The sequence below is a fragment of the Limnospira fusiformis SAG 85.79 genome (genome assembly GCF_012516315.1).
Taxonomy (GTDB): Bacteria; Cyanobacteriota; Cyanobacteriia; order Cyanobacteriales; family Microcoleaceae; genus Limnospira; species Limnospira fusiformis.
On the sequence record NZ_CP051185.1, the window covers coordinates 5,358,859 to 5,416,529 of the forward strand.

Sequence of the window (57,671 nt, forward strand, 5' to 3'; positions counted from 1 at the left end):
TTGTGGAGAAACAATTGTTGCAGGTATAGGAGGCGCATTTTTATAAATTGCTGCACCCGCTGAGATGAGGACAGTGAACGTCACAATGCAAATTAGCACCAACCAGGTGGGAAGACTAAATTGCCTGGAAGAACCACCTGTAGTCGTCACTCTATCTAATGTTAGGTTTGCCATGATGTCAAGTTTTCTTCCGGTCAAGCTAAATTTAGGATGGTAACCGGATCAATTTCTTTGACTTAAGTCAAAAATCATCTGTAGAAATTCTTAAATTGTGGCTGGTGATCCTCAATTACTCAACCATTTTTTGATAATAATAAGTATTATGGCTTATATGTTCCTGTTGATGTCCTAGTATATTTTAATGCCTAATTAATTATATAATTATAAAATATATTAATTAACACCATGTAACTTATTTCCACAAAATAGTATAATTCTGCTACAGATGTGGTATAATTGATAACATCTTCAAAGTTCGGCAATTATACTTGAGATCATCTCATCAAATAATGCTCACACTTATTCCCTAGTCTAAATTCACAAATTAACTATGTTGATAATTGCAAATATCATCAACTTTGTTCAAGATTAAAATTATCATTAATTATTCATGATAGATCCCTTGTTGTTAAATAATTGGTTGTCTCAAACATTGCTATTTTCTGGATTAAGTGAATCAGAAGTAATTCCTTTTACACCAATTGCTCAAATTCCAAACTTTGCCAAATCTGAGATGGTTTTTAATCAAGGTAACCCTGAAGTTTTTTTCATTGTGAAAATGGGTAAGGTTAAAGTATTTAAAGTTTCTGCCAATGGTAAAGAGCAAATTGTTCATATCTTCCAACTCGGAGATTACTTTGCCGAAGTTCCTGCTTTAGATGGTCAACCTTTCCCGAATTCGGCGGCAGCTTTAGAACCGACAGAGTTAGTATTCTTTCCCCGTGAACTTTTTTTAAAGGTACTACATCAATCTCCTACTGTCTCAGTTAATCTACTGACCAGTCTTTGTCAACATCTGCGAGAATTAACCTCTTTAATTGATTCTCTCTCATTTCAAGATGTCCCACAGCGATTGGCAGCCTATTTGTTAAATTTAAGTAATCGCGATTTTCAACAAATCAATTCTGGTAGGGAGACTGATCGTCTGGTTACTCTCGATATAAATAAAGGTGAACTCGCCTCCTTATTAGGAACTATTCCGGCCACACTATCAAGGGCATTTGCTAAATTGAGCCAAAAAGGTTTAATTGCAGTTAATGGTTCGCAAATTCAGATTTTCAACCATCAAGGTTTACAAGAATTCAGCCAGTCATTGATTGATTAAAGTCCTTTAAATACCAGTGACATACATTTATAGCTCAACCACTAATTTTGGTTCTGGCTATTGATGGCCTGTTCTGTGCTATATTGTACCGACTGCTAAAGAAAGCCACTTATCCATCCCCCACCAGGATGATGATCATTGACTACATGACCTGCCTTTGTTGATAGGCGATCGCACAGTTACGACCTCTTTCTTTGGCTTTGTACAACGCTTCATCCACCTGGCTGATTAGATGGCTGATGGAGTAATTACCGCTGTGAAATTCAGCCACCCCAAAACTAGCCGTTTGATAACCAACCGTGGGAAACTTGTGACTGGCTAAATCTTGACGTAGTGCCTCAGCTAGAGCCTTCGCTCCCCATAAATCAGTCTGGGGACTGATGATGATAAACTCTTCACCACCCCATCGCCCTAAAATATCTGTTTTCCTCAGTCTTTGATGGAACAGTGCCACCATTTCGATTAATACAGCATCTCCCGGGAGATGCCCAAAGGTGTCGTTAATCTTTTTGAAGTAATCGATATCACAGAGAATCACGCTAAATTTCTGTCCGTTTCGATGGAAAAGAGACTCCTGTTCCTGCAAGCATTTTTCAATTTTTAGGCGATTGAAGCAGCCTGTCAAAGGATCCGTAACCGAGATTTTTTCCAGCTTGCGGTTATAAGTTTGTAGTAAATATTGGCGATACAGAACAATCGCTAAAACCCCTAGCCCGATGAATACAAATCGCCCAATAGCCCGATAATCGACACCTTGTTCATATCGAACAGAAATCCAATTGTTGATGATGCCTTGTCTGGCTTTTTCATCGATAGAAGCGATCGCTTTTTCAAAAATGGCCAGAAGTTCCGGCTCATCATTACGAACCGCAATACTCAAAGGCAAAATTTTATCAAATCGACCCGCGATTTTCAGGGAAGGAAATCGTTTCTGAATAGTATATGAAGTCGTCGGTAAAACATCCACATAGCCAAACAAATGCCCATGTTCTACTTGCTGTAAACCATCCTCAATCGAAGCCACCTCCACAATTTGCATATCCGGGTATTGGTTCCGCAATATTTCTACAAAAGCGTAGCTTTTAACCATGCCAATTTTGTGATTAAGAACATCCCTGATATCGGGAATAAACGGTTCCCTTTCTCGCGTCGCAATCACTAAAGGTAACTCAAGATGGGGTCTCGTAAAGTTGGCATATTCTAGGCGATCTGGCGTAGCCACAGCTAGGGAGAGAATGTCACATTGTCGCTGTTTAAATTGCTCAATACTTTCTACCCAAGTCTGAGTTTTAAGCAGCGTAATTGGGATGCCAATCCGGTCTATCAACAATTGCATGAAGTCTGCACTCATCCCCGTATGTTGCCCATCAATGATTGCATCTAGGGGCATCCAATTAGGGTCAACACACATTTTTATCTCACCTTTATCTTGTAAATATTCCAATTCTGTTCTGGTAAAATTAAAGCTGGCGGTATCCGCAGCCAAATACCAGCGGCGAAGGAGATTGGCATAGTCTTCTTCCGAAACCGCTGCCATAGCTTTGTCTAAAATTGATTTCAAAATTGGGCGATCGTTGCGGATGCCTAAATATTGAGGTACATTCGATAAATGAGGGTGATTAATCAGAGGACGACTGATTAACTCTGTCAAAAAATAGCGTTCAATATAATAGTTAAAAGTGGCATGGCTTTCTAAAGCCGCATCGGCTCTCCCCGCTTCCACCTGCTTCATGGCATCCAATGTGTTGTTAGTCAACAGTAGGTTAATCTCAGGATAGTATTTGGTTAATATTTCCTCGAAAAAGAAACCTCTGACAATCGCTAAATTTTTACCTTTAAGCTGTTTAATCTCAGTATAATCTTCCCCATCTTTGCGCGTTAACAAAGAATTCACCAAGTCAAATACATATTGCTCAGAATAGAGCGCGAATTTGTGACGATCTGGAGTGATCACCATATTAGTGACCACATCAATTTCTTTCTGAGCCAACATCGTCATACATTCCGACCAAGTTGGACCCACCACCAACTCAACTTCCAGCCCCACTTTTTCCGCGATCATCTTAATATACTCATTGCTAAATCCTGTAGGATTACCATTCTTAACAAAGTTATAAGGCGGCCAATCCGACTCCCCATGAACTCGGATAACTGGATTAGCCTGAATATACGCTTGTTCGGCTGGGGTTAATTCAACTACTAACCGCTCACCCGTTTGTTGGGCAACTCCCGGATTACTAGACACCAGTAACGTTAAGATTAGGCTTAACAAGCATAAGAGGAATTGATGACCATCGAATTGGTAAGGCACTTTCATTTTGCCAAATAAATGCTACATTACCATAATAAGCCGCCATTTTTGATTACTGAAGTTGAGACGATTGGTGGCTTGTAAAATTACCAATGCCATCAATTTTCTCTAGTGCGATCGTCTTTTACAGCCCTTTCAGTAATCATGCAATACCCCTTGAAAGTCCCTCTCCGCAGGTGGGAGAGGGATTGAGAGTGAGGGTAATGTTTAGTGCGACTTCTCGGCTGTAACTGGAAATCAGTGGGTGGCATGGGGGGTTCCCAGTCCGTCTCCTTCCCCGTTTTCGAGCAAGTATTGGCAGTGAGTTACTGACATTTGCGCTTCCCCCGTCTCTCGTGTTTCTCAGTTGCTGATGATGATTATATCCCAAGCCGCCCATAGCCGCCTGATACCACAGGCATTCTCAGGGTTTGACTCCTTATGGTTAAATTAATGATAAGTCCTAGTTATGACAGCCATTAAAATAAATGTGGCTCAACCCCTTTACAAACCCTCATAGAGTGTGTCATATTATAGACACGGTAGAAAAACAACTGCCGGATAAGTACCTCGAAAATTCAATATAGCAATCGTATCCAACATGACTACTACCATTCAGCAGCGCGAGAGCGCCAACGCTTGGGAACGGTTCTGTAGCTGGGTAACATCCACCAACAACCGCCTTTATGTAGGCTGGTTCGGTGTTCTGATGATCCCTACCCTACTAACTGCTACCATCTGCTACATCATCGCTTTTATCGCTGCTCCTCCCGTGGACATTGACGGTATCCGCGAACCCGTAGCTGGTTCTCTGTTGTACGGCAACAACATCATCTCTGGTGCGGTTGTTCCTTCTTCCAATGCGATCGGTCTGCACTTCTATCCCATTTGGGAAGCAGCCAGCTTGGATGAGTGGCTCTACAACGGTGGCCCTTACCAGTTGGTAATTTTCCACTTCTTGATCGGTGTATTTTGCTACATGGGTCGTGAGTGGGAACTATCCTACCGCTTGGGAATGCGTCCTTGGATCTGCGTAGCTTACAGCGCACCCGTTGCCGCTGCTAGTGCAGTATTCTTGATCTACCCCATCGGACAAGGTTCTTTCTCCGACGGTATGCCTCTGGGTATCTCTGGAACCTTCAACTTCATGTTGGTATTCCAAGCAGAACACAATATCCTGATGCACCCCTTCCATATGTTGGGAGTTGCTGGTGTATTCGGTGGTGCTTTGTTCTCCGCGATGCACGGTTCTTTGGTAACTTCTTCCTTGGTGCGTGAAACCACCGAAATCGAATCTCAAAACTACGGTTACAAATTCGGTCAAGAAGAAGAAACCTACAACATTGTGGCAGCTCACGGTTACTTCGGTCGCCTGATCTTCCAATATGCTTCTTTCAACAACAGCCGTTCCCTGCACTTCTTCTTGGGTGCTTGGCCGGTAATCGGCATCTGGTTCACCGCTTTAGGTGTATCCACCATGGCCTTTAACCTCAACGGTTTCAACTTCAACCAGTCCGTAATGGACTCCAGCGGTCGGGTAGTTAACACCTGGGCTGATGTCATCAACCGCGCTAACCTGGGTATGGAAGTAATGCACGAGCGCAACGCTCACAACTTCCCCTTAGATTTAGCTTCTGCTGAGTCTGAGCCTGTAGCTTTGGTTGCACCTCAAATCGGCTAATTTATAGCTTAGATGAAATAGAGCGCCTCCCAGTCGGGGGGCGCTTTTTCGTGCTTAAATTCACTGACCCACATTCAATACATCTTCATAAATTTGCGCCACGGTCATAGTTAGCCCCACAGATTCCCAGGTTAACTGATTATCTTCTCCTAAGATTTCAACTGTCCAACTCCCCGGAGTTTCTTGACGATAGACTTCCACTTGCATAACATCTTGAGAGACTAAAACATATTCCTTCAAAGTTTCTAAGGTTTGGTAGTTCATTAATTTTTCTCGTCGGTCAGTGCTTTCGGTACTTTCTGACAGCACTTCAATAATTAAGTTAGGTTGTGTTTTGAAGTATCGGTGATTATCTTCGGGGTTACAAGTCACGAGTAAGTCAGGGTAATAAAAAATATCGTCTTGAACTTTGACTTTCATATCAGACATGAATACCCGACAGGAACTCCCCCGCAGATGAGAACGTAATAAGGTACAAAGATTAACGGCAATGAGATTGTGTTCTTCACTAGCACCCGCCATAGCAAACACATAACCGCCCATATACTCATGGCGAATGGTGCTTTCGGCTTCAGCGATGATATAGTCTTCAACGGTAAAGAGGGGTAAAGGTGAACGCATTTTAGGGATTCTCCTAGTTTTTCTCTTTCAACTATTCTAACTTAGCTTAAATTTAAGATACTGTTGCCAAATCGGATGCAGTTGAAACATTCCTCGCTCTCCCTCTGATATTTTTTCTGGCAACCCCCGTCTAACTAAAGATTGGATGGCTGACCATAATTCAGATGGGGATAATTCAGGATTAGTGGGTTGTTCAGAAAGGGCGATCGCTTGATTTTCTCGGAAACCAGAAATCACCTGTTGTTCTAATTGGGATAATCGTTCTAACTGAGATTCTAAAATTGGTTCTAAGTCACCTAAAAAGATGTCCTCGCTGTGGCTTAAAAATAGGGAAACGCTACCATCAAATAGTTCGACTATGGTTGAGGCGATGATATTTAACCAGGTAGGATGTCCTTGATAGAGGTTGATTAATTCCGGCCATTTGTCGGAGTCGGTTAATTGGTGCGATCGCAAAATTTCCTCAGCATCGGCTGATAATCCTTTCAGGTGTAACGTGCAAGTGGAGTGTTTTTCGGCTTCTAAGGTAGCAATGGCTCTAGGTTTTTCCCAACTGAGGAGAATCACGCAACTTTGATGATGGTTTTTGGCAATTTTCCGAAAAATTGTCCGGTATTCTTTAAAGTCTGTCAAGTATTCCCCCGCCAATGCACCGCTTTTAAAAAGATTGTGTAGGTCATCCAATATGACTAAGCAACGGCAGTGACGGAAATAATCAATTATTGTAGGAAATGGGGGATTTTGTGACTGGTCAAAAAATTGTTGCAGTTGGTTTTTCAGGGAGGAAAAGGTGGGAGTTTCTGTGAGACTTTTCCAAAAAATATAGTCAAATTCCGGCTGAATTTGTTCGATGAGTTGCCTGGTTAGTACGCTTTTGCCAATGCCACTTAATCCATAGATGGTAATTAAGCGCCTCCGGTCTTGTAATATCCACTGTTTGAGGGTATTTAATTCGGTGGTGCGGTTGTCAAATTCCGTGAGGTCTGGTGCATCGATTAAGTCAATAATGGGTGAGGGATTTTGGGTGGGGGAAGAGTCAGGAGAAGAGTTAGGAGAAGAGTCAGGAGAAGAGGGCGATCGCTGTTTCGGATTTTCTTCGTATTGCCTGCTTTCTCCACAGATATTAATCGAACTATTAATATAACTACCAACTATCTCCAAAGATTTACCATAATTGTAAATGTTAGATACGGCTTTTCGTTCTAAAACAGAGCGAGAATTCGCCTTATGAATCTCTTCTCCCAATATTGCCGATAGAGTCTGCCATAATTCCCCAGCAATATTTTTAATATGAGACTTACTGCGATGGCACTTTTTAGCAATATCCTCATATTTGAACCCTTGCCAAGCGCCTTCTAGGATAGCGGTTTGCACAGAATCAAGGTGTTTCTCTGTTTTGGCAAATATAATGTCATCTGCCCACTGTATCAGTTCTTCAGTAGTCATAGATTTCTTTGGGGTTGAAGTCTTGGTTTCAGCTTTTCTTAATTTATCATACTTTTTCGTACTTTTCCGTACCTTAGCAAATAGGGTATAGATAAATTGATAAAAAACTTTACAAAACTCCTGACTTTACCGTACTTTTTAGGGGTTGTAACATCCAGAATTATCTTATACAATCAAAAAAATCTTTTCATCAACTAGACTTGGAGAGAAACTATGCAAAAGCTAATGGCATTTTTTTCGGCATCAATATTAATGGTTGTGTTGTTTTTCAGCAGTGTTGTCCCTGTATGGGCTAGTACGTCTTTTAACCCAATACATAATGTTGATATCAGTCAGGGATATACGTCAAATTCACAGTACGATCAAATTCAAAAACATTTAATTGTTGAGAAGTTGGTTTGCCGATACGTTGATGGTCAAAAAAGATGTTGGAACGAATAGTTTAATCCCTTGAATCTAAGGGTTTAGCCGTCAATTAAAATTTTGCCCCGATTTTTATGCTGATTATATCATAATCGGAGCAAGATTTTAATTTTACCAATAACTTTCAAAAAACAATAAAAATTTATGGAAAGAACAACCATTAATATCCCATCACAAAAATCGAAATTTTAGTTGTATAGTAATCAATAAAAATCATGGCATTACTTAACTTTTTTGCTCCAAAAATATCTCAAAAAACCCCGAAAATTACCGATGAGGATATGGTGCGGATAGTTTGGGAGTTCAAGAAGTCCTTACCATCTCTTCCTGAAAACCCTGAAATATTAGAGGAAATCAGCTTTGATAAGGTAGTGAGTTATTTAAAAAGCGATCGCCCCAATAATCCCAATCTAACACAAGCAGCGATCGTTCGCCAAAAACATCCCGAAGGCACTTTTTTAGCCCTCGTATTTTTGGACGAAAATAACCATTTAATTTATCTGCCCAGTGGTGTTCCTTCAGGACGGCAGATCGTTGCCAAAAAGCTGAATAAAAAATTAAGTCAGTTTTTGGGCGATCGCGATTTCAGTCTGGTTGACTTAAAACAAACATCCCACGTCGTCAAAGCGATTAAGATAGTTAGTTTCATTATTTGGACTACGGTGATTTTACTGGTGTTAATCCCATTACTGGGACGTTTGATTATGGCTCAAGCTTTAGCTGCTGAATTAAATCCTCCTCCCTCACTGGAAATCATGCCAAATATGGTAGCATTTGTGGGTTCAGAGGACCAAAAAGCTTTTGATCAAGCTTGTCAGACAGCCTATAAAGAGGCTCAAGAATATGCCAAACAGGAATTAGATAAATGGAAAGATGAATTAATTAACCGCATAGATACAGATTTTCTGAACTGGTATTTTAGTTACTTTAATCAGAAAAAACAAGAAATTAACACTCTTTTTCAATTTGCAGGCCAAAATATTATCAATGGATTCAATCAGTATAGAGTTAACGAACAAATTAAAAATAGCGTAAATGATAATCTTCAAAGAGAATTTTATCGGCGCGTTGTTAGTCCAGAATCTGTCGAAAGTGAATTTAAGACAATTGTGCTTGATACTACTGAATTGTATCTAAAACTACTATCGCGTCAACTAAAAGATTTTGACATAGACAACAAGGATGATCAAAATGCTGAATCAGAGTGGCATCAAAATTTAAAGGAAATCAAAGCCAGATTAGAAAATGAACAAGGAGAGGAATCATTGCCAGTAGTAGTTATTGGTGGCATGGCAACCACTAAACTTTTAGGAAATTTAGCAGCTAAAATGGGTAGTAAAGCGGCCGCCACTGTGATTTCTAGTCAATTGGCCGCGATGATCGATCCTCTCGTCGGTTTTGGATTGCTTGCCTTCGATTATTGGGATTATCGTAATGGAGTTGAACAAAATAAGCAGCGTTTGCGTTGCGATTTAGTTAAATCTCTAGATCAACTCGAAAATACTCTTTTAAAGAATCCTAAATTTGGTGTGATGTCGGCGGTGAATGAATTAGAGAAAAAAATAAAAAATAGTCTCTAACGCGGATGGCGTGACTGTATTTGTCACCAATGCCGTATCCTGGTATGGGGAAGATGTACAAACCGATCGCTTTCTTTATTCGATGATCAAGTTAGGGCGATCGCTCACCACAGACAAGAAACCGGGTTTCTGTGTTTGTCGCCTCCAGAGGAGTTTCTCCCATTTCAGGTTTGCCGGTTCCAGATTTGGCAGCTATCTATTGGTATCAAAAAAGTAAAATTCCTCACGACAAAGCCGCGCAAATAGCTGGTTTAAATCGTCGCGACTTGCTGAAGGCTTTAACCCGCGAAAAAGTAGATATATTTGCGATCGACTTTAATCACCTACAAAGGGAACTTGAGCGTGAGTAATTCCTAGCATGGTTGCTGCTCAAGGGGGAACTATGTCTATAAATATTTAAAGTAGATGTTGTGCGATCGCTTCTTTTATAGTTCCTCTGGATCTAAACCCAGCGCGCGCAACCTTTCCGCCAGACGTTCTGCCCTCTGGCGTTCGGCCTCAGCCTTTTGGCGTTCGGCCTCAGCAAGCTGTTGAGCTTGTTCGGCTTTTTGGCGTTCGGCCTCAGCAAGCTGTTGAGCTTGTTCGGCTTTTTGGCGTTCGGCCTCTTCCGGTAACAACACCAAATTACCTTCCGTATCATAAAACCGCAGCCAAATTGCCTCCTCACGGTCTATAGTTCCCGACCAAGTTCCCAGCCAAAAGCCCAAGGTCTCACACCACAGCCAACCTCGCTCATTCGCCTCTAAAAGCTGATAACCTCCCGAACTATGCAAATGCCATCCTTGAAAGGCGTTGGCTTCAAACGGGTCAAATACAAAGTAATCTGGGGTTCGGAATATCTGCTGATAGAGCTCCTTTTTCTTTCCTTTATCTACTCTGGCGGTACTGGGAGACATTAGCTCCACAATGACATCTGGGTAGCGACCCCCTTCCTGCCATACTACCCAACCCTGTCGTTCTTTGGTGCCATCTACATCTAACACCGCAAAGAAATCTGGCCCGCGAAAATCTCGGTTCCTAGCTTGTTCGCTGCTATAGTAAATAAACATATTCCCGCCTGTATAGAAATCATGGCGCTCGCTCCAAGCCTGTTGCAATGACCTAATCAGGACGTTCATAGCAATGCGGTGACGGTTACTTTCCAAAGGCTCTCCATCATCAAAAATCAAATCTGTTGGCGGCATGGGGGGTTCCCAGTCCGTTTCGGTAGCAGTTTCGGGGCTAGTATTGGCAGTGAGTTCAACTGACATTTTCGGTTCCCCCGTCTCTCGTATTTCTCAGTTGCTGATGATTATATCCCCAACTTTCCCGATTTGGGGACTGGCTCCCACAGACATTCTCCCACTGGGAAGGCGTTGGGTAAATTACCTAGAAAGTGGATGTTGTTGTGCGATCGCTTCTTTTATAGTTCCTCTGGATCTAAACCGAGCGCGCGCAACCGTTCAGCAAGACGTTCGGCTTTTTGGCGTTCTGCCTCAGCAAGCTGTTGAGCTTGTTGGGCTTTCTGGCGTTCTGCCTCAGCAAGCTGTTGAGCTTGTTGGGCTTTCTGGCGTTCTGCCTCAGCAAGCTGTTGAGATTGTTCGGCTTTTTGGCGTTCGGCTTCGGCTTTTTGGCGTTCGGCTTCGGCTTTTTGGCGTTCGGCTTCGGCTTTTTGGCGTTCGGCTTCGGCTTTTTGGCGTTCGGCTTCTTCCGGTAACAACACCAAATTACCTTCGGTATCATAAAACCGCAGCCAAATTGCCTCCTCACGGTCTATAGTTCCCGACCAAGTTCCCAGCCAAAAGCCTAAACTTTCACACCACAGCCAACCTCGCTCATTCGGCTCTAAAAGCTGATAACCTCCCGAACTCTGCAAATGCCATCCTTGAAAGGCGTTGGCTTCAAACGGGTCAAATACAAAGTAATCTGGTGTCCGAAAAGTCTGCTGATACAGCTCCTTTTTCTTTCCTTTATCTATTCTGGCGGTACTGGGAGACATTAGCTCCACAATGACATCTGGGTAGCGACCCCCTTCCTGCCATACTACCCAACCCTGTCGTTCTTTAGTGCCATCTACATCCAACACAGCAAAGAAATCAGGGCCACGAAAATCTCGGTTCCTAGCTTGTTCGCTGCTATAGTAAATAAACATATTCCCGCCTGTATAGAAATCATGGCGCGCACTCCAAGCCTGTTGCAATGACCTGATCAGGACGTTCATAGCAATGCGGTGACGGTTACTTTCCAAAGGCTCTCCATCATCAAAAATCAAATCTGTTGGCGGCATGGGGGGTTCCCATTCCGTTTCGGTAGCAGTTTCGGGGCTAGTATTGGCAGTGAGTTCAACTGACATTTGCGGTTCCCCCGTCTCTCGTGTTTCTCAGTTGCTGATGATTATATCCCAAGCCGCCGATAGTCGCCTGGAACCACAGGCTCTCTCAGGGTTCGACTCGATTATGGTTGAATTGATGATAAGCCCTACTTATGACAGCTATTAAAATAAATGTGGCTCAACCCCTTTACAAACCTTAACAGAGTGTGTCATATTATAGACACGGTAGAAAAACAACTGCCGGATAAGTACCTCGAAAACTCAATATAGCAATCATATCCAACATGACTACTACCATTCAGCAGCGCGAGAGCGCCAACGCTTGGGAACGCTTTTGTAGCTGGGTAACATCCACCAACAACCGCCTTTATGTAGGCTGGTTCGGTGTTCTGATGATCCCTACCCTACTAACTGCTACCATCTGCTACATCATCGCTTTTATCGCTGCTCCCCCCGTGGACATTGACGGTATCCGCGAACCCGTAGCTGGTTCTCTGTTGTACGGCAACAACATCATCTCTGGTGCGGTTGTTCCTTCCTCCAATGCGATCGGTCTGCACTTCTATCCCATTTGGGAAGCAGCCAGCTTGGATGAGTGGCTCTACAACGGTGGCCCTTACCAGTTGGTAATTTTCCACTTCTTGATCGGTGTATTTTGCTACATGGGTCGTGAGTGGGAACTATCCTACCGCTTGGGAATGCGTCCTTGGATCTGCGTAGCTTACAGCGCACCCGTTGCCGCTGCTAGTGCAGTATTCTTGATCTACCCCATCGGACAAGGTTCTTTCTCCGACGGTATGCCTCTGGGTATCTCTGGAACCTTCAACTTCATGTTGGTATTCCAAGCAGAACACAATATCCTGATGCACCCCTTCCATATGTTGGGAGTTGCTGGTGTATTCGGTGGTGCTTTGTTCTCCGCGATGCACGGTTCTTTGGTAACTTCTTCCTTGGTGCGTGAAACCACCGAAATCGAATCTCAAAACTACGGTTACAAATTCGGTCAAGAAGAAGAAACCTACAACATTGTGGCAGCTCACGGTTACTTCGGTCGCCTGATCTTCCAATATGCTTCTTTCAACAACAGCCGTTCCCTGCACTTCTTCTTGGGTGCTTGGCCGGTAATCGGCATCTGGTTCACCGCTTTAGGTGTATCCACCATGGCCTTTAACCTCAACGGTTTCAACTTCAACCAATCCGTAATGGACTCCAGCGGTCGGGTAGTTAACACCTGGGCTGATGTCATCAACCGCGCTAACCTGGGTATGGAAGTAATGCACGAGCGCAACGCTCACAACTTCCCCTTAGATTTAGCTTCTGCTGAGTCTGAGCCTGTAGCTTTGGTTGCACCTCAAATCGGCTAATTGATAGCTTGGATTAAATAGAGCGCCTCCCAGTCGGGGGGCGCTTTTTTGTGCTTAAATTCACTGACCCACATTCAATACATCTTCATAAATTTGCGCCACGGTCACAGTTAGCCCCACAGATTCCCAGGTTAACTGATTATCTTCTCCTAAGATTTCAACTGTCCAACTCCCCGGAGTTTCTTGACGATAGACTTCCACTTGCATAACATCTTGAGAGACTAAAACATATTCCTTCAAAGTTTCTAAGGTTTGGTAGTTCATTAATTTTTCTCGTCGGTCAGTGCTTTCGGTACTTTCTGACAGCACTTCAATAATTAAGTTAGGTTGTGTTTTGAAGTATCGGTGATTATCTTCGGGGTTACAAGTCACGAGTAAGTCAGGGTAATAAAAAATATCGTCTTGAACTTTGACTTTCATATCAGACATGAATACCCGACAGGAACTCCCCCGCAGATGAGAACGTAATAAGGTACAAAGATTAACGGCAATGAGATTGTGTTCTTCACTAGCACCCGCCATAGCAAACACATAACCGCCCATATACTCATGGCGAATGGTGCTTTCGGCTTCAGCGATGATATAGTCTTCAACGGTAAAGAGGGGTAAAGGTGAACGCATTTTAGGGATTCTCCTAGTTTTTCTCTTTCAACTATTCTAACTTAGCTTAAATTTAAGATACTGTTGCCAAATCGGATGCAGTTGAAACATTCCTCGCTCTCCCTCTGATATTTTTTCTAGCAACCCCCGTCTAACTAAAGATTGGATGGCTGACCATAATTCAGATGGGGATAATTCAGGATTAGTGGGTTGTTCAGAAAGGGCGATCGCTTGATGGTCTCGGAAACCAGAAATCACCTGTTGTTCTAATTGGGATAATCGTTCTAACTGAGATTCTAAAATTGGTTAATCCAGAACTGGTATTAAATAGGTCATTGATTACGCTTGACCTTTCCTCGTCATCCCAATGCCTGATAAATATAAATCCGGTACTTTGTAGCGTTCAACTTCATCATTTGTCCCCTCATAAATTGACAGTAAACCAACTTCCCTTGCCAAATTTAATTCATCTTTAAGATTCTCGACTTCACTGGCTTTAAAAGGAGATCGTCCGATTTTTCTTAACTGGTCAACTAAGTTGGTTAAATCAGGAAACTCTTCGTTAATTAAAGCATCTAACGTCTGTTTTGACACCTCTTCTAGGGAAGCAATTAAAGCTTTAGGTCGAATCACAGTTTTCCCATATAAATTCTTTTCATTTTCTCGCATTTCCCACTCTTGCCCTTGCTTAAACAGTTGTAACAGCGCACGGGGACTATGATTATTACTGCCATCGGCAATCCGTTTCCAAACCCAATTCCGAGTAAAGGCTGATTTTCCTCCCCGCATTCGTTCACCCACTAGCACATTCCAAATATTCCAGACTTGTTGCTCCGTTAAATTTGAATCATCACCGTGGAATAAAAAACGCCCTTGGCCCTGTTGTCCTTGAATGGATTGTACTAAAGTTTTAAACGTATTTGCCTGTAAAGCTGTTTTGACAATTACCTTAAAGAAGTCTACAGATTCTGACCATTGGAGCGTGACTGAACGACCGAAAAAATGGCTTTTATTCTCAAACTGCAATCTGCGCCAAATATCTTCCCGTAACATGACTTTAAACTTAAAGTGAGTCAAATCATGTTCTAAATCATTGATTAAGGAAAGCAAATCAGCAATAGATTTTGTTCTGAGTGCTTGCTCTGGTTTCCCACTGCCAAAACCTGTATCTAACCCATCAATTAATAAAAAAGTTCTGTCTGAAGCAGCCCGATCAAACCGCATCAGCCAATCTTTCATCAAGATACCACATTTTGGTTTTTGTAAGAAACTTTCAATCCAGTTACTTAAGTCAAGTTCAGTATTTAATGGAGTGGATAGAAGATCACCTAAATCTTCATTCGGTTGAGGTTTTTCCCCTTCCCAAGACAAATAACAGGCAAGGCACATTTGAATAAGCCAAAATTCACGCCAACTTTTTTGATACTTTTTCAACTGCTGATCAATCACTTTAGAAGATTCAGCCGTAAAAACCCAAAGACGATTATTTTTGAGAGGATTTGGCGCAAGAATCACAATTGAATGCTGTTGATCATCTTCTAACAGACGACGAAAAATTGCAGTCTTCCCTGTGCCTTTTCGCCCTAAAACAAGCGGAATATTAGGCTGCATCGCACGTTCAACTAAATCCGTCTCCACAAAGGTTTCTAGCAAATTGCTTTGATATTCTGCACTACTGGCTGAGAATTCTAACTCTTGCAAAATTTTGGCTTTATCTTGGGATAAATTTACAGGTAACGGCTGCTCACTAGCCATGGGAAGCAAGCCCTCTATCCACTCTGCCACTGGCTCAAAATCACGCCAATATTCTGGAGTTTCTAAAATTTTATCCGATGTAGCAATGGTTTCTCGATAGGGAATAAAATGAGTTATTTCTGATTCCATAATTGGCTCAAGACCTAATCTTTGATCACTGAGGCTTTTTAACCAATTGTTAATCCAATCAAGGGAACGATGATGATACCGTTCAATCACTTCTGGAGCTTGACTGGCAGGGACCGGAGAAACAATAAATCTAGGGTCAGGCGTGAGTTTAGGGTCAGTTCTACGGTTACGGGAAGCGAGTAAAGCTTGAACTAGCGCCCCCGTTCCGATTTGAGTTTGAGGGTGAGGAAAGAAAACAATAATTGCTAAATCGGCTAAGTCAAAGAGCAACGGACCATTGAGGGGAGTTATTCCGGTTCTGGCATCTAATAAAATAACATCGGGTTTAAAAGAAAGTTCTGTGCTTAAAATCTTAATTAAGTCCCGCAGAGGATTCCGGTCTTCTCGATACCAAGCCTCTGGATCAATAAAATTTAATAATCTGGCATAATTGGCATTGGGTAAACCTGCGGGCAGGCAATAAAGTTCCTCTGTTTCCGAAATACGAATAATCTGATTCTGTAGATCAGGATGTTCGCCTTGGTCTAAACTAAGCAGTGAGAAAATTAAACCTTGTTCTGGCTGAATTTCATTTTCCTTGCCGAACAAAGCTGCTAATCCAGGGGCTTCTAAATCCATATCAACACACAAGACGGTTCGTCCATGATTAGCTAGAATTCGTGCTGTATAAGCTAGGGCGGTGGAACGACCGACTCCCCCTCTGAGAGAGTAAAATGTGGCAATAATGGGACGTTCTAAATCGTCTTCTAAATCTGAGGCAAACATGACAGTTTCAGGATGACTGCGGCGTGCTAATGCTTCTGGCCATAGAGGCAAGTCTAGGGGGGCATCGAGGGGAAGAGAACCTGCCCATTTTTGTTCTTGAGGGGTGAGTAAATCTAACCATTGAATGGTGAGGGATTCTAGTCCATCTAGGACTATTTTTTGTCGTTCTGATTGAGCTTTTCCGGCAAAATCTGAAGAAATAACTACAATACGCCACCCCATATATTGATCCTGTTGAATGCGTAAATCCTCAATCTTTACATGAGCCGCCGACATATTTTGTTCAATTTTATCTTTAATTTCTGAATAATTCATCTAGGCCTCCTAGGTCGAGTACGACGCATTTGAGTTTGTATCCAACCTGTTAACTGTTTAGCTTTCTCTACTAATTCTTGATGGCTCAGAAGACTATCACAAGTGACTTCATATCGTAGTGAGGTGTTCCATTTTTCCAGATAAAACGTTTTTGCTCCGGTAGGATCAGAAAGATCAGAGAGGCGAAAGTTGGCAGATTCCCATAATTCTCGCAAATTATGCCCCTGTTGACCATGTTTTGGAAAACCTGTCCCTCGCTCCTGTAAAAGTGCTTTTAAACTGCATTCAATGGCGTATCCCGCTAAATAAACAGAAGCGACTGAAGTCTTTCGAGTCTTGCTAATCTCGTCCGCATCGGCAGCGCGTTCATTAGCGAGGTTAATCCAATCCTGTGGTTTACTTGGGGGCATAGTTGAGCCATTAATGCTAACGCTCTACTTGTTATAACATTTCCTGACCTCAGTAATTCCTGGCATGGTTGCTGCTCAAGGGGGAACTATGTCTATAAATATTTAAAGTAGATGTTGTGCGATCGCTTCTTTTATAGTTCCTCTGGATCTAAACCCAGCGCGCGCAACCTTTCCGCCAGACGTTCTGCCCTCTGGCGTTCGGCCTCAGCCTTTTGGCGTTCTGCCTCAGCAAGCTGTTGAGCTTGTTCGGCTTTTTGGCGTTCTGCCTCAGCAAGCTGTTGAGCTTGTTCGGCTTTTTGGCGTTCGGCCTCTTCCGGTAACAACACCAAATTACCTTCCGTATCATAAAACCGCAGCCAAATTGCCTCCTCACGGTCTATAGTTCCTGACCAGGTTCCTAGCCAAAAGCCTAAACTTTCACACCAAAGCCAACCCCGCTCATTCGCCTCTAAAAGCTGATAACCTCCCGAACTATGCAAATGCCATCCTTGAAAGGCGTTGGCTTCAAACGGGTCAAATACAAAGTAATCTGGTGTCCGAAAAGTCCGCTGATACAGCTCCTTTTTCTTTCCTTTATCTACTCTGGCGGTACTGGGAGACATCAACTCCACAATGACATCTGGGTAGCGACCCCCTTCCTGCCATACTACCCAACCCTGTCGTTCTTTGGTGCCATCTACATCTAACACCGCAAAAAAATCTGGCCCGCGAAAATCTCGGTTCCTAGCTTGTTCGCTGCTATAGTAAATAAACATATTCCCGCCTGTATAGAAATCATGGCGCTCGCTCCAAGCCTGTTGCAATGACCTAATCAGGACGTTCATAGCAATGCGGTGACGGTTACTTTCCAAAGGCTCTCCATCATCAAAAATCAAATCTGTTGGCGGCATGGGGGGTTCCCAGTCCGTTTCGGTAGCAGTTTCGGGGCTAGTATTGGCAGTGAGTTCAACTGACATTTTCGGTTCCCCCGTCTCTCGTATTTCTCAGTTGCTGATGATTATATCCCCAACTTTCCCGATTTTGGGACTGGCTCCCACAGACATTCTCCCACTGGGAAGGCGTTGGGTAAATTACCTAGAAAGTGGATGTTGTGCGATCGCCTCTTTTATAGTTCCTCTGGATCTAAACCGAGCGCGCGCAACCTTTGCGCCAGAAGTTCTGCCCGTTGTTCGGCTTCTTCGGCTCGTTGTTCGGCGGCTTCGGCTTTTTGGCGTTCTGTCTCAGCAAGCTGTTGAGCTTGTTCGGCTTTTTGGCGTTCTGCCTCTTCCGGTAACAACACCAAATTACCTTCCGTATCATAAAACCGCAGCCAAATTGCCTCCTCACGGTCTATAGTTCCTGACCAGGTTCCCAGCCAAAAGCCTAAACTTTCACACCAAAGCCAACCCCGCTCATTCGGCTCTAAAAGCTGATAACCTCCCGAACTCTGCAAATGCCATCCTTGAAAGGCGTTGGCTTCAAACGGGTCAAATACAAAGTAATCTGGGGTTCGGAATATCTGCTGATACAGCTCCTTTTTCTTTCCTTTATCTACTCTGGCGGTACTGGGAGACATCAACTCCACAATGACATCTGGGTAGCGACCCCCTTCCTGCCATACTACCCAACCCTGTCGTTCTTTAGTGCTATCTACATCTAACACCGCAAAAAAAACAATCGCCCAAGCAAAATCTCGGTTCCTAGCTTGTTCGCTGCTATAGTAAATAAACATATTCCCGCCTGTATAGAAATCATGGCGCTCGCTCCAAGCCTGTTGCAATGACCTAATCAGGACGTTCATAGCAATGCGGTGACGGTTACTTTCCAAAGGCTCTCCATCATCAAAAATCAAATCTGTTGGCGGCATGGGGGGTTCCCATTCCGTTTCGGTAGCAGTTTCGGGGCTAGTATTGGCAGTGAGTTCAACTGACATTTTCGGTTCCCCCGTCTCTCGTATTTCTCAGTTGCTGATGATTATATCCCCAACTTTCCCGATTTGGGGACTGGCTCCCACAGACATTCTCCCACTGGGAAGGCGTTGGGTAAATTACCTAGAAAGTGGATGTTGTGCGATCGCCTCTTTTATAGTTCCTCTGGATCTAAACCGAGCGCGCGCAACCTTTGCGCCAGAAGTTCTGCCCGTTGTTCGGCGGATTCGGCTCGTTGTTCGGCGGCTTCGGCTTTTTGGCGTTCTGTCTCAGCAAGCTGTTGAGCTTGTTCGGCTTTTTGGCGTTCAGCCTCAGCAAGCTGTTGAGATTGTTCCGCGAATTGTTGAGCTTGTTCAGCATGAAGGCGTTCTGCCTCTTCCGGTAACAACACCAAATTACCTTCCGTATCATAAAACCGCAGCCAAATTGCCTCCTCACGGTCTATAGTTCCTGACCAGGTTCCCAGCCAAAAGCCTAAACTTTCACACCAAAGCCAACCCCGCTCATTCGGCTCTAAAAGCTGATAACCTCCCGAACTCTGCAAATGCCATCCTTGAAAGGCGTTGGCTTCAAACGGGTCAAATACAAAGTAATCTGGGGTTCGGAATATCTGCTGATACAGCTCCTTTTTCTTTCCTTTATCTACTCTGGCGGTACTGGGAGACATCAACTCCACAATGACATCTGGGTAGCGACCCCCTTCCTGCCATACTACCCAACCCTGTCGTTCTTTGGTGCCATCTACATCTAACACCGCAAAAAAATCTGGCCCGCGAAAATCTCGGTTCCTAGCTTGTTCGCTGCTATAGTAAATAAACATATTCCCGCCTGTATAGAAATCATGGCGCTCGCTCCAAGCCTGTTGCAATGACCTAATCAGGACGTTCATAGCAATGCGGTGACGGTTACTTTCCAAAGGCTCTCCATCATCAAAAATCAAATCTGTTGGCGGCATGGGGGGTTCCCATTCCGTTTCGGTAGCAGTTTCGGGGCTAGTATTGGCAGTGAGTTCAACTGACATTTTCGGTTCCCCCGTCTCTCGTATTTCTCAGTTGCTGATGATTATATCCCCAACTTTCCCGATTTGGGGACTGGCTCCCACAGACATTCTCCCACTGGGAAGGCGTTGGGTAAATTACCTAGAAAGTAGATGTTGTTGTGCGATCGCCTCTTTTATAGTTCCTCTGGATCTAAACCCAGCGCGCGCAACCGTTGCGCCAGACGTTCTGCCCTCTGGCGTTCGGCCTCAGCCTTTTGGCGTTCTGCCTCAGCAAGCTGTTGAGCTTGTTCGGCTTTTTGGCGTTCGGCCTCAGCAAGCTGTTGAGCTTGTTCGGCTTTTTGGCGTTCGGCCTCAGCAAGCTGTTGAGATTGTTCCGCGAATTGTTGAGCTTGTTCAGCATGAAGGCGTTCTGCCTCTTCCGGTAACAACACCAAATTACCTTCCGTATCATAAAACCGCAGCCAAATTGCTTCCTCACGGTCTATAGTTCCTGACCAGGTTCCTAGCCAAAAGCCCAAGGTCTCACACCACAGCCAACCTCGCTCATTCGCCTCTAAAAGCTGATAACCTCCCGAACTCTGCAAATGCCATCCTTGAAAGGCGTTGGCTTCAAACGGGTCAAATACAAAGTAATCTGGTGTCCGAAAAGTCCGCTGATACAGCTCCTTTTTCTTTCCTTTATCTACTCTGGCGGTACTGGGAGACATTAGCTCCACAATGACATCTGGGTAGCGACCCCCTTCCTGCCATACTACCCAACCCTGTCGTTCTTTAGTGCCATCTACATCTAACACCGCAAAAAAATCTGGCCCGCGAAAATCTCGGTTCCTAGCTTGTTCGCTGCTATAGTAAATAAACATATTCCCGCCTGTATAGAAATCATGGCGCTCGCTCCAAGCCTGTTGCAATGACCTAATCAGGACGTTCATAGCAATGCGGTGACGGTTACTTTCCAAAGGCTCTCCATCATCAAAAATCAAATCTGTTGGCGGCATGGGGGGTTCCCATTCCGTTTCGGTAGCAGTTTCGGGGCTAGTATTGGCAGTGAGTTCAACTGACATTTTCGGTTCCCCCGTCTCTCGTATTTCTCAGTTGCTGATGATTATATCCCCAACTTTCCCGATTTGGGGACTGGCTCCCACAGACATTCTCCCACTGGGAAGGCGTTGGGTAAATTACCTAGAAAGTGGATGTTGTGCGATCGCTTCTTTTATAGTTCCTCTGGATCTAAACCCAGCGCGCGCAACCGTTGCGCCAGACGTTCGGCTCGTTGTTCGGCGGATTGGGCTCGTTGTTCGGCGGATTCCGCTCGTTGTTCGGCGGATTCCGCCTTTTGCCGTTCAGCTTCGGCTTTTTGGCGTTCAGCTTCGGCTTTTTGACGTTCGGCTTCAGCTTTTTGGCGTTCCGCTTCAGCTTTTTGGCGTTCGGCTTCAGCTTTTTGGCGTTCCGCTTCAGCTTTTTGGCGTTCGGCTTCAGCTTTTTGGCGTTCCGCTTCTTCTGGTAACAGGACTAAATTACCTTCGGTATCATAAAACCGCAGCCAAATTGCTTCCTCACGGTCTATAGTTCCTGACCAGGTTCCTAGCCAAAAGCCCAAGGTCTCACACCAAAGCCAACCCCGCTCATTCGGCTCTAAAAGCTGATAACCTCCCGAACTATGCAAATGCCATCCTTGAAAGGCGTTGGCTTCAAACGGGTCAAATACAAAGTAATCTGGGGTTCGGAATATCTGCTGATACAGCTCCTTTTTCTTTCCTTTATCTACTCTGGCGGTACTGGGAGACATCAACTCCACAATGACATCTGGGTAGCGACCCCCTTCCTGCCATACTACCCAACCCTGTCGTTCTTTGGTGCCATCTACATCTAACACCGCAAAAAAATCTGGCCCGCGAAAATCTCGGTTCCTAGCTTGTTCGCTGCTATAGTAAATAAACATATTCCCGCCTGTATAGAAATCATGGCGCTCGCTCCAAGCCTGTTGCAATGACCTAATCAGGACGTTCATAGCAATGCGGTGACGGTTACTTTCCAAAGGCTCTCCATCATCAAAAATCAAATCTGTTGGCGGCATGGGGGGTTCCCATTCCGTTTCGGTAGCAGTTTCGGGGCTAGTATTGGCAGTGAGTTCAACTGACATTTTCGGTTCCCCCGTCTCTCGTATTTCTCAGTTGCTGATGATTATATCCCCAACTTTCCCGATTTGGGGACTGGCTCCCACAGACATTCTCCCACTGGGAAGGCGTTGGGTAAATTACCTAGAAAGTAGATGTTGTTGTGCGATCGCCTCTTTTATAGTTCCTCTGGATCTAAACCCAGCGCGCGCAACCTTTCCGCCAGACGTTCGGCTCGTTGTTCGGCGGATTGGGCTCGTTGTTCGGCGGATTCCGCCTTTTGGCGTTCGGCTTCGGCTTTTTGGCGTTCGGCTTCGGCTTTTTGGCGTTCCGCTTCAGCTTTTTGGCGTTCGGCTTCAGCTTTTTGGCGTTCCGCTTCTTCTGGTAACAGGACTAAATTACCTTCGGTATCATAAAACCGCAGCCAAATTGCCTCCTCACGGTCTATAGTTCCTGACCAGGTTCCTAGCCAAAAGCCCAAGGTCTCACACCAAAGCCAACCCCGCTCATTCGGCTCTAAAAGCTGATAACCTCCCGAACTCTGCAAATGCCATCCTTGAAAGGCGTTGGCTTCAAACGGGTCAAATACAAAGTAATCTGGTGTCCGAAAAGTCCGCTGATACAGCTCCTTTTTCTTTCCTTTATCTATTCTGGCGGTACTGGGAGACATCAACTCCACAATGACATCTGGGTAGCGACCCCCTTCCTGCCATACTACCCAACCCTGTCGTTCTTTGGTGCCATCTACATCTAACACCGCAAAGAAATCAGGGCCACGAAAATCTCGGTTCCTAGCTTGTTCGCTGCTATAGTAAATAAACATATTCCCGCCTGTATAGAAATCATGGCGCGCACTCCAAGCCTGTTGCAATGACCTAATCAGGACGTTCATAGCAATGCGGTGACGGTTACTTTCCAAAGGCTCTCCATCATCAAAAATCAAATCTGTTGGCGGTATGGGGGGTTCCCATTCCGTTTCGGTAGCAGTTTCGGGGCTAGTATTGGCAGTGAGTTCAACTGACATTTTCGGTTCCCCCGTCTCTCGTATTTCTCAGTTGCTGATGATTATATCCCCAACTTTCCCGATTTTGGGACTGGCTCCCACAGACATTCTCCCACTGGGAAGGCGTTGGGTAAATTACCTAGAAAGTGGATGTTGTGCGATCGCCTCTTTTATAGTTCCTCTGGATCTAAACCCAGCGCGCGCAACCTTTCCGCCAGACGTTCTGCTCGTTGTTCGGCGGATTCTGCTCGTTGTTCGGCGGATTCCGCCTTTTGGCGTTCAGCTTCTTCTGGTAACAGGACTAAATTACCTTCGGTATCATAAAACCGCAGCCAAATTGCCTCCTCACGGTCTATAGTTCCTGACCAAGTTCCCAGCCAAAAGCCCAAGGTTTCACACCACAGCCAACCCCGCTCATTCGGCTCTAAAAGCTGATAACCTCCCGAACTCTGCAAATGCCATCCTTGAAAGGCGTTGGCTTCAAACGGGTCAAATACAAAGTAATCTGGTGTCCGAAAAGTCCGCTGATACAGCTCCTTTTTCTTTCCTTTATCTATTCTGGCGGTACTGGGAGACATCAACTCCACAATGACATCTGGGTAGCGACCCCCTTCCTGCCATACTACCCAACCCTGTCGTTCTTTGGTGCCATCTACATCTAACACCGCAAAGAAATCAGGGCCACGAAAATCTCGGTTCCTAGCTTGTTCGCTGCTATAGTAAATAAACATATTCCCGCCTGTATAGAAATCATGGCGCGCACTCCAAGCCTGTTGCAATGACCTAATCAGGACGTTCATAGCAATGCGGTGACGGTTACTTTCCAAAGGCTCTCCATCATCAAAAATCAAATCTGTTGGCGGTATGGGGGGTTCCCATTCCGTTTCGGTAGCAGTTTCGGGGCTAGTATTGGCAGTGAGTTCAACTGACATTTTCGGTTCCCCCGTCTCTCGTATTTCTCAGTTGCTGATGATTATATCCCCAACTTTCCCGATTTGGGGACTGGCTCCCACAGACATTCTCCCACTGGGAAGGCGTTGGGTAAATTACCTAGAAAGTGGATGTTGTGCGATCGCCTCTTTTATAGTTCCTCTGGATCTAAACCCAGCGCGCGCAACCTTTCCGCCAGACGTTCTGCTCGTTGTTCGGCGGATTCTGCTCGTTGTTCGGCGGATTCCGCCTTTTGGCGTTCAGCTTCTTCTGGTAACAGGACTAAATTACCTTCGGTATCATAAAACCGCAGCCAAATTGCCTCCTCACGGTCTATAGTTCCTGACCAAGTTCCCAGCCAAAAGCCCAAGGTTTCACACCACAGCCAACCTCGCTCATTCGCCTCTAAAAGCTGATAACCTCCCGAACTATGCAAATGCCATCCTTGAAAGGCGTTGGCTTCAAACGGGTCAAATACAAAGTAATCTGGGGTCCGGAATATCTGCTGATAGAGATCCTTTTTCTTTCCTTTATCTATTCTGGCGGTACTGGGAGACATCAACTCCACAATGACATCTGGGTAGCGACCCCCTTCCTGCCATACTACCCAACCCTGTCGTTCTTTGGTGCCATCTACATCTAACACCGCAAAAAAATCTGGCCCGCGAAAATCTCGGTTCCTAGCTTGTTCGCTGCTATAGTAAATAAACATATTCCCGCCTGTATAGAAATCATGGCGCTCGCTCCAAGCCTGTTGCAATGACCTAATCAGGACGTTCATAGCAATGCGGTGACGGTTACTTTCCAAAGGCTCTCCATCATCAAAAATCAAATCTGTTGGCGGCATGGGGGGTTCCCATTCCGTTTCGGTAGCAGTTTCGGGGCTAGTATTGGCAGTGAGTTCAACTGACATTTTCGGTTCCCCCGTCTCTCGTATTTCTCAGTTGCTGATGATTATATCCCCAACTTTCCCGATTTGGGGACTGGCTCCCACAGACATTCTCCCACTGGGAAGGCGTTGGGTAAATTACCTAGAAAGTGGATGTTGTGCGATCGCCTCTTTTATAGTTCCTCTGGATCTAAACCCAGCGCGCGCAACCTTTCCGCCAGACGTTCTGCTCGTTGTTCGGCGGATTCCGCCTTTTGGCGTTCAGCTTCTTCTGGTAACAGGACTAAATTACCTTCGGTATCATAAAACCGCAGCCAAATTGCTTCCTCACGGTCTATAGTTCCTGACCAGGTTCCTAGCCAAAAGCCCAAGGTTTCACACCACAGCCAACCTCGCTCATTCGCCTCTAAAAGCTGATAACCTTCCGAACTCTGCAAATGCCATCCTTGAAAGGCGTTGGCTTCAAACGGGTCAAATACAAAGTAATCTGGTGTCCGAAAAGTCCGCTGATACAGCTCCTTTTTCTTTCCTTTATCTACTCTGGCGGTACTGGGAGACATTAGCTCCACAATGACATCTGGGTAGCGACCCCCTTCCTGCCATACTACCCAACCCTGTCGTTCTTTGGTGCCATCTACATCTAACACCGCAAAAAAATCTGGCCCGCGAAAATCTCGGTTCCTAGCTTGTTCGCTGCTATAGTAAATAAACATATTCCCGCCTGTATAGAAATCATGGCGCTCGCTCCAAGCCTGTTGCAATGACCTAATCAGGACGTTCATAGCAATGCGGTGACGGTTACTTTCCAAAGGCTCTCCATCATCAAAAATCAAATCTGTTGGCGGCATGGGGGGTTCCCATTCCGTTTCGGTAGCAGTTTCGGGGCTAGTATTGGCAGTGAGTTCAACTGACATTTTCGGTTCCCCCGTCTCTCGTATTTCTCAGTTGCTGATGATTATATCCCCAACTTTCCCGATTTGGGGACTGGCTCCCACAGACATTCTCCCACTGGGAAGGCGTTGGGTAAATTACCTAGAAAGTAGATGTTGTTGTGCGATCGCTTCTTTTATAGTTCCTCTGGATCTAAACCGAGCGCGCGCAACCGTTCAGCAAGACGTTCGGCTTTTTGGCGTTCGGCCTCAGCCTTTTGGCGTTCTGCCTCAGCAAGCTGTTGAGCTTGTTCCGCTTTTTGGCGTTCTGCCTCAGCAAGCTGTTGAGCTTGTTCGGCTTTTTGGCGTTCAGCTTCGGCTTTTTGACGTTCGGCTTCAGCTTTTTGGCGTTCGGCTTCAGCTTTTTGGCGTTCGGCTTCAGCTTTTTGGCGTTCCGCTTCTTCTGGTAACAGGACTAAATTACCTTCCGTATCATAAAACCGCAGCCAAATTGCTTCCTCACGGTCTATAGTTCCTGACCAGGTTCCTAGCCAAAAGCCCAAGGTTTCACACCACAGCCAACCTCGCTCATTCGCCTCTAAAAGCTGATAACCTTCCGAACTCTGCAAATGCCATCCTTGAAAGGCGTTGGCTTCAAACGGGTCAAATACAAAGTAATCTGGTGTCCGAAAAGTCCGCTGATACAGCTCCTTTTTCTTTCCTTTATCTACTCTGGCGGTACTGGGAGACATTAGCTCCACAATGACATCTGGGTAGCGACCCCCTTCCTGCCATACTACCCAACCCTGTCGTTCTTTGGTGCCATCTACATCTAACACCGCAAAAAAATCTGGCCCGCGAAAATCTCGGTTCCTAGCTTGTTCGCTGCTATAGTAAATAAACATATTCCCGCCTGTATAGAAATCATGGCGCTCGCTCCAAGCCTGTTGCAATGACCTAATCAGGACGTTCATAGCAATGCGGTGACGGTTACTTTCCAAAGGCTCTCCATCATCAAAAATCAAATCTGTTGGCGGCATGGGGGGTTCCCATTCCGTTTCGGTAGCAGTTTCGGGGCTAGTATTGGCAGTGAGTTCAACTGACATTTTCGGTTCCCCCGTCTCTCGTATTTCTCAGTTGCTGATGATTATATCCCCAACTTTCCCGATTTTGGGACTGGCTCCCACAGACATTCTCCCACTGGGAAGGCGTTGGGTAAATTACCTAGAAAGTGGATGTTGTGCGATCGCCTCTTTTATAGTTCCTCTGGATCTAAACCCAGCGCGCGCAACCTTTCCGCCAGACGTTCTGCCCGTTGTTCGGCGGATTCGGCTCGTTGTTCGGCGGATTCGGCTCGTTGTTCGGCGGATTCCGCCTTTTGCCGTTCAGCTTCGGCTTTTTGGCGTTCAGCTTCGGCTTTTTGACGTTCGGCTTCAGCTTTTTGGCGTTCCGCTTCAGCTTTTTGGCGTTCGGCTTCAGCTTTTTGGCGTTCCGCTTCTTCTGGTAACAGGACTAAATTACCTTCGGTATCATAAAACCGCAGCCAAATTGCTTCCTCACGGTCTATAGTTCCTGACCAAGTTCCCAGCCAAAAGCCCAAGGTTTCACACCACAGCCAACCTCGCTCATTCGCCTCTAAAAGCTGATAACCTCCCGAACTCTGCAAATGCCATCCTTGAAAGGCGTTGGCTTCAAACGGGTCAAATACAAAGTAATCTGGGGTTCGGAATATCTGCTGATACAGCTCCTTTTTCTTTCCTTTATCTACTCTGGCGGTACTGGGAGACATTAGCTCCACAATGACATCTGGGTAGCGACCCCCTTCCTGCCATACTACCCAACCCTGTCGTTCTTTGGTGCCATCTACATCTAAAACCGCAAAGAAATCAGGGCCACGAAAATCTCGGTTCCTAGCTTGTTCGCTGCTATAGTAAATAAACATATTCCCGCCTGTATAGAAATCATGGCGCTCGCTCCAAGCCTGTTGCAATGACCTAATCAGGACGTTCATAGCAATGCGGTGACGGTTACTTTCCAAAGGCTCTCCATCATCAAAAATCAAATCTGTTGGCGGCATGGGGGGTTCCCATTCCGTTTCGGTAGCAGTTTCGGGGCTAGTATTGGCAGTGAGTTCAACTGACATTTTCGGTTCCCCCGTCTCTCGTATTTCTCAGTTGCTGATGATTATATCCCCAACTTTCCCGATTTTGGGACTGGCTCCCACAGACATTCTCCCACTGGGAAGGCGTTGGGTAAATTACCTAGAAAGTGGATGTTGTGCGATCGCTTCTTTTATAGTTCCTCTGGATCTAAACCCAGCGCGCGCAACCGTTGCGCCAGACGTTCGGCTCGTTGTTCGGCGGATTCGGCTCGTTGTTCGGCGGATTCGGCTCGTTGTTCGGCGGCTTCGGCTTTTTGACGTTCGGCCTCTTCCGGTAACAACACCAAATTACCTTCGGTATCATAAAACCGCAGCCAAATTGCCTCCTCACGGTCTATAGTTCCCGACCAAGTTCCCAGCCAAAAGCCTAAACTTTCACACCAAAGCCAACCTCGCTCATTCGGCTCTAAAAGCTGATAACCTCCCGAACTATGCAAATGCCATCCTTGAAAGGCGTTGGCTTCAAACGGGTCAAATACAAAGTAATCTGGGGTTCGGAATATCTGCTGATACAGCTCCTTTTTCTTTCCTTTATCTACTCTGGCGGTACTGGGAGACATTAGCTCCACAATGACATCTGGGTAGCGACCCCCTTCCTGCCATACTACCCAACCCTGTCGTTCTTTAGTGCCATCTACATCTAACACAGCAAAGAAATCTGGCCCGCGAAAATCTCGGTTCCTAGCTTGTTCGCTGCTATAGTAAATAAACATATTCCCGCCTGTATAGAAATCATGGCGCGCACTCCAAGCCTGTTGCAATGACCTAATCAGGACGTTCATAGCAATGCGGTGACGGTTACTTTCCAAAGGCTCTCCATCATCAAAAATCAAATCTGTTGGCGGCATGGGGGGTTCCCATTCCGTTTCGGTAGCAGTTTCGGGGCTAGTATTGGCAGTGAGTTCAACTGACATTTGCGGTTCCCCCGTCTCTCGTGTTTCTCAGTTGCTGATGATTATATCCCAAGCCGCCGATAGTCGCCTGGAACCACAGGCTCTCTCAGGGTTCGACTCGATTATGGTTGAATTCATGATAAGCTCTACTTATGACAGCCATTAAAATAAATGTGGCTCAACCCCTTTACAAACCTTAACAGAGTGTGTCATATTATAGACACGGTAGAAAAACAACTGCCGGATAAGTACCTCGAAAATTCAATACAGCAATCATATCCAACATGACTACTACCATTCAGCAGCGCGAAAGCGCCAACGCTTGGGAACGCTTTTGTAGCTGGGTAACATCCACCAACAACCGCCTTTATGTAGGCTGGTTCGGTGTTCTGATGATCCCTACCCTACTAACTGCTACCATCTGCTACATCATCGCTTTTATCGCTGCTCCTCCCGTGGACATTGACGGTATCCGCGAACCCGTAGCTGGTTCTCTGTTGTACGGCAACAACATCATCTCTGGTGCGGTTGTTCCTTCTTCCAATGCGATCGGTCTGCACTTCTATCCCATTTGGGAAGCAGCCAGCTTGGATGAGTGGCTCTACAACGGTGGCCCTTACCAGTTGGTAATTTTCCACTTCCTGGTCGGTGTATTTTGCTACATGGGTCGTGAGTGGGAACTGTCCTACCGCTTGGGAATGCGTCCTTGGATCTGCGTGGCTTACAGCGCACCTGTTGCCGCTGCTAGTGCAGTATTCTTGATCTACCCCATCGGACAAGGTTCTTTCTCCGACGGTATGCCTCTGGGTATCTCCGGAACTTTCAACTTCATGTTGGTGTTCCAAGCAGAACACAACATCCTGATGCACCCCTTCCATATGTTGGGAGTTGCTGGTGTATTCGGTGGTGCTCTGTTCTCCGCGATGCACGGTTCTTTGGTAACTTCTTCCTTGGTGCGTGAAACCACCGAAATCGAATCTCAAAACTACGGTTACAAATTCGGTCAAGAAGAAGAAACTTACAACATTGTGGCAGCTCACGGTTACTTCGGTCGCCTGATCTTCCAATATGCTTCTTTCAACAACAGCCGTTCCTTGCACTTCTTCTTGGGTGCTTGGCCGGTAATCGGCATCTGGTTCACCGCTTTAGGTGTATCCACCATGGCCTTCAACCTGAACGGTTTCAACTTCAACCAGTCCGTAATGGACTCCAGCGGTCGGGTAGTTAACACCTGGGCTGATGTCATCAACCGCGCTAACCTGGGTATGGAAGTAATGCACGAGCGCAACGCTCACAACTTCCCCTTAGATTTAGCTTCTGCTGAGTCTGAGCCTGTAGCTTTGGTTGCACCTCAAATCGGCTAATTGATAGCTTGAATTAAATAGAGCGCCTCCCAGTCGGGGGGCGCTTTTTGTTTGTTTAAGTCTCTGAGGAATTATCACGGACGGGGTGAGGGAGTCCTCCTGTTTGTAGAGATTGACTTAAACCCCACAGAATATCGACTAATTCGGCTCCGATTTTACCGGAAGAAATTGGACAGGGTTGATTGGCTTTAACACATTGAAAAAAGCGATCGCATACTTGTTTTAAAGGTTCCCCAGGTTCGACCTGTAAAACTTCCCGACTTTGACCTGCTCCTTTCCAGCCACCATTGACAGGCTCTAAATAGCCGCGTTGTAGAGTTAAAGGAGACTCGGAGGATAATTCATCAAAAATCAATGTTCCTTGGCTTCCGACGACTGCTAAACGGCGCTGTTTGTCAGGATTTAACCAGCATAGATGTAGGAAAACTCGAAAGTTATCGGGGTAAGTGAGGGTAGCTACTACTAAATCAGATAAACCTGGTTTACTATCGGGAAAGGCTGGGGAATTATCCTCGGTTTGCAAAAGACGATCGCCTTGTAGCCAGACAGTTCCGGTGGCTTGTACGGCTACAGGTTTTTGACCCAACCAGGTATTAAAGATAGCAATATCATGAATCGCTAAATCCCAAAGAGCATCAACATCTTGTCGGACAGGTTCTAGGTGAGTGCGGGTAGCATAGCCGTAGCGTAGTTGACCTAAGACACCTTGAGCAAGGACTTGTTTACCCTGGTTAACTACTGGATGGAATAGATAGGTATGATCGACAAATAATTGTCGATTTTGCTGTTGAGCCAGTTCCCAAAGTTCCCAAGATTTAGCGGGGTTTATGGTTAAAGGTTTTTCGGCTAAGACATGATAGCCACGTTGTAGCGCGACTGAAATTAAGTCATAATGAGTGCAGGCGGGAGTAGCGATCGCCACAGCTTGTAGTCCCGGAACTTCCAGAGCCGCCAACCCATGCTCAAACATTTGTTCAGGGTTGAGTGTAAATCGTTCTCCCACAGCTTTTAACTGTTCGGAATTACTATCAGCTACTGCTATTAACTCAAACCCAGAATGATTTTGAAAGTTTCGGAGCAAGTGGACACCCCAGCGTCCTGTACCGAGAACTGCTATTTTAATCGGGTCATTCATTATCTGTTTGTCCTCCATTTTTGGCTACTGATAAAAAAGCCACACGAGCCGCCGCCTGTTCAGCAGCCTTAATAGTTCTACCTGTTCCTGTACCTAATTGTTCTCCCCTCAGCCACACGGAAGCGGTAAACCGCGCTTCATCACCAGCATAACCTGTTTCATTAACTTTATATTGGGGCAAAATTTTATAGCAACTTTGAGTCCATTCTTGGAGAGCAGCCTTATAATTTTGGCGAGCCGGATCATTAAAAATATCAGTAGCTCGCTCTAGCAGGTGCTGATCTAACCAAGGACGAATTAACTCTAGGGTATTGGTACTGAGATAAAGTGCAGCCAAAACAGCCTCAAAACAATCTGCTAAACGAGATTCTTCTCCCAGGCGATCGCGGGTAGCACTTCCTCCCACGAGCAAATATCTTCCCAAACCATAGCTATTAGAAATTTCCGCCAGAATGCGATCGCTCACCAAAATAGATCGCACCGCCGCAAACTCTCCCACGGGTGCATTAGGATAGGTTTCTAACAAAAGTTCTGAAGCCACCAGACGCACCACGGAATCACCAACAAATTCCAGTTGTTCATAATTATCCTGAGTGGAAACACTGGGATGAGTTAGTGCCAAATCAAGTAATTGCCATGCAATCTTCTGTTGAGTAGATAATCCCAAGCGTTCAATTAACTTTTCTAACTGATTTTGTCTTTGTGGATGACTAACTCGGTTAAACTTTTGCAACTTTAATGACCTCAAATTTAACTTTTATGGTATCTACCATCTGTGGATTTAACCATAATTATAACATAATATATCGAGGATATACTAGGTTAATTATGATTAAATTGCCGCAGATATGTGGGCATTCAATTATGGGGAAGTATCAGCAAAAAGCCCCTTATTTTAGCATATATATTGAGAGTTTGACAATTTCTGCTGTCCACACTGGTCAGGTTCACGGTTGACTTTTCTCTGCCCAAATCACTATAGAATTGAGGTTAACTGTAGTTATTGAGATCACCATGCGTATTGCTCACAACATCACAGAATTGATTGGTCGTACCCCTTTGGTACAACTGAATCGAATTCCTCAAGCTGAAGGCTGTTTAGCTCAAATTGTGGTTAAACTCGAAGGGATGAACCCGACAGCCTCAGTTAAAGATCGCATTGGAGCATATATGATCGAAGTTGCGGAACTCGAAGGCTTGATCGCTCCAGGTAAGACTACCCTAGTTGAACCGACATCAGGAAATACTGGCATTGCGTTGGCTATGACAGCGGCGGCGAAAGGCTATGAGTTAATTTTAACGATGCCTGATAGCATGAGTTTAGAACGGCGTTCTATGCTCCGCGCCTATGGAGCTAAATTAGAATTAACCCCCGGTTCCAAAGGGATGAAAGGAGCGATTCAGCGCGCCTATGAACTGGTCGATACGGTTCCCAATACCTATATGTTACAGCAGTTTAACAATTTGGCTAATCCAGAGGTTCACCGCCGCACTACGGCTGAAGAAATTTGGCATGATACGGATGGACGGGTTGATATTTTAATCGCGGGAGTGGGAACCGGTGGTACAATCACGGGGGCGGCGGATGTGCTTAAACAACGGAAACCACAATTAAAAGCGATCGCAGTTGAACCCACTAACAGTCCGGTTCTTTCTGGTGGTGAACCTGGACCCCACAAAATTCAGGGTATTGGTGCAGGATTTGTCCCAGAGGTGCTGAAAGTAGCCCTAATTGATGAGGTAATTACAGTTAGTGATGACGAAGCCTTTAGCTATAGTCGCCGTCTAGCGAGGGAAGAGGGGTTACTATCTGGGATTTCCTCGGGTGCGGCTTTGTGTGCGGCGATTAAAGTGGCTCAAAGACCAGAAAATCGAGATAAGTTAATTGTGATGATTCAACCGAGTTACGGCGAACGTTACCTCAGTACCCCGCTATTCCAAGATTTACATGAGGAACAACAAACCCTGCTAATTAATAATTAATCAAAGGGCTATATTGTTGGTTGGGGGGAGGGTTGATTATGATTGATTCTCCCTCCCCATTCTGGTCTAGGAAATCTTGAGCGATCGCATAGCGGATGATCCGAAATGAGTGCTAAAAGCAATATTTAGATTTTCCAGGGACTCAACCAGCCAAACAACTTGGGGTCGTTCAAAATTGCCATAATGCGTAAATAACAGAGCGAATCGTTTTGCTAGTTCTCGTTTGGTTTGCCGAGATACCAGAACAATTTTTAGCATTAAACCCATCACCCTAGTGATACCAAGGTTATTGGTGAGGTCAACTAAGACAAAATGCTGAGGTTTTTGGGCGCTTTCAACTACCAAAAAATCGAATAGTCTTTTACAGGTTCCGGCAACTAGACTACTGTTGACCATAACAGAATCATTGTGGGATAGGGTGTCTTTTAGGGTTTGCTCCAGCCGCCTTTTAAAGTAACGGTTAGCATATTTACCATCCATAGAGTTTGTCAAATACTCATATAGCTCCCCTTTAAAAGCATGATATGAACTAGCCTTACTACTCTGTTTCAGAAATAGTTGAGAGGACTCATTATAGGTGTATCCCCCATCTACTTGTCCGGTAAAGTGGTCAATAGCTTGGCTAAGTTTACGATCGCTCAATAGGGTAGGATTATGGGGAGGATTTACGCCCAATTCCTGGATGGTAGTTTTTTGTTGATAAGTAATGTATTGATACAAGTCGCGATCGAATTTACGTCCCGCCGCCTCCTGCATTTTCCGAATTTGCTGACGTTGATCAATTTCACTATGATCGGTCAAAAAACAATGTTCGTACAGATAGGGATAACGAACAATCAAATTTTCTAGCTTGGGTTGACAATCTGGTTCGGGTTTGGTGCTATCTTTAAAAGCATTAGCGAGCCGACGTAGTGCGCGATATTCGTCAGTTTGCACAAATTTGTAGAGTAATCTACGCAAACGATGAGCGGTCCAGGAAGAGGGTAAAGTAGTCGGTTCTATGAGAAGTAGATCAATCAGTTCTGGAATAGCCCACTGTAGACGGGACTGCTTCTGCCATTGGTTAACCAAAATATAGCAGCAGCGGTTAATTATAAACGGAAAGCGATCGCGGACTGATTCGGAATCAACAATTCTTTCCAAGGCTTCCCAAACTTCCGTGACTTGATATTCCTGGTCACCCAAAAACAGACAACGAAAACAAGCAAGCATATCCTGTGGGGATGACACCCCAACCAACTTTTGCAAGTGGTTGTACAGGAGTTGCTCGTCCAAGGTCGTCTGATGATAGTGGGTGAACCCATAATTCATCACGGTAATTTCTCTATCCTCATCAAGAATTAATTTTTACCTACCAACAAACACAGCAAACACTGACCCTTGAGACTGCCGCGATCAAAACTGATCAAAACTGATAGGTCTGATCAAATCCTTAAAATATGTCCCTAAACCCAGCCCATGACGAGAGGAAACCGGGAAAAATGCTATATTATAGATGCGATAGTTTGTTTAGTCTCTATGTCTGTCCTGTGGTACAGGAGTCAGACAGACACTAAGGTTAAGTATCTAACACCCGTCTACCCACATTCTAGGCAAAACATAACACCAAGTCTATAAAACTTTGGTAAAATTTGCCGGAAGTTTGTAAAGATTCGGTAAAGGTGTGTGCTAACGGGAATTAATTCTCAAATTTTTCTAAGGTATCGATCGCCTTTTGGTATTTCTCGAAATTACCCAAATCCAGATATAGGTCTGCGGACTTCTGTAGGTCAAAGATAGCGCCTTGGCGATCGCCAATTTGGTAGCGACTGATGGCTCGGTTATAATAAGGTTCCGGGTCTGATGGGTTGATATCAATAGCTTTGTTATAGTCATCAATAGCCCTTTCACGATCGCCAATGCGATAGCGAGCATTCCCGCGCTTAAAATAGGGTGCTGGGTTTCTGGGGTTAAGGCGGATCGCCTCAGTAAAATCATTAATCCCGGTTTGATAATCTTTAAGATTTTCGGAATAAATTAATCCCCGCAGGTAGAAAGCCCGATCATGAGAGGGGTCGAGGCTGATCACCTGGGTAACATCATCAATAGCCGGCCAGTATTGTTGAACTTTGACACGGGCAATGGCACGATTATAGTAGGCATCAACATATTCAGGATTAATGCGGATAGCTTGGGTAAAATCAGCGATCGCCTCAGTCAAGTTATTGCCGATCCTAAACCTTACCACTCCCCGGTTATAGTAAGCGAGGGCATGGTTACGGTTGAGGCGAATAGCTTGGGTAAAATCAGCGATCGCCCCTTGTTTATCTCCCCGTTGGTAGCGTGCTACACCGCGCTCAAAAAACTCTGTAGCAGTGATTTGACTAACAACCTCTTGAGAAGACCGGGCTACCACAGAGGGGGGAACTGCCTGAGTTAAAACTATAGTTGTCAATACAACAACAGACTTGCACAGGGCGATCGCATTAGTAGGCATAAGAACTTTATTTCTGAAATCCTGATTAAGACCATCTCAAGCTAGCAACATGATGGCATAAGTCCAGTGAAGTTGGCGCTTAATATTGTAGCGGATACGGACTGATTAAGTTACTAGGGGCTATCGGCACGCTAGGCTGTGGGATTTCACGCCTCACTATAGAACCGATAGCCTGAGCTGGTTTGGGCTTATCGGAAACCGACAGCAGCTTGCCACACAAAAGCCAACAGCAGGAAAAAGACGGGAATAACGGGCAAAATATCAACAACGGGGCTAAAAATCGAGTAGGCTTCTGGCAATTTTGCCAATAGCAGTGCTGCTTCCATGAATCAATTAACCTCTTACTAAAATATGGCTTACAGAATTTTAACAAATCTTTGCGACAATTCTCATTTTAGCGATGATTTGTCAGTTTATCGGGCTAGGGTTAGGATTGAACTTGCAAATATTGTGCGAACTCGTCAGTAAAGCGATCGCCCAAAATCGCGTCTCGGATACGGGTAGTAAACCTAATCAGTTCAGTAACATTATGAATACTCAGGAGAGTATAGGCTAAAAGTTCCTTAGCGCGTACCAGATGACTAATATAGGCGCGGCTAAAATTTTGGCAAGTGTAACAAGGACAAGATGGGTCGAGGGGGCGAAAGTCCTCTCTAAATTGGGCATTTTTCAAATTCCAGCGTTCTCCGGCCACCAAAGCCGCCCCATGGCGAGCCAAACGGGTAGGAATGACACAATCAAATAAATCTATACCAGATGCGATCGCCTGTGCCATTTCCCGGTAAGTTCCTATCCCCATCAAATATCTAGGCTTATGGTCTGGCAAAATGGGGGTAGTGACGCGAACCACCATTTCCATTAAATCGGTAGGTTCACCGACACTCACCCCTCCAATGGCATAACCTGGCAAATCAAATTCTACTAATTTTTTAGCTGCTGCCACCCGTAAATCTGGGTAAACTCCTCCTTGTACGATACCAAACAGGGCTGCCTCTGGTCGGTCATGAGCAGCTATGCAGCGTTCTAGCCATCTAACAGTGCGCGCGGTGGCTGCGACCACATCTTCCCTAGAAGCTGGATAAGGGGGACACTCATCAAAGGCCATAATCACATCAGCCCCCAATTGATTTTGTATCTCAATGGAGCGTTCTGGGGACAATTCAATAATTGCCCCATCGTGAGGCGATCGAAACCGTACTCCTGCTTCTGTCACCGTCCGCATTTCACTGAGACTAAAAACCTGAAAACCGCCTGAATCGGTCAATATCGGACCATTCCAGCCCATAAACTTATGTATTCCCCCCGCCGCCGCCACAATTTTCTCCCCTGGTTGTAGGTGCAAATGATAGGTATTGGATAGCACCATTTGAGCGCCCGTATCCAGGAGTTGAGCCGGGGTCAAAGTTTTGACATTAGCCAAGGTTCCCACTGGCATAAATCGGGGGGTTTCCACGATACCATGGGGAGTGACAAAAACTCCTGCCCTCGCGTGAGTGTGAGTGCAGCGAGTCTGTATTTGAAACGAAAATGATTGGGGCATGAAGTCTAACTACAAAACTGAGAAAATCAGATCAATTGATGACAATTAAAAGGGGCAATCATCATCATCAATGGGGGTATCCCAGTTATTTGATAGGACTTGATCCATGACTGCATCAAAGGCGGCGGCTTGTAAGTTCCTGGTCGCCTGGTCTTCTAAAGGATTAGACATAGGAACTAATCGCAGTAGTCGCCCATCTTGCACTAAGTCGAAATAGGTTTCATTATCGGAGGATTGTTTCAGTTCCAGATAATCAAAACTGTAAACATTCAAATACAAAGCATGGTTAGCAATGAGAGTAGCCTGCTGTTGATCCGCAAACACTTCCAGGATCTGACCTTCGCCTTGGCTTTTTACCTGGTTGTCTTGGATATGTATATAACGAACCCGACCGAGGTCAACCAGCAACTTCTGCATATCGCGCTTGTTAACAACGATTCCGGTATCGATAATACATGGAGCAGACACCCTGCAATTTAATTGATCGTAACTCATAGAGCAAAAGCCTCTAGTTTTATAGTTTCTCCTAAACCAAAATCGCCACCTGGCACCTTTACCTAGTTAAGCCGATAGTTATAAGGTCAGTTTCACGCAGAGAGTTTAGGACAATTTAGCACCCTAGGTATGACAGATTTTTTGCCTGAACCTTTGACCGTATAAGGCTTAACGAAGCAAGTTTTGAGAAAAACAGAGTAATTTTACTACTTCTATTGTCTCGCCACTTGCATTCTTCTCAAAAATCTACCCATAACCCGGTAGCTGAGATTATATTTCAGCCTGTCGGTGTTGGATATCTAACTTTATACACAATTGTAGCAAAGGTAGGACTGTGAAAGTCGATCTGATCAGATTTTCTTGATGTTTCTTGACTTTTGACTTTCCATAGCCAGGATGAACTATCTTGGCGGTATTAGAGTATATGTTTAGACCCCAACAGGTTTGATCTCAATTGTGGCACAACCTAAGAAATATTATAGAGCTATGGCAAAATTGAAGTTTAAGTTTTATGAGTTTTGAGACAGTCTGGCGATCGCTGATTAGGTATATGGTACAGCTACGAGCGGCTTTAGCTGCTGCTGTGGCTTTCTATACCTGCTTACCTATTCCTCCGTCTTGGACGTTAGAGTTTCGGGGAATTGCTAGACTCGCCCCGGTAATGGGGTTAATGATTGGGGGATTGTTAGGGCTGGCTGACATGGGTTTGCAGTTGCTAGGCTGTCCGGTCTTAACGCGCTCGGCTTTGGTGGTGGTAGGTTGGATTGGGATTACTGGGGGACTGCATTTAGATGGGGCGATGGATACTGCTGATGGGTTGGCTGCGGGTGACCCCCAGCGACGCTTAGAGGTGATGGCTGATAGTTTGACGGGAGCTTTTGGGGCGATCGCCGCCGTAGCTATTTTACTGCTGAAAACCGCCGCCCTCGCTGATTTAGACCGCACACGCTGGTTAATTTTGATGGGGGTGGCTGCTTGGGGACGCTGGGGACAGTTAGTAGCGATCGCTCGTTATCCTTATCTGAAGGCACAAGGAAAGGGAGCATTTCACAAAGATTTAACCTATTCGCCGTTAGATTTACTCCCTGGGGTTGTGCTACTTTCCGGGTTGAGTGGGTTACAGATTTGGTTAGAACCCGGACGCTGGCTGGTGGCTGTGGGTTTACTGCTTGGGGGAAGTGCGATCGCTATTCTGACCGGAACCTGGTTAAACTACCGTTTAGGTGGGCATACCGGAGACACCTATGGGGCTGTAGTTGAGTGGACAGAAGCCCTATTATTATGTTTACTGGTAGCCCTAGAGGGAGAATGACCAAGGGGGATTATTTTTTGGGTTCTACCCAAACTTTTATCCCCTCAACTCGTAAAGATTGCCCACGAGTACCACAATATTGACCATTACTACAAACCGGAACATCTCCCTTATTTTGAATATGGGCATTATAGAAAACATCATATTTCGGGGCTTCTGGTCCAGCCAGCTTAATCGCAAACCCTTCTATTTGGCGATTTTGTCCCGGTTCTCCCACCATTTGACCGTTGGAGGCTGTGGGACTATCACCAACTTGAGCAATATGAGCCATGTATTGTATATCCAAACCGGGAATGGGAGGATTAATCGCCATTTGGAAAGCCTCCAAGCGGCGACCTTGACCCTTAGTTCCAGCATATTCCCCGCCGCCAAAATCGCGATCGCCTAATCCCTGTAAATGCACTCTCACACGCAGCCCCACAGTTCCCGGTTTAACTTCCGGTTTCCCCGTAGGCTGACCGACAATGGCAGTATTGCCGAACACAATATTTTGGCCATCAATAGTTAAAGGTTGCGGGTTAATTTCCACACTGGGAACAATAATCACATCACTGGGGGCCTTCGTGGTGGTAGGTTCTTCTAGGATGACAATATCTGGGTTAGCCGTGGGACGTTCAACTGCTGTCACATTCAATGGCGGTTGAGTCGTAGTTGACCCCCCCGACTGACTGACAATTTTTCCTCTGGAAATAGCTACCCCCAAAGATTTACCAAAAGTATTGTCGAGAATTTCTGCCGATTTTGCCCACTGTTCATCATTGAGTTGGTCTCCGCTATTCACCAAGTTTAGTAGAATGTTGAGGGGGTGCTGTCCGGTCACCAATGCTTTTAGCTGTGGGTCTGATTTCAGATCAGCTTGGGAAATGTGCTGTTTGAGTTGTTGGGCTTGTTTGTGGGCTTGTTGTAGGGGTGCAAAGTCTTTCTGTTCGCTGTGGGTCAGCCGGAGAATTTGCTCTAGCAAGGATAAAACCTGCTGAGGAATGGCTCCCTCATCTGTAGCTGGGGCTACTTTTTGGTATAACTGCTGTAAATCTACCAGGGATCTCGCGACTACGGCGGTGGTTTGTCCCCGGTTTTGTAGTTTTTGTTGGAAATTGGCGAAATCACGGTTATAGTTAATCAACCCTTGCAGTAACTGCTCACTGATGGGAGTGCCTGAGTCTTTCAGGGCTTTTGCTGCTTGTTCTAATGCCTGTCCTAGTTTAGGGTAGCGATCGCCTAAACTGTTTAGATGTTGTTGTAGGTCGTCTGTTGCCATCATTTCCCCTCCATTACTGATCAGATCATCCCTCGGCTCATCATAAATTATGGCGATCCAGGCAGGCAAGAGGTTGGGGAAAACTCAACCCTGTACATACAACTAGACCTATAATCATGGATACCCGTGATCTGGCTCACCTAGTCAGTGGAGATTTAGATCAGATGCTGATCAGCCGCAAATAGTAGGGGTCGAGAATGGAGTCGCCTCCATCCCCTCCCATTCAAAACCGGACGTGAGACTTTCACCTCATCCGGCTCCTAGTCTGACTGTTCCATTGTTAAGGATACAGCATTGGCGTTGTCTAACGCCGTTTTATCATCGTGACAGTGGCGGTGTAATAGTTGAAGATTCTTATATTCATCCTTTCCACCTTGGCTTCGAGGTATAATGTGGTCTACTTCAACTAAATCCGATGGTGCGAAATACTGTCCACACCAGGTACACCTACCCTTTTGCTTTTTGAGTAGTTTTGCTACCCTGTTTGACGTTTCGATTGCTTGTCCTTTCCTGGTTGCCCAGTAAGTCCAATTTCCGTCGTATGGTGTTGCGTCAGGGCGTATTAGGGTGTGTCTGACAATCGGAGTCCAATTATGTTTCCATAATTGGTATCCATCCTTAGTCTTGAATAACCAATTTTCATGTCTTTCTTTCCCGTTGCTAAGTTTAACCGTTCCTTTGTGGAAGTAGTTTCCTAGCTTTTCGTGACTTGCCTTTCCGCATCTTGATGTTGTCCATGCCCGTAGCATTTGCCAGACTATGTGGTCTAGTTTGCCGAAGGTCTCTGATGAGACGACCCCTGAATAGTAATTTGACCATCCCTTTATGATTGGGTTTAGTTTGCTAATCAGAGCTGATTGAGGTGCTGTTTTATGTTGTTTGATTACACCTTTTATCGCTTCTGTATGGGCTTTAACTGCTTTTTTACTGGGTTTGATGTGGGTTTTGAGACCCAACATTTTATGTGGGGTTTTGTTAAATAGGAAGCCTCCTTTTCTTCTTCCCCCACTTTTTCCAGATTTATATTTTCCTATTGGATATTGCCTGATATTGAATCCTAGAAAATCAAATCCTGGTTCTTCTGTTTTGCCGTTATACTCAATAGGATTGAGTGTATGGCAAATTCGAGTCTTTTCGGGTTTAATTTCTAGTCCTATAGGTTTTAACCATTCGGATATTGCAGTCTTACACTGTTCAATGATTTTTAGGTCTTTGGATATGACCACAAAATCATCGGCGTATCTTATGAGGTTTACCTGAAAGGTTGTTCCTTTATTTGGATACATTGTTTTTATGAGCCTAACCATCCCATCCAGTGCGATGTTGGCTAGGAGTGGACTTATTACCCCTCCTTGGGGTGTCCCTGCTTCTGTATCCTCGAATACACCGTTATCTAGCACGCCTGCTTTGAGCCATGATTTCAGGTCTCTTTTTAGACTGCTTGGACAATGAATTTTGGACAGAAGGTAATCATGGTTTATTCGGTCAAAACATTTAGCTATATCTGCATCCAGAACGTAATAACCTCCTTTGTTGATACTCTGAAAGATTCTGGATATTGCATCATGGGCAGACCTGCCTGGTCTAAACCCGTAGCTAGTGTCTTCAAATCTCGATTCCCATTTAGGTTCGAGAGCCGACTTAACCAAGGCTTGCCTCGCTCTATCTTGGATTGTGGGTATTCCTAGAGGGCGTTTTTCATCCCTACCAGGTTTTGGAATCCACACCCTTCGCAGTGGTTTTACTTTGAGATTTCCTTTAATGTTCTCAGCAAGTTTAAACCTTTGCCTTGGTGAGATTGCTCTCATTCCATCGACTCCAGCCGTTTTCTTGCCTTGATTATCTTGGGTCACTCGCCGTACTGCTAGTAGACGGGCATAATATGATTTGCACAATAGACGTTGCAACCTTCTCGCTTTTGCGTCCTGTCCCGATTTAGCTGCTTGAAATATCCTCTTTTGGAGCTTAAAAACTTTCCTCTGAACTTTCGCCCAGGGAATTTGTTTCCATACATTCGTAGTCTTGATTGGTTTTGATTTCTCAAAACCTTTCTTTAAACTCGCTTTCGTCATAGTAACTCCTACTAGACTCTATTCTTTACAATCAAACCGTGACCCGTTAGCATATCCCTACCATTACAGTTGGGCGTTGGCTTCTGGTCACATCTCACCCCCTAATAGGCTTGCGCTTACACTTTCACTGCTGACTATCTCGACCAGATAATCAGAGCCTAAAAGGGTTTACAACGTTCCGTTTATATGGGCATTCCATCTTTAGACTTGTCCTATCCACCGGGGTACTTTTAAAGGTCTGTGTAGGTAGTCTTGAGAGCCTCCTACTTTTCCCTATGCTCTTTTGAGCGCAGCGTGTCAACCTATTTCGCTACTTAGTGTTGACGATGGTTCAAGTCGGAACATTCAGATTTCCTTAGTCATGGATGGTTGGCAGTGGTCGCATCTGGTAGTAGGTTCTACTTCACGCCTTCCGTTCCCCGCTTCAATCCTGGGGTTGTGATTCCCAAAACTGGGGGTGGCTATCGCCGTTACTCTCAACGCAATTGTTAAGAAATCATTAAGATTTCCAATTTAGCGTTTTGACCTTGAGTTCCCTGCCTTGTTTTGTATATTTCTATACCAAACGTTGGGACATATAAACAGTTATAGGGATGGTCAGGAGTGCGCTCCTTATATTCATCCAAGGGGTTGAAGTCCCCATCAGGCGGTTATTTTGGCATTGCAGCCTTATTTCATGCCTGAACGTCTCGCACCACAGGTAACACTATATCAGAATCACTGCCTTTATCTTGACAAAGAGGGATACTAAATATAGTTTAAACCCATTACAACTCCGTAATTTCACTATGCTGTGTATTCAAGATGTAGTCCAACAAGCGATCGCCACTGGTTATTTAACCTTGGAAGCTGAAAATCAACTCCGGTACATTCTCCAAAATTCTCAATATGATGCTATTGAACTCAATGCTTTTGCTAACTTGCAAGTAGCCGCCATGAGTGGACAGGTACGACAAGAATCTCGCGAAATTTTTTCATCTCAGTCTATGGCTGCTTCTCTTAACTAGAGGCAGTCTTAGCCAATTTCCCAATTCATTGAATCAACAGTGACTCGATAACTTAGTGACTGTACTATTTAGCTAAGTTAAACACTTGCCTTAGTCTCCATTGATGCTGCCCTTTTCAAGTTCATGTAGCCCCGTAATGAACGGATTATTTTGGCTGTCACCATGTAAGTTTTGCGTTAGTTAACTAACTGCCATTTTCTTTCTTGAAACCCTGAAAATTTACCCTTTGCCACTATCTGCTTGAGCGATCGCCATTTTTCAAAACTTCCATAAAATTGGATATTCGTTTTGCAGATGATCCGTAACTATACGCCCAATTTGGTCTATTTGGCTGACCTCTTCTGGGGAAAGTTGAATGTCGATAGTTTGCACATTTTGCTCAACCTGGCTGCTATTACGAGCCCCGACAATCGCGTTAGTTTGGGGTTGACAAATTAGCCATGCAAGTGCTAATTGTGCTACCGTACAGCGTTTGTCTGCTGCTATGGGGCGTAACTGATTAATTGCTTGTTGAACCCGGCTATAATGTTCTGGGTTTTGGATGAGTTTATTTTTGAGTCGATGATCTTCTGGATCAAACTGATGATTAACTCCGAATTTTCCGGTCAGAAGTCCCTGGGCTAGGGAAGAATAAGCGAGAATTGAGATTTTCTGTTCTACACAATAAGCCATGGTTTCCCGTTCCACATCTCGCCAAAATAGAGAATAGGGAGGCTGTATACTATCTATAGCCCCATATTGGCTGGCTTCTTCGAGTTGAGTTTTGGAGAAGTTTGAGACTCCAATGGCTCTAATTTTCCCCTGTTGTTTGAGCAAATTTAGGGCGGCCATGGTTTCGGAAATCGGCACAATTTCTGTATTAAACGAACCCGTTGGCCAGTGGATTTGATACAGGTCTATATAGTCGGTCTCCAGATTTTTTAAGGAGCGATCGCACGCTTCAATTACCTGGTCATATTGTAAATGGGTCGCAAATACCTTGCTGGCATAAATTAGGCGATCGCGTCTATCTGACAACGCCTCAGCTATCAGTTGTTCCGAGATACCATCACCATAGATTTCCGCAGTGTCAATGGTAGTAATTCCCAGGTCAACCGCCTGCTGCATAGCCTGGATTAAGTCGGCTTTTTCAATACCTTTCCACCAACGTTTATCAGCTTGCCAAGTCCCTAAAATAATCGGGGTGATTTCAATGTCCGATTTACCAAGTTTTCGTGTTTTCATTTTTCCCCTAGGCTGTTTTAGCTATTTTACTTGAACAATCAACCGTAATAGTACCAAAGAAAGCGATCGCCTTATAGCAATGGCTACTCAAGATTGATCCTTTGTCATCTCAAAGATAGATGCACCCTACCAGATAAGTAGCCAGCCCTCCCTATAAAAGTTCTCTCAAATCAGGATCATCCTCCAACTGAGGCAAGACCTTTTTAATATCCTGGGTGCGGTTCTTATCAACAATCAAAGTCACATTACCATCGCGAACAACCACCAAATCCTGAACCCCAATAGTAATAATCACCTCATTTTCATCACTCCCATACAGAATAGAATCTTGGGTATCGAGTCCCAAGTGACGGACTAATGCCACATTGCCATTTTGTTTCGGTAAAAGACGTTCTAAGGAATTCCAATCTCCCAGGTCATCCCAGCCAAAAGAGACTGGTAAAACACAGGCTTTCTGGGTTTTTTCCATCAGTGCATAGTCAATGCTGATTTTTTCAATGTTAGCATAAGCCTTGGCTCCTTCAGCTTCCAGGGCGGTAATCAAATCGGGGACATAGGCGCGTAATTCCTGAAGAACCACCCCAGCCCTAAATATAAAAATTCCCGCATTCCAACTAAACCGACCAGTAGCCAAAAATTGATCAGCCCTTTCTTGATCAGGTTTTTCCGTAAACTGGGCTACCTGATAAGCAGTGAAATCGCCAAAAGTGCCAATTTTTTCGCCCTGTTCAATGTAACCGTAACCTGTAGCCGGATATTGAGGTTGTAACCCCAGGGTGACAATTAGATCCTGACTGATAGCTAAATTTTCCGCTGATTTAATCGCCTCGTGGAAAATATCCGGTTTTCCAATCCAATGATCAGCCGGGAAAAAGCCAATCACGGTATCTTCCCCATAGCGACGGACAACTTCAATGACGGTCCAGGCGACGGCGGGGGCGGTATCTCGTCCTTGGGGTTCGGCTAAAATATTTGCGGGTGGGATATCGGGTAACTGTTGCTGAACTCCATTTTCTAGGAGTGCGGAGGTAATCACCCACAAACCCGGACCACCTTTACTCAAGGGTAGCAAGCGTTCTGCTGTGCTTTGTAATAAACTTTGACCAGTACCGTCTAAACTGAGAAATTGTTTGGGTCGGATACGACGACTCAGAGGCCAGAACCTCTCACCTTTACCACCTGCGAGAATAACGGGTATCATGCGATTTAAAGTTTTGAGCTTCAGTTGACTTCATGTTCAAGATTAAAGGATATTGGCGATTTTATGAGTTATCCCACCACCAACCAAAGACAACCTAAAGTCCTGCGGGTAATATTTTTGAGTTTTATTGCACTGATCATTACTAGCGCTTCGGCGACTTTGGGGGCGCTAACGGCTTTGCTGTCTCCATTGAAACCGGAACAGCCACAAAGTGCATCGATGGTTCTCAATTCATTATGGCGCGATCGCTTTCGGTTTCGTCTGTCCCGACCTGTGAATATTTTGGTCATGGGGATAGATCCCCCCCTACCACACGAGGAACAAGATGGGAAAGTTTTTGGGGGTCGCAGTGATAGCATGATCTTGGTTAATTTTAATCCGAGCGATCGCCATCTGAATTTGCTATCAATTCCCCGTGATACCGAGGTTTTTATCCCTGGTATGGGTGTGGGTAAGATTAACGAGGCTAACTATTGGGGCGGCGCTTCCTTGGCTACGGAGGTGGTAGCTGATACCCTTAATCAGGTGCAGATTAACCGCTATGTCCGAGTTAGCACTGGCGCTTTTAAGGAGTTGGTGAATTTGTTGGGGGGGGTGGAGGTGTTTGTTCCCTATCCGATGTCCTATCGGGATAATACCCAACAGTTGGAGATTGATTTATCTCCGGGATGGCAAACTATTGATGGTGATCAGGCTGATCATTTTGCTCGCTTCCGTAGTGATGCTTATGGAGATATTGGCAGGATTCAACGCCAACAGGCTTTAATGGAGGCTATTCGAGAACGTTTACAGAGTCCTGATGTATTGCCACGTATTCCTCAGATTATTCGGGTGATGTTGAAGTATGTTGATACTAATTTGGATTTTGAGGAGATGCTGACTCTGGTTAAGTTTGGGTTGAATTTGGAACCGCAACAGGTGCGAATGGTGATGTTACCTGGGCGAGACATGGGCGGATATACGAGTTATTGGGTGGTTGATGACGCGGCACGCGATCGCATTATGGCTCAATATTTTCGGGTTGATTCTACCGGGTTTGTCTTACCTGGACCATTACAGCGATCGGGTTATCAGGAATTGTCTAAACGTACTAAAATTGCCGTACAAAATGCCTCTGGAAACCCACAAGCAGCCGAAAGAGTCGCGGATTATTTGTTTAAGCAGGGCTTTAATAATGTTTATGTTGTGCCGGGGTTGCCTTATACTATGCGATCGACTCAGATTATTGTCCAGGGGGGAGATTTAGCTAGTGCTGAAATGTTGCAAGAATATATCGGTTTTGGTACGGTTAGGGCTTCTTCTACTGGTGCAATTAATTCGGATTTGACCATCCGGGTTGGTGACGATTGGCAACAAAGATTTTAAGCAGACATACCATAAATCTGCTTTTTTGTCAAGTGTTTAGTCAGGTTTATTGGGGTGGGAAAGGATAGGCAACCAGAGAAGGTTGCCCCTACTGACCCACTTAATTAATACCGTGATATGGCTTCTTCTGGTGAAATATTGCCGTAAATAATCGACATAATACCAGGGAGAAATTTATCCATTGTCGAAACATTGGTATAAATCAAATGCTTAATTAAAGCGGGAGTTAAGCGATCGCCTGCTACATCTAAACTGGTTTTGTAGCGAATTTCCCCATCATAGAAATTCATCTCGAAATTACCAATCACCATGCCATAATTAGCCCGGGTGACAAAATCCGAGATATTTTGGCGTTTATAGTCTGGTACTTTCACCGGAAAAATCGAGTAAACCGTGATTTGTTTTTCCTCTTCCCGGGCGATCGCATAGCAATCAAAACGACCATTTTTGCCCTCAATTCCCAAAGCCACGACTCGGCGATGTTCGATTTCTTTATAAACCCAACCATCCTCATTAAAGAACTCGATTAAGATATCGAACAAGGGCAGGTTAAAAAAGCGATCGTCTGTATATGTGGATGCTTGTTGATTTTGTTCAGACACGACCATTAGTGTTTAAATCTCCTCAATCAAGTAAGTTTTTGGTGAGCATTATTATGCCATCTTGTTCTCTGGTGTCAAGCCATTAGAGTCTATCCGATTTGATTTTTGGTCGAGATAAGCCATATTGCAAACCTCATAGTAAACAGGCGACCACCAACCCACCTGACTATAGGTTGATCTATTGAGTTTATCCCCGGAAATCCCCACAATTTTTTTGCGGACTCCCCGGAAACCTAGCGGATTTTTATCAATTTGTTTGCCTTCAATTTCTAGTAGGCTACCAATTTCATCTATACCCACACGACGGGAAACCCAACCCAAACAACGCTGTAGGACCTGACGAATTTCCTCCCGTTCTTTAGACTCGTATTTAACCACAATTTTTTGATCACCACTTCCCTGGCTGACGGTTAAGCGATAACAGCCTTCTGGACGATATTCAGGATACCATCCTAACTGCAATAGATAGCCGTCACCCACTGTCACCCAGTCTGTTCCGTTGAACTCAATTGGTTTAGCGGATAGCAAATTTTCATTAAAAAACTCACCATTGATAATGTAGCCATGTTCGATCACTGGGTCTACATCACCAAAAGAATTGTGCAGAATTGCCCAACCACTAGGGATATGCAAAGGTACAAGTTGTACAGACATAAATTGCGATAGCGTGAACTGTAGGGGCGGGTGCTAGATATGCCATTGGAAAAACCAGTCAACTCACGGAACCCGCCCCCGGAACGTCTGAAAAATACCCCTAATCAATAGCACGTTTTTCCTGTGGTAGCAAGGAAGTCTAAGGACACGCGCCCCTAAACTCCCCACTGGTGATAGTTGGCGACTGATAAGATGTCCCAGGTCTGGAGATGATCAGCCTGTGTTACGCATTCCGGCGGCGATACCGTTGATGGTTAATAAAGCACCGCGCAACAATTCCCCTTTGCTATATCTCGAATGAATTACGCCGGGAGTAGCAGAAGTTCCATGATGACGCAGGCGCTGGAGTAAAGACACTTGCAATAAACCGAGAGGAATAATTGTGCCATTACGCAGTCGCACTGAGCGCTGAAGTACGGGATCATTATCTAGTAACTGTTGCTGTCCGGTAATTTCCAGAACCATTTGACGGGTCAGATTAAACTCTTTGGCTATGCGCTCAAATAAATCCTCAAAGCGATCGCGATCTTTAGGATGACTCAACTCCCGCACATAGTGATGAGCCATTTCTAGGTCAACTTTAGCCAGGGTCATTTCTACCTTGGAGAGGGTAGTGCGGAAAAATGGCCATTTAATGTAAAAGTAACGGAGCAGTTTGATATTTTCCTGGGGTTCTTCTTGAATAAACTGCTCTATGGCTGTACCGACCCCATACCAAGAGGGTAGCAAAAAGCGGCTCTGAGTCCAACTAAACACCCAAGGAATGGCTCGTAAACCGGAAATATCTTTTTTCTTGTCACTTTGGCGACGAGCGGGCCGGGAGCTAATTTGCAATTGGCTAATTTCCTGAATGGGTGTTACCTGCTCAAAGAAATCAACTAGGTCCGGCTGTTCATAAATCAAAGCTCGATAACACGATCGCGATCGCACAGATAACTCTTCCATAATTTGATTCCAGGGTTCAATTTCATCAAACCCGGTATGGAGTAAACTGGCTTGAATCACCGCTGTGGCTACACTCTCTAAATTGTACAGAGCCAGTTGAGACAAAGAATATTTGGAGGCGAGAACCTCTCCCTGTTCGGTAATCTTAATGCGGCCATTAATACTTTTACCGGGTTGAGCCAAAATTGCTTTGTAAGCCGGTCCGCCGCCGCGTCCCACAGAGCCACCGCGACCGTGGAAGATGCGAATACTGACATAGTAAGATTCCGCCAAGGTTTGTAGGGCTTTCTGGGCTTTGTGAATTTCCCAGTTGCTACTGAGGAACCCCGAATCTTTATTGCTGTCCGAGTAACCTAACATAATCTCCTGTAGGGAGGCGTTTATATCTTGGCTGACCTGCTGATATTTTTGGTAGCCACCCGCAAGCAGTGCGCGATATAGGGGTAACTCAAACAGGTCTTTCATTACTGAGGGAGCTTTTTTAAGATCCTCTACCGTTTCAAACAGGGGTACTACCTGCAAATTACCAATTCCTGTCGCCGGATCATACAGTCCAGCTTCCTTGGCTAACAACAGCACCTCTAGCAGGTCACTAACATCATGACTCATGCTGATAATATAGGTCTGGCAAATTTCTTGACCAAATTCCTGCTGTAATTCTCGCATGACCCGGAAAGTGTTAATGGTTTCACAGGTTTTTTGGGAAAAGGGTAACTCGGCGGGAATTAGGGGGCGGCGGGTTTGCAATTCTGTGATTAGCCACAGGGTGCGCTCGGCTTCGGTGAGGTCATCGTAGGGCCTGGCTAGTAGTTGCAGATAGTCTACAATTTCATTTAAGGCTGTACTATGTACGGAGGATTCCTGCCGCATATCCATCCGCGCTAGATAAAAGCCGTAAATTTCTACCTGACAGATGAGGTTCTCTAAATCTCGGCATTGGATACCTGTGGCTAGTAGGTTCCGCTCGATTAGCTTTAATTCCTTCAGAAATTCCGAGCCTGAATTGTACAGACTTCCGGCGTTTTCTTTGGTGACAATGCGCTCGCGTTCCCTTTCTACTTCGTTACTGGTAGAAAGTCTCTGATTGCGATCGCGGGTATTTTGTAGGCGCTTGTGTATGTAGCATAGTTTGAGCCGATAGGGTTCTTGGCGATAGCGGATGGCTACCTGATCATAAACTTCTGGAAGTTGTACCTGATCGCGATCTAGAGATTCGAGTAATTCTGGTAAAATGTCACTCCAATGCAGAGATAGGCTCAACAGTTGACTTAGATGATCAACAGCCTGAATGTATTTGTCTATAATCATACCCCGTTGATAACAGGCTGTTTTCCAGGTGACTTCTGGGGTGACTGACGGGTTACCATCGCGATCGGCTCCCACCCAAGACCCAAATTTACAAAAATCGTAGTTGGGTGGTTTCAGGTGCGGAAAACAGGGGTGTAGGGTTTGTTTAATCCTTTGGTACAGTTGGGGAATTACATCAAATAAGATTTCCTGGAAATAGTGCAAACTATATTCGACTTCATCCAAAACTGTGGGCTTAAACTGGTGCAGTTCATCAGTACGCCACCACAGCCTTATTTCTTCGGTTAGTTGTTCTTGTAGTTCACCTGTCCAAGTTTTTACTAACCCGGTGGCTTCGGGATCTTTATTGTCTACTTTGCCATAACTTTCGTCTACTGTGTCTAGTTGCTGGAGAATTTTGGCTATCCTCCTCTGTTTGGTGCGGATTGTATGGCGTACAATTTCTGTGGGGTGAGCTGTGAATACTAACCTAATATCGAGTTGATTTAGTAGCCGCTGAATCACCTGGGAGGGGACGTTTAGCCTTTGCAGCATCGGAAATAGGTTATGGAATGTGGCTAAATCGCGATCGTTTTGGCGTTGGCTAGTTTGATTTAATAGCTCCACTGGTGTTTCTTCGGCTGTGGAAAAGCGCTGATGACGAGTTTCAAAAATGGAGCGATTCGACTTGTCGGCGGGACTCTCTGGTGCTCCTTGTTGTTTGATCTGAGCATAGGCTAACTCTTGCTCGCGCTGCTCATAATGTTGCTCGACTATGTTGATCAGTTGAAAATACAAGGCAAATGCTCGCGCTGCTCTAATGGCTGCATTGATATCAAGCTCTTTGATAATTTGCCAGACATTGGCTTGTAAATCCGGCGATGCTTGTCCTTCTGGTGAGGTCATCGATCGCATCTGTAGAAGTAAATCTACCAATTGCTCTCCGCACTCCTGACGTAGGACACTTTCCCATAAATCTTCGACAATTTTTAGGCGATTCCTTAACAACAGTTCAGAAGCTCCTGCAGTGACGTTAGATGACACTACTGCGCTAGGGATTGGTTCTGAGGATTGGACCAGTGAACTCATAGGGCCTGTTCCGTAGTTAGCAAGAATATCTTAAACATTATACTTGCCCGGTAGACATTCGGTGAAATATCTCCCCAGAAATTTCTAAGAAACTCCCATCATCACACTATCAAATTTTCGATGATTGTATCTAATTTATCAATTAAATTAGCCCCGGTTGTGCTATAATCAGTGAGAGGCATTTTGGGGACATATTGCCAGATATATTTACCCCAGGTAATCGGCTTTCCCCCTAGGGTAAATATCCCCTCCCATCAGCCCTTATTCATCAATTCGGGCTGCTGAATTTATTACCTGTATTTGGTGAGTAATTATGGGGCAAATAAACATCCAGGGAAGGTTGGGAGGCTAGTAGCTTCCCTGGTTAGGAAAATGGAGGACGGGTAAGCGCGCGCCTCGGAAAACTTCCTCGCTACCCTCACTGAGACTCAACACCAACTCTTGCACTATAGGAATGGCAGCAAAAGCCACAACCACAGGGGTTGTGGCCAACCCCAAAAGCAAATCGGAAGGTAAAAGGGGGGTTTTCGGGGCTATAGGGTCGGAAACAGGGGTATCATCAGCAGAAGACATCTGTAACTTGCCTCAACAGTTGGTTAAGCTAACTATGCCAGAAGATGTGATCCGGGGCAACCTTCCCGTCAGAGAGGCCGCTGAGTTATGCTGAATATGTGCGGGCGGGTCGCTACCGCGTCCCCTGGGAAAATTGACTATGGGAATATGTATAATGGTATTGTCGGGGCTTAATTAGCCGGTTAGACTCTCGAAACGAACATAAAAACAGTAAGATCGTGGCAAGCAGTGGCCTGTCTGGTGCTGCCAAGAGTTGGGAAGCGAGGTCAGTTGGTTCTTTCAGGAGTTTAAGCCTGAGAGTACCCATGAACCCGGAATTCGGAATTGTGTAGATTGTAACTTATTTTGGCGTAATGTAGCGCGTGGTTAGGGATTATTCAGGATTAACGCAATGGTCAATTGATGCGATCGCCACAGCCGGGGTTGAGGTACAGACCAGGTTGCGAGGGAATCATTTACATATTTTGTGCGAGGGACAGCCCTCTCCTCGAGAGACGGTGGTGGTGTCTCAATTCAAGATGGCTTTAGACCGCACGCCACTAGAATCCTTGCTGCCCCGCGATGCGCCGAAAATTTATAAGATATTTGTTTCGGGTCGCGAGACAGGTGCTAAACGCCCGGAGTGGACGGTTAAACTGGATTATCCGACTTCGGCTACAGTACACGCACTGCACCCTCGGTCAACAGGAGATCAGGGTCAGGGTGTGGGACTGCGTAAATGGTTGGGGGATATAGCCGATCGCACATTCATTGGCGATCGCCCATCTTCCTCAACGACTACTGTTTCTGACCAGCCCCGGGTCATCATTACCCCGGTTAATGACACGGAGGCGGAAAATCAGCAGCCACCAACTGACCTAGCTACCCCTCCCGATAGTCCGGTGGAACCAGCCCTAGTGGCAACCCCGGAAAATTTAGCCCGCCGGGGTAATCCTGATGCGATCGCCAGTATTCTGAGCGAAATCCTGGGTGGGTTGGGGGTCAGCGTCAAAGTCAGCATTCGCAACCAGAAAAGCGACAAATCAACCCTATGGAGATCTAAACGGCGGCGGTTATGGGTACTGTGTGAGTCAGCCTACAGCCCGGACCCTTCCCTATTAGCGGAACCTATAGCTAGTAGACTGCGGGAATTGCAACTGCAAGAGTTCCGCGATGCCTGCATTTTACTAAGGGTGGAAGGGGAAACTAAAGCGGATTGGATGCTACGGATTGACCTAACTCCCCCCGATCGCATTCTGAAAGATTGGGCGCGCTGGGGAGACTCTGAGGCGATCGCCATTCTGCTTAATCAAAAACTAGCGGCACTAGATATTGGACTTAGGGCGACTCTGAAAGAATCTACCCTACACCTGTTTTGTCACCAATTAGGAGATACGAAAAATCATCGTCGTCGCCTCTCCCCCCAGAAGGAAACCGTTGTCACCGCTTGTCGGGAAATTTTAAATGCGATCGGCCCCCAAGGTATTCGCGCCGCCACTATTTACGGCGTAGAAATCAGCCCCACAGGTAAAGAAGCCCAAAAGCCGACTTGGATTGATTGGCTAAATTTACCTGCTTTTGAACATCCCGACCTGCAAACCCCCACCCAGACCCTCGCCGCCCAAGGGGATATCGATGCGATTAAATTCCAAATTGAACGTCTGATTAACCCTGACCTAGAAACTAAACTCGCCACCGGGGGAATTAAAGTTCTGGCGTTACGCAAGGGGAAATTTATCCATGTGATGACAGAAGCGCCTACTTGTCCTTCTCAGTCTCGCGTCGCCCTCGTGATCGCTAGATTTTTACAAGCCCAAGGAATTGAAGGGGTGGAAGGAGTCCGCATCTATGGACGGCGGGCGGGTCAAAAACACCCCCTCTGGCGCTATGGTATTTCCTTAAAACCGACGGAGATAGATCAACCATTAACTGCTTCGGAAGATTTTATCGACTCAGAATTAACCGCCACGGCGGTGGGAGAACAGGTCGGACAGTTGGTATTTTCTCCGGCTATTAATGTTGATGGTGCAGATAGTGATTTGCCATCATCTCAGGTTTTATCAGCACTGCATCACCTGAGCGAAACCATTAGCCAAGTTTTGATGGCTTCTCAGTTATTTACCAGTAAAAACTGCCCAGATATTGTCGTTGAAAAAACCTCTCAGAGGTATCAGAAACGCGCTCTGGCTGTGGCTTGTGGGCTACTGGGATTGCTGATGGTTTGGCAGAGCGATCGCCTGGTGGGGAGTCTGCTTGATTCTATTGCTATGACTGCTATCTCTGCTGATATTTCGGAGGCGGAAACTGAAGGGGAACAAGTCCCTACCTTGACACAAGACCCCCCCACGGGTTGGCTATCGAGTTTACAGGTGTTGGCTGTGAGTGAAGGTGATGGGGTTTTTAATGACTCTGGTTTTACTTCCCGACCAGGAAAATCGGCGATCGCTGCTGCTTGTGATATTGATGATACTCAATGCCGTTTGTCGCAATTTGTTTACCCGACTTTCCGCAGCCAACAACTAGATGAACAGATTGTCCGCTATCAACAATATATCGCCACCCATAAAAGACCCCCAGATATACTAATTATCGGCAGTTCTCGCGCCTTGCGAGGCATTGATCCAGAGGTTTTGAGTAGGGGATTGGTAGCAGAAGGTCATCCGCCTTTACGGGTGTTTAATTTTGGCATAAATGGGGCAACAGTGCAAATTGTTGATTTAATTATTCGGCGGATTTTGCCCCCTGAACAATTGCCTCAGTTGATTATTTTAGCTGATGGGGTGCGGGCGCTAAATAGTGGTCGAGAAGACCGGACTTATCAGGCGATTTCTGCATCAGAAGCCTATCAACAAATTAGCCAAGGAACTTTTCAAATTGTCCCCCCAGATTCCTTTGAACCACCCCCAAATCTTCAGGAAACTTTGATAGCATTGACGGAAAATGCCCTAGACGGAAGGTGGGACCAACAGCAGTTTCAACAGGCTATTCAAGAACAAATTTCCCAGGTATCCCAAGCCTATAGACAGCGCGATCGCTTCAAGGCAGTTTTACAATCTATTGCTAATGGTCGCGCCTTTGCTACCCCGCCAACCCCCTCGGAACAACAGGAATTAGCCGAGGCAGAAACCGAGGAGGAAGCTAGATTTTTGCCCAATGGATTTTTGCCTTTATCGGTGCGCTTTGACCCGGAAATTTACTATCAAAATCATGCTAAGGTTTCCGGTTATTATGATAGCGATTATCAAAATTTTCAATTAGACGGCATTCAGACCCAATCTTTGAAGAATATAATCGCTTATACTCAATCATTTCGGATTCCTGTGGTATTTGTCAATATGCCACTAACTGATCATTATTTTGACCCGGTTCGCAGTGCCTATGAGGAGAAATTCCGTGAACACATGGAGAGGGTGGCTGCTGAAACGGGTTTGGTTTTTCTCGATTTGGGGTGGCGCTGGTCAGATAGTTATGACTATTTCTCTGACCCTAGTCATCTCAACCGCTATGGCGCGATCGCTGTGGCTGAATATTTGGCGACTCAAAAGGTGATTCCTTGGCCGGATAATGATATTATAGCTAATCCTAAACTATAATACACTCTAGTTGTAATGATGATGGCCTTAACTGAAAGTTTACAATTTCTTTTAGATGAAGCGACGGCGGAACAAAATGTGCCGGGGGGAGTTCTTTATGTGGCAACCCCTGAAGGCAAATATGAGATAGCATCGGGTTTTTCTTATGTTACCAAACGCCATAAAGTCCAGCGTCGCGATCGCTTTCGGATTGGTGGTATTAGTCAGGTTTTTGTGGCTACGGTGGTTTTACAATTATACCAAAATCGTAGCCTTGATTTAGAAGATAATTTGACGAAATGGCTGGATCAGGAAATCTGCGATCGCCTTGAAAATAGCGATAAAATTACCATTCGACAATTGCTTAATCATAGCAGCGGTTTAGATGATTACCTGGAAACTGATGAGTTTCAACAAGCCGCTAGTCAACGGGAAAAAAATCAGTTTTTGACGGCTAAAGAGGCTATCTGTTTGGCAGATAATTTAGAATCTCTGGGGGTTCCTGGCGCGGGTCATTGTTACTCGAATACTAACTATATTTTGCTAGAGTTGATTGTGGAAGCAGTAACCGGAAATCCTCTGTATCAAGAAATGCGATCGCGGATTTTTGACCCCCTCGGTTTAAAGGATACCTTTACCGAATACCGCGAAACTCCCCCCCCGAAACACAAGAGTTGTCAAAATTGCATCAGTCCGGAAAAATTAGGCACTGGTTTAGGCGATCGTGGCTTAATTTCCAGTGCTTATGATGTGGGAAAATTTGCCGAAACCCTATTTATGACTGATGAACTCTTAAATGAGGATACCTTTGATCAAATGATTAATTGGTTTCCAGATAATGAGGGGGGTTTTTATGGCTTAGGAGTTAATAGTTGGGATGCTAAAGAATGGGGAGATGTTTGGGGATACACTGGGGGAATAGATGGTTATTCATCAGCCTTATGGCATCTTCCTGATGAGGAAATGACTATTGTAGTTTTGCTGGATGAAGATACTAATACCACTCCCGATTATATCATTGAGCGGGTTCTGGCAGTTATTCTTGAGGATGAATTTTAATCGACTGTAGTTAAGTAACCCTCTCCCCCAGCGAGGGGGTTCTGAAAACCATCTAATTATCTATGGTTGATTATTAATTACTTGTCCTCGACTGGTAAAAGCTAACCCCTGGGTTCCTGATACACCAATCATTACTGATTCCATTATCGGTTCAGAAACGGCGCTTTCTGATACCCATTCAACCAGAAAATTAGCACCAGAACCCCCGCTAGTATTGCTTTGTTCAATAAAAAACTCCATGCTGGCGAGAGGTGGCATTTTCAAGGCACTATCAAGGTAATTTTTAACCAAATTACCATCAGTATTGTAGTAACTCACAGAAGTGATAATGATGGGAGAATTTGGGTCTGTATTGCGAATACTAAGTGTACTGGCTAAATTATAAGCCTGTTGGGTGTTTCGGAAATAGATATGAGAGTAAACCGGAATATAAACAGTTTGTCCTGCTATAGCTTGAATTTCACTAATATCAATGGTTTGAGCCGCATCGGTAAATTTTTCGGTTGTAGTTGATTCTAACCCCGATTGTTGTTGACCTGTTATGGTACTTGGTTGGGGTGTACAGGCGACTAAAATCACCGCCAATATCGCCCCTATAAATATGTTGATTTTCATGATAATTTTACCCCGCAAATTGAGATTTTTAATTTTCCGACTCCGCCATTAAATCAAGTTTCTTAGCTAGAGGTGATAGGGATA

Annotated in this window: 53 protein-coding genes (2 of these 53 only partly in view); 13 read left to right on the forward strand and 40 right to left on the reverse strand. The window is 45.2% G+C overall.

Going from position 1 to position 57,671, the window contains the following annotated elements; genetic code table 11:
• Positions 1-174, reverse strand: the beginning of a protein-coding gene (locus HFV01_RS25040; RefSeq protein WP_006621983.1) for a nitric-oxide reductase large subunit. 2,133 nt of this gene lie to the left of the window's left edge; only the first 174 of its 2,307 coding nucleotides appear in the window; it begins with the start codon at positions 172-174; its stop codon lies off the left edge, out of view.
• A gap of 436 nt (positions 175-610) precedes the next feature.
• On the opposite strand from HFV01_RS25040, the gene HFV01_RS25045 reads away from it, so the two are divergent.
• Positions 611-1,324: a Crp/Fnr family transcriptional regulator gene (locus tag HFV01_RS25045; RefSeq protein WP_006668914.1), complete on the forward strand. Its 714-nt coding sequence runs from the start codon at positions 611-613 to the stop codon at positions 1,322-1,324.
• 142 nt (positions 1,325-1,466) lie between these two features.
• On the opposite strand, the gene HFV01_RS25050 is transcribed toward HFV01_RS25045, so the two are convergent.
• Both HFV01_RS25050 and HFV01_RS25055 read right to left on the reverse strand, forming a co-directional pair.
• Positions 1,467-3,641, reverse strand: a complete 2,175-nt coding sequence (locus tag HFV01_RS25050; RefSeq protein ID WP_008056644.1) for a transporter substrate-binding domain-containing diguanylate cyclase — start codon at positions 3,639-3,641, stop codon at positions 1,467-1,469.
• A gap of 92 nt (positions 3,642-3,733) precedes the next feature.
• Positions 3,734-3,886 carry a hypothetical protein gene (locus HFV01_RS25055; protein ID WP_193520482.1) on the reverse strand — a complete coding sequence of 51 codons (153 nt, stop codon included), beginning with the start codon at positions 3,884-3,886 and terminating at the stop codon, positions 3,734-3,736.
• Positions 3,887-4,215: 329 nt separating this feature from the next.
• On the opposite strand from HFV01_RS25055, the gene psbA (HFV01_RS25060) reads away from it, so the two are divergent.
• A complete protein-coding gene (gene psbA / locus HFV01_RS25060) occupies positions 4,216-5,295 on the forward strand; it encodes a photosystem II q(b) protein (RefSeq protein WP_006621986.1) in 1,080 nt (359 codons plus the stop codon).
• Between the two features lie 60 nt (positions 5,296-5,355).
• Here the strand turns inward: psbA (HFV01_RS25060) and HFV01_RS25065 are convergent, their stop codons facing one another.
• Positions 5,356-5,916: a Uma2 family endonuclease gene (locus HFV01_RS25065; RefSeq protein ID WP_187758255.1), complete on the reverse strand. Its 561-nt coding sequence runs from the start codon at positions 5,914-5,916 to the stop codon at positions 5,356-5,358.
• A gap of 36 nt (positions 5,917-5,952) precedes the next feature.
• Positions 5,953-7,362: a helix-turn-helix domain-containing protein gene (locus HFV01_RS32215; protein ID WP_193520483.1), complete on the reverse strand. Its 1,410-nt coding sequence runs from the start codon at positions 7,360-7,362 to the stop codon at positions 5,953-5,955.
• Between the two features lie 638 nt (positions 7,363-8,000).
• On the opposite strand from HFV01_RS32215, the gene HFV01_RS25075 reads away from it, so the two are divergent.
• The gene (locus HFV01_RS25075; RefSeq protein ID WP_046321160.1) at positions 8,001-9,365 is read left to right on the forward strand and encodes a hypothetical protein; all 1,365 of its coding nucleotides are present in this window, start codon (positions 8,001-8,003) and stop codon (positions 9,363-9,365) included.
• Positions 9,366-9,550: 185 nt separating this feature from the next.
• A complete protein-coding gene (locus tag HFV01_RS25080; RefSeq protein WP_072053749.1) occupies positions 9,551-9,715 on the forward strand; it encodes a UPF0175 family protein in 165 nt (54 codons plus the stop codon).
• A 75-nt stretch (positions 9,716-9,790) separates the two neighbouring features.
• On the opposite strand, the gene HFV01_RS25085 is transcribed toward HFV01_RS25080, so the two are convergent.
• Together HFV01_RS25085 and HFV01_RS25090 are read right to left on the reverse strand one after the other, a co-directional pair.
• A complete protein-coding gene (locus HFV01_RS25085) occupies positions 9,791-10,615 on the reverse strand; it encodes a Uma2 family endonuclease (protein ID WP_048894886.1) in 825 nt (274 codons plus the stop codon).
• A 152-nt stretch (positions 10,616-10,767) separates the two neighbouring features.
• Entirely contained in the window at positions 10,768-11,697 is a 930-nt protein-coding gene (locus HFV01_RS25090; RefSeq protein ID WP_108615100.1) for a Uma2 family endonuclease, read from the reverse strand.
• Positions 11,698-11,960: 263 nt separating this feature from the next.
• Here HFV01_RS25090 and psbA (HFV01_RS25095) point away from each other — a divergent pair, with 263 nt between their 5' ends.
• The gene (psbA, locus tag HFV01_RS25095) at positions 11,961-13,040 is read left to right on the forward strand and encodes a photosystem II q(b) protein (protein ID WP_006621986.1); all 1,080 of its coding nucleotides are present in this window, start codon (positions 11,961-11,963) and stop codon (positions 13,038-13,040) included.
• 60 nt (positions 13,041-13,100) lie between these two features.
• Here psbA (HFV01_RS25095) and HFV01_RS25100 read toward each other — a convergent pair whose 3' ends face one another.
• From HFV01_RS25100 to HFV01_RS25175, 16 genes are all read right to left on the reverse strand, one after another.
• Positions 13,101-13,661, reverse strand: coding sequence for a Uma2 family endonuclease (locus HFV01_RS25100; protein WP_046321167.1), 561 nt, complete (start codon positions 13,659-13,661; stop codon positions 13,101-13,103).
• 36 nt (positions 13,662-13,697) lie between these two features.
• The gene (locus tag HFV01_RS32220; protein WP_046321168.1) at positions 13,698-13,898 is read right to left on the reverse strand and encodes a hypothetical protein; all 201 of its coding nucleotides are present in this window, start codon (positions 13,896-13,898) and stop codon (positions 13,698-13,700) included.
• An 81-nt stretch (positions 13,899-13,979) separates the two neighbouring features.
• Positions 13,980-16,604, reverse strand: coding sequence for a P-loop ATPase, Sll1717 family (locus HFV01_RS25110; RefSeq protein WP_046321169.1), 2,625 nt, complete (start codon positions 16,602-16,604; stop codon positions 13,980-13,982).
• A complete protein-coding gene (locus HFV01_RS25115) occupies positions 16,601-17,014 on the reverse strand; it encodes a HEPN domain-containing protein (protein ID WP_008056518.1) in 414 nt (137 codons plus the stop codon). Before HFV01_RS25115 ends, HFV01_RS25110 begins: the two co-directional genes overlap by 4 nt.
• Positions 17,015-17,145: 131 nt before the next feature.
• Positions 17,146-17,970 carry a Uma2 family endonuclease gene (locus HFV01_RS25120; protein ID WP_108615101.1) on the reverse strand — a complete coding sequence of 275 codons (825 nt, stop codon included), beginning with the start codon at positions 17,968-17,970 and terminating at the stop codon, positions 17,146-17,148.
• A gap of 149 nt (positions 17,971-18,119) precedes the next feature.
• Positions 18,120-18,926, reverse strand: coding sequence for a Uma2 family endonuclease (locus tag HFV01_RS25125; protein ID WP_193520484.1), 807 nt, complete (start codon positions 18,924-18,926; stop codon positions 18,120-18,122).
• Positions 18,927-19,075: 149 nt separating this feature from the next.
• Positions 19,076-19,942: a Uma2 family endonuclease gene (locus tag HFV01_RS25130; RefSeq protein ID WP_193520485.1), complete on the reverse strand. Its 867-nt coding sequence runs from the start codon at positions 19,940-19,942 to the stop codon at positions 19,076-19,078.
• A gap of 152 nt (positions 19,943-20,094) precedes the next feature.
• Positions 20,095-20,982 carry a Uma2 family endonuclease gene (locus tag HFV01_RS25135; protein WP_193520486.1) on the reverse strand — a complete coding sequence of 296 codons (888 nt, stop codon included), beginning with the start codon at positions 20,980-20,982 and terminating at the stop codon, positions 20,095-20,097.
• Positions 20,983-21,131: 149 nt separating this feature from the next.
• Positions 21,132-22,061, reverse strand: a complete 930-nt coding sequence (locus tag HFV01_RS25140; protein ID WP_193520487.1) for a Uma2 family endonuclease — start codon at positions 22,059-22,061, stop codon at positions 21,132-21,134.
• A gap of 152 nt (positions 22,062-22,213) precedes the next feature.
• The gene (locus HFV01_RS25145) at positions 22,214-23,059 is read right to left on the reverse strand and encodes a Uma2 family endonuclease (RefSeq protein WP_193520488.1); all 846 of its coding nucleotides are present in this window, start codon (positions 23,057-23,059) and stop codon (positions 22,214-22,216) included.
• Between the two features lie 149 nt (positions 23,060-23,208).
• Entirely contained in the window at positions 23,209-23,970 is a 762-nt protein-coding gene (locus HFV01_RS25150; protein ID WP_193520489.1) for a Uma2 family endonuclease, read from the reverse strand.
• A gap of 149 nt (positions 23,971-24,119) precedes the next feature.
• Positions 24,120-24,881, reverse strand: coding sequence for a Uma2 family endonuclease (locus tag HFV01_RS25155; RefSeq protein ID WP_108615108.1), 762 nt, complete (start codon positions 24,879-24,881; stop codon positions 24,120-24,122).
• Positions 24,882-25,030: 149 nt separating this feature from the next.
• Positions 25,031-25,771, reverse strand: coding sequence for a Uma2 family endonuclease (locus HFV01_RS25160; protein ID WP_193520490.1), 741 nt, complete (start codon positions 25,769-25,771; stop codon positions 25,031-25,033).
• A gap of 152 nt (positions 25,772-25,923) precedes the next feature.
• Positions 25,924-26,832 (reverse strand): Uma2 family endonuclease, encoded by a 909-nt coding sequence (locus HFV01_RS25165; RefSeq protein WP_193520491.1) that lies wholly within the window; start codon positions 26,830-26,832, stop codon positions 25,924-25,926.
• A gap of 149 nt (positions 26,833-26,981) precedes the next feature.
• Positions 26,982-27,869, reverse strand: coding sequence for a Uma2 family endonuclease (locus HFV01_RS25170; protein ID WP_108615110.1), 888 nt, complete (start codon positions 27,867-27,869; stop codon positions 26,982-26,984).
• A gap of 149 nt (positions 27,870-28,018) precedes the next feature.
• Positions 28,019-28,801 (reverse strand): Uma2 family endonuclease, encoded by a 783-nt coding sequence (locus HFV01_RS25175; protein ID WP_193520492.1) that lies wholly within the window; start codon positions 28,799-28,801, stop codon positions 28,019-28,021.
• A gap of 263 nt (positions 28,802-29,064) precedes the next feature.
• Here HFV01_RS25175 and psbA (HFV01_RS25180) point away from each other — a divergent pair, with 263 nt between their 5' ends.
• A complete protein-coding gene (psbA, locus tag HFV01_RS25180) occupies positions 29,065-30,144 on the forward strand; it encodes a photosystem II q(b) protein (protein WP_048894885.1) in 1,080 nt (359 codons plus the stop codon).
• 55 nt (positions 30,145-30,199) lie between these two features.
• Here psbA (HFV01_RS25180) and HFV01_RS25185 read toward each other — a convergent pair whose 3' ends face one another.
• Positions 30,200-31,279 (reverse strand): Gfo/Idh/MocA family protein, encoded by a 1,080-nt coding sequence (locus tag HFV01_RS25185; protein WP_006621987.1) that lies wholly within the window; start codon positions 31,277-31,279, stop codon positions 30,200-30,202.
• Complete coding sequence (rnc, locus tag HFV01_RS25190; protein ID WP_006621988.1) at positions 31,272-32,012, reverse strand: ribonuclease III; 741 nt, start codon at positions 32,010-32,012, stop codon at positions 31,272-31,274. Before rnc ends, HFV01_RS25185 begins: the two co-directional genes overlap by 8 nt.
• Before the next feature lie 281 nt (positions 32,013-32,293).
• Between rnc and cysK the strand changes: the two genes are divergently transcribed.
• Positions 32,294-33,262, forward strand: a complete 969-nt coding sequence (gene cysK / locus HFV01_RS25195) for a cysteine synthase A (protein WP_006621989.1) — start codon at positions 32,294-32,296, stop codon at positions 33,260-33,262.
• A gap of 66 nt (positions 33,263-33,328) precedes the next feature.
• Here the strand turns inward: cysK and HFV01_RS25200 are convergent, their stop codons facing one another.
• The 5 genes from HFV01_RS25200 to HFV01_RS25220 all read right to left on the reverse strand — a co-directional run bounded on the left by HFV01_RS25200 (position 33,329) and on the right by HFV01_RS25220 (position 37,773).
• A complete protein-coding gene (locus HFV01_RS25200) occupies positions 33,329-34,573 on the reverse strand; it encodes a Sll1247 family protein (RefSeq protein ID WP_193521308.1) in 1,245 nt (414 codons plus the stop codon).
• Positions 34,574-34,940: 367 nt separating this feature from the next.
• Positions 34,941-35,738 (reverse strand): tetratricopeptide repeat protein, encoded by a 798-nt coding sequence (locus tag HFV01_RS25205; protein WP_006621992.1) that lies wholly within the window; start codon positions 35,736-35,738, stop codon positions 34,941-34,943.
• Between the two features lie 188 nt (positions 35,739-35,926).
• Positions 35,927-36,064 (reverse strand): photosystem II reaction center protein K, encoded by a 138-nt coding sequence (locus HFV01_RS25210; RefSeq protein WP_006617292.1) that lies wholly within the window; start codon positions 36,062-36,064, stop codon positions 35,927-35,929.
• Positions 36,065-36,165: 101 nt separating this feature from the next.
• A complete protein-coding gene (gene tgt, locus HFV01_RS25215; protein WP_006670746.1) occupies positions 36,166-37,278 on the reverse strand; it encodes a tRNA guanosine(34) transglycosylase Tgt in 1,113 nt (370 codons plus the stop codon).
• Between the two features lie 45 nt (positions 37,279-37,323).
• Positions 37,324-37,773, reverse strand: a complete 450-nt coding sequence (locus tag HFV01_RS25220) for a hypothetical protein (protein ID WP_006621994.1) — start codon at positions 37,771-37,773, stop codon at positions 37,324-37,326.
• A 511-nt stretch (positions 37,774-38,284) separates the two neighbouring features.
• Between HFV01_RS25220 and cobS the strand changes: the two genes are divergently transcribed.
• Complete coding sequence (gene cobS, locus HFV01_RS25225) at positions 38,285-39,085, forward strand: adenosylcobinamide-GDP ribazoletransferase (protein WP_006621995.1); 801 nt, start codon at positions 38,285-38,287, stop codon at positions 39,083-39,085.
• Between the two features lie 10 nt (positions 39,086-39,095).
• Here the strand turns inward: cobS and HFV01_RS25230 are convergent, their stop codons facing one another.
• Together HFV01_RS25230 and ltrA are read right to left on the reverse strand one after the other, a co-directional pair.
• The gene (locus HFV01_RS25230) at positions 39,096-40,412 is read right to left on the reverse strand and encodes a hydrogenase (protein ID WP_235720296.1); all 1,317 of its coding nucleotides are present in this window, start codon (positions 40,410-40,412) and stop codon (positions 39,096-39,098) included.
• Between the two features lie 191 nt (positions 40,413-40,603).
• A complete protein-coding gene (ltrA, locus tag HFV01_RS25235) occupies positions 40,604-42,415 on the reverse strand; it encodes a group II intron reverse transcriptase/maturase (RefSeq protein WP_193520493.1) in 1,812 nt (603 codons plus the stop codon).
• A 369-nt stretch (positions 42,416-42,784) separates the two neighbouring features.
• Here ltrA and HFV01_RS31290 point away from each other — a divergent pair, with 369 nt between their 5' ends.
• Together HFV01_RS31290 and HFV01_RS25240 are read left to right on the forward strand one after the other, a co-directional pair.
• A complete protein-coding gene (locus tag HFV01_RS31290; protein WP_318286317.1) occupies positions 42,785-42,907 on the forward strand; it encodes a hypothetical protein in 123 nt (40 codons plus the stop codon).
• Between the two features lie 296 nt (positions 42,908-43,203).
• Complete coding sequence (locus HFV01_RS25240) at positions 43,204-43,422, forward strand: hypothetical protein (protein ID WP_006621997.1); 219 nt, start codon at positions 43,204-43,206, stop codon at positions 43,420-43,422.
• 258 nt (positions 43,423-43,680) lie between these two features.
• Here HFV01_RS25240 and HFV01_RS25245 read toward each other — a convergent pair whose 3' ends face one another.
• Both HFV01_RS25245 and HFV01_RS25250 read right to left on the reverse strand, forming a co-directional pair.
• Positions 43,681-44,646 (reverse strand): aldo/keto reductase, encoded by a 966-nt coding sequence (locus HFV01_RS25245; RefSeq protein WP_006621998.1) that lies wholly within the window; start codon positions 44,644-44,646, stop codon positions 43,681-43,683.
• Positions 44,647-44,797: 151 nt separating this feature from the next.
• Entirely contained in the window at positions 44,798-45,847 is a 1,050-nt protein-coding gene (locus HFV01_RS25250; RefSeq protein WP_006621999.1) for a mannose-1-phosphate guanylyltransferase, read from the reverse strand.
• 63 nt (positions 45,848-45,910) lie between these two features.
• Between HFV01_RS25250 and HFV01_RS25255 the strand changes: the two genes are divergently transcribed.
• Positions 45,911-47,212, forward strand: a complete 1,302-nt coding sequence (locus HFV01_RS25255) for an LCP family protein (protein ID WP_006622000.1) — start codon at positions 45,911-45,913, stop codon at positions 47,210-47,212.
• A 104-nt stretch (positions 47,213-47,316) separates the two neighbouring features.
• On the opposite strand, the gene HFV01_RS25260 is transcribed toward HFV01_RS25255, so the two are convergent.
• The 4 genes from HFV01_RS25260 to HFV01_RS25275 all read right to left on the reverse strand — a co-directional run bounded on the left by HFV01_RS25260 (position 47,317) and on the right by HFV01_RS25275 (position 52,362).
• Positions 47,317-47,820, reverse strand: coding sequence for a type III secretion system chaperone family protein (locus HFV01_RS25260; RefSeq protein WP_006622001.1), 504 nt, complete (start codon positions 47,818-47,820; stop codon positions 47,317-47,319).
• A gap of 45 nt (positions 47,821-47,865) precedes the next feature.
• A complete protein-coding gene (locus HFV01_RS25265; protein ID WP_006622002.1) occupies positions 47,866-48,468 on the reverse strand; it encodes a hypothetical protein in 603 nt (200 codons plus the stop codon).
• 213 nt (positions 48,469-48,681) lie between these two features.
• Entirely contained in the window at positions 48,682-51,789 is a 3,108-nt protein-coding gene (gene ppc / locus HFV01_RS25270; RefSeq protein ID WP_193520494.1) for a phosphoenolpyruvate carboxylase, read from the reverse strand.
• A 348-nt stretch (positions 51,790-52,137) separates the two neighbouring features.
• Complete coding sequence (locus HFV01_RS25275) at positions 52,138-52,362, reverse strand: hypothetical protein (protein ID WP_006622004.1); 225 nt, start codon at positions 52,360-52,362, stop codon at positions 52,138-52,140.
• A 362-nt stretch (positions 52,363-52,724) separates the two neighbouring features.
• On the opposite strand from HFV01_RS25275, the gene HFV01_RS25280 reads away from it, so the two are divergent.
• Together HFV01_RS25280 and HFV01_RS25285 are read left to right on the forward strand one after the other, a co-directional pair.
• Entirely contained in the window at positions 52,725-55,934 is a 3,210-nt protein-coding gene (locus HFV01_RS25280) for an SGNH/GDSL hydrolase family protein (protein ID WP_193520495.1), read from the forward strand.
• Positions 55,935-55,952: 18 nt separating this feature from the next.
• Positions 55,953-56,972 (forward strand): serine hydrolase domain-containing protein, encoded by a 1,020-nt coding sequence (locus tag HFV01_RS25285; protein WP_318285944.1) that lies wholly within the window; start codon positions 55,953-55,955, stop codon positions 56,970-56,972.
• A 60-nt stretch (positions 56,973-57,032) separates the two neighbouring features.
• On the opposite strand, the gene HFV01_RS25290 is transcribed toward HFV01_RS25285, so the two are convergent.
• Together HFV01_RS25290 and HFV01_RS25295 are read right to left on the reverse strand one after the other, a co-directional pair.
• On the reverse strand, positions 57,033-57,587 hold the full coding sequence (locus HFV01_RS25290; RefSeq protein ID WP_006622007.1) for a DUF3124 domain-containing protein: 555 nt from the start codon (positions 57,585-57,587) through the stop codon (positions 57,033-57,035).
• 28 nt (positions 57,588-57,615) lie between these two features.
• On the reverse strand, positions 57,616-57,671 hold the end of the coding sequence (locus tag HFV01_RS25295; protein WP_006622008.1) for a potassium/proton antiporter. It continues 1,174 nt past the right edge of the window; only the last 56 of its 1,230 coding nucleotides appear in the window; its start codon lies beyond the right edge, outside the window; it ends in the stop codon at positions 57,616-57,618.

Coding starts and splice junctions, on each gene's coding strand:
- HFV01_RS25065 (WP_187758255.1), bottom strand. CDS start 5,916: ATGCGTTCACCTTTACCCCTCTTTACCGTTGAAGACTATATCATCGCT.
- HFV01_RS25290 (WP_006622007.1), bottom strand. CDS start 57,587: ATGAAAATCAACATATTTATAGGGGCGATATTGGCGGTGATTTTAGTC.
- HFV01_RS25140 (WP_193520487.1), bottom strand. CDS start 22,061: ATGTCAGTTGAACTCACTGCCAATACTAGCCCCGAAACTGCTACCGAA.
- HFV01_RS25240 (WP_006621997.1), top strand. CDS start 43,204: ATGCTGTGTATTCAAGATGTAGTCCAACAAGCGATCGCCACTGGTTAT.
- HFV01_RS25250 (WP_006621999.1), bottom strand. CDS start 45,847: ATGATACCCGTTATTCTCGCAGGTGGTAAAGGTGAGAGGTTCTGGCCT.
- HFV01_RS25130 (WP_193520485.1), bottom strand. CDS start 19,942: ATGTCAGTTGAACTCACTGCCAATACTAGCCCCGAAACTGCTACCGAA.
- HFV01_RS25175 (WP_193520492.1), bottom strand. CDS start 28,801: ATGTCAGTTGAACTCACTGCCAATACTAGCCCCGAAACTGCTACCGAA.
- HFV01_RS32215 (WP_193520483.1), bottom strand. CDS start 7,362: ATGACTACTGAAGAACTGATACAGTGGGCAGATGACATTATATTTGCC.
- HFV01_RS25075 (WP_046321160.1), top strand. CDS start 8,001: ATGGCATTACTTAACTTTTTTGCTCCAAAAATATCTCAAAAAACCCCG.
- HFV01_RS25285 (WP_318285944.1), top strand. CDS start 55,953: ATGATGGCCTTAACTGAAAGTTTACAATTTCTTTTAGATGAAGCGACG.
- HFV01_RS25050 (WP_008056644.1), bottom strand. CDS start 3,641: ATGAAAGTGCCTTACCAATTCGATGGTCATCAATTCCTCTTATGCTTG.
- HFV01_RS25275 (WP_006622004.1), bottom strand. CDS start 52,362: ATGTCTTCTGCTGATGATACCCCTGTTTCCGACCCTATAGCCCCGAAA.
- psbA (WP_048894885.1), top strand. CDS start 29,065: ATGACTACTACCATTCAGCAGCGCGAAAGCGCCAACGCTTGGGAACGC.
- HFV01_RS25200 (WP_193521308.1), bottom strand. CDS start 34,573: ATGAATTATGGGTTCACCCACTATCATCAGACGACCTTGGACGAGCAA.
- HFV01_RS25265 (WP_006622002.1), bottom strand. CDS start 48,468: ATGTCTGTACAACTTGTACCTTTGCATATCCCTAGTGGTTGGGCAATT.
- ppc (WP_193520494.1), bottom strand. CDS start 51,789: ATGAGTTCACTGGTCCAATCCTCAGAACCAATCCCTAGCGCAGTAGTG.
- HFV01_RS25145 (WP_193520488.1), bottom strand. CDS start 23,059: ATGTCAGTTGAACTCACTGCCAATACTAGCCCCGAAACTGCTACCGAA.
- tgt (WP_006670746.1), bottom strand. CDS start 37,278: ATGCCCCAATCATTTTCGTTTCAAATACAGACTCGCTGCACTCACACT.
- HFV01_RS25185 (WP_006621987.1), bottom strand. CDS start 31,279: ATGAATGACCCGATTAAAATAGCAGTTCTCGGTACAGGACGCTGGGGT.
- HFV01_RS25150 (WP_193520489.1), bottom strand. CDS start 23,970: ATGTCAGTTGAACTCACTGCCAATACTAGCCCCGAAACTGCTACCGAA.
- HFV01_RS25220 (WP_006621994.1), bottom strand. CDS start 37,773: ATGAGTTACGATCAATTAAATTGCAGGGTGTCTGCTCCATGTATTATC.
- HFV01_RS25170 (WP_108615110.1), bottom strand. CDS start 27,869: ATGTCAGTTGAACTCACTGCCAATACTAGCCCCGAAACTGCTACCGAA.
- HFV01_RS25120 (WP_108615101.1), bottom strand. CDS start 17,970: ATGTCAGTTGAACTCACTGCCAATACTAGCCCCGAAACTGCTACCGAA.
- HFV01_RS25255 (WP_006622000.1), top strand. CDS start 45,911: ATGAGTTATCCCACCACCAACCAAAGACAACCTAAAGTCCTGCGGGTA.
- HFV01_RS25155 (WP_108615108.1), bottom strand. CDS start 24,881: ATGTCAGTTGAACTCACTGCCAATACTAGCCCCGAAACTGCTACCGAA.
- psbA (WP_006621986.1), top strand. CDS start 11,961: ATGACTACTACCATTCAGCAGCGCGAGAGCGCCAACGCTTGGGAACGC.
- HFV01_RS25125 (WP_193520484.1), bottom strand. CDS start 18,926: ATGTCAGTTGAACTCACTGCCAATACTAGCCCCGAAACTGCTACCGAA.
- HFV01_RS25135 (WP_193520486.1), bottom strand. CDS start 20,982: ATGTCAGTTGAACTCACTGCCAATACTAGCCCCGAAACTGCTACCGAA.
- HFV01_RS25115 (WP_008056518.1), bottom strand. CDS start 17,014: ATGCCCCCAAGTAAACCACAGGATTGGATTAACCTCGCTAATGAACGC.
- HFV01_RS25260 (WP_006622001.1), bottom strand. CDS start 47,820: ATGGTCGTGTCTGAACAAAATCAACAAGCATCCACATATACAGACGAT.
- ltrA (WP_193520493.1), bottom strand. CDS start 42,415: ATGACGAAAGCGAGTTTAAAGAAAGGTTTTGAGAAATCAAAACCAATC.
- HFV01_RS25085 (WP_048894886.1), bottom strand. CDS start 10,615: ATGTCAGTTGAACTCACTGCCAATACTAGCCCCGAAACTGCTACCGAA.
- HFV01_RS25165 (WP_193520491.1), bottom strand. CDS start 26,832: ATGTCAGTTGAACTCACTGCCAATACTAGCCCCGAAACTGCTACCGAA.
- HFV01_RS25205 (WP_006621992.1), bottom strand. CDS start 35,738: ATGCCTACTAATGCGATCGCCCTGTGCAAGTCTGTTGTTGTATTGACA.
- cobS (WP_006621995.1), top strand. CDS start 38,285: ATGAGTTTTGAGACAGTCTGGCGATCGCTGATTAGGTATATGGTACAG.
- HFV01_RS25090 (WP_108615100.1), bottom strand. CDS start 11,697: ATGTCAGTTGAACTCACTGCCAATACTAGCCCCGAAACTGCTACCGAA.
- cysK (WP_006621989.1), top strand. CDS start 32,294: ATGCGTATTGCTCACAACATCACAGAATTGATTGGTCGTACCCCTTTG.
- psbA (WP_006621986.1), top strand. CDS start 4,216: ATGACTACTACCATTCAGCAGCGCGAGAGCGCCAACGCTTGGGAACGG.
- HFV01_RS25245 (WP_006621998.1), bottom strand. CDS start 44,646: ATGAAAACACGAAAACTTGGTAAATCGGACATTGAAATCACCCCGATT.
- HFV01_RS25160 (WP_193520490.1), bottom strand. CDS start 25,771: ATGTCAGTTGAACTCACTGCCAATACTAGCCCCGAAACTGCTACCGAA.
- HFV01_RS25045 (WP_006668914.1), top strand. CDS start 611: ATGATAGATCCCTTGTTGTTAAATAATTGGTTGTCTCAAACATTGCTA.
- HFV01_RS25100 (WP_046321167.1), bottom strand. CDS start 13,661: ATGCGTTCACCTTTACCCCTCTTTACCGTTGAAGACTATATCATCGCT.
- HFV01_RS25055 (WP_193520482.1), bottom strand. CDS start 3,886: ATGCCACCCACTGATTTCCAGTTACAGCCGAGAAGTCGCACTAAACAT.
- HFV01_RS25110 (WP_046321169.1), bottom strand. CDS start 16,604: ATGAATTATTCAGAAATTAAAGATAAAATTGAACAAAATATGTCGGCG.
- HFV01_RS25210 (WP_006617292.1), bottom strand. CDS start 36,064: ATGGAAGCAGCACTGCTATTGGCAAAATTGCCAGAAGCCTACTCGATT.